Source organism: Pseudoduganella sp. OTU4001 (genome assembly GCF_038440195.1).
Taxonomy (GTDB): Bacteria; Pseudomonadota; Gammaproteobacteria; order Burkholderiales; family Burkholderiaceae_D; genus Rugamonas.
In genome coordinates, this window is record NZ_JASATG010000034.1 from 1 (window position 1) to 57,671 (window position 57,671).

At 64.3% G+C, this 57,671-nt stretch carries 44 protein-coding genes (1 of these 44 running past the window's edge); 25 read left to right on the top strand and 19 right to left on the bottom strand.

The features are described 5' to 3' along the window. Positions 1–82: 82 nt before the first annotated feature. Together AAHE99_RS22275 and AAHE99_RS22280 are read right to left on the bottom strand one after the other, a co-directional pair. The gene (locus tag AAHE99_RS22275) at positions 83–2,356 is read right to left on the bottom strand and encodes a hypothetical protein (RefSeq protein WP_342119549.1); all 2,274 of its coding nucleotides are present in this window, start codon (positions 2,354–2,356) and stop codon (positions 83–85) included. A gap of 367 nt (positions 2,357–2,723) precedes the next feature. Continuing rightward, the gene (locus tag AAHE99_RS22280; RefSeq protein ID WP_342119550.1) at positions 2,724–3,701 is read right to left on the bottom strand and encodes a serine/threonine protein kinase; all 978 of its coding nucleotides are present in this window, start codon (positions 3,699–3,701) and stop codon (positions 2,724–2,726) included. Between the two features lie 67 nt (positions 3,702–3,768). Here AAHE99_RS22280 and AAHE99_RS22285 point away from each other — a divergent pair, with 67 nt between their 5' ends. From AAHE99_RS22285 to AAHE99_RS22295, 3 genes are all read left to right on the top strand, one after another. Continuing rightward, positions 3,769–4,461, top strand: a complete 693-nt coding sequence (locus tag AAHE99_RS22285; RefSeq protein WP_342119551.1) for a UPF0149 family protein — start codon at positions 3,769–3,771, stop codon at positions 4,459–4,461. 156 nt (positions 4,462–4,617) lie between these two features. Continuing rightward, positions 4,618–6,501, top strand: coding sequence for a DUF1800 domain-containing protein (locus AAHE99_RS22290; protein ID WP_342119553.1), 1,884 nt, complete (start codon positions 4,618–4,620; stop codon positions 6,499–6,501). A 15-nt stretch (positions 6,502–6,516) separates the two neighbouring features. Continuing rightward, on the top strand, positions 6,517–7,887 hold the full coding sequence (locus AAHE99_RS22295) for a DUF1501 domain-containing protein (protein WP_342119554.1): 1,371 nt from the start codon (positions 6,517–6,519) through the stop codon (positions 7,885–7,887). 123 nt (positions 7,888–8,010) lie between these two features. Here AAHE99_RS22295 and orn read toward each other — a convergent pair whose 3' ends face one another. Then, on the bottom strand, positions 8,011–8,601 hold the full coding sequence (gene orn, locus AAHE99_RS22300; RefSeq protein ID WP_342119555.1) for an oligoribonuclease: 591 nt from the start codon (positions 8,599–8,601) through the stop codon (positions 8,011–8,013). Between the two features lie 57 nt (positions 8,602–8,658). Between orn and AAHE99_RS22305 the strand changes: the two genes are divergently transcribed. The 13 genes from AAHE99_RS22305 to AAHE99_RS22365 all read left to right on the top strand — a co-directional run bounded on the left by AAHE99_RS22305 (position 8,659) and on the right by AAHE99_RS22365 (position 24,964). Further along, positions 8,659–9,930, top strand: a complete 1,272-nt coding sequence (locus tag AAHE99_RS22305; RefSeq protein WP_342119557.1) for a M48 family metallopeptidase — start codon at positions 8,659–8,661, stop codon at positions 9,928–9,930. After that, entirely contained in the window at positions 9,927–10,268 is a 342-nt protein-coding gene (locus AAHE99_RS22310; protein WP_342119558.1) for a 4a-hydroxytetrahydrobiopterin dehydratase, read from the top strand. The genes AAHE99_RS22305 and AAHE99_RS22310 overlap by 4 nt, the downstream gene beginning before the upstream one ends. Further along, positions 10,265–11,164 (top strand): ribosome small subunit-dependent GTPase A, encoded by a 900-nt coding sequence (gene rsgA / locus AAHE99_RS22315; protein ID WP_342119560.1) that lies wholly within the window; start codon positions 10,265–10,267, stop codon positions 11,162–11,164. Before AAHE99_RS22310 ends, rsgA begins: the two co-directional genes overlap by 4 nt. 10 nt (positions 11,165–11,174) lie before the next feature. Continuing rightward, positions 11,175–14,012, top strand: coding sequence for a tetratricopeptide repeat-containing sensor histidine kinase (locus AAHE99_RS22320; protein WP_342119561.1), 2,838 nt, complete (start codon positions 11,175–11,177; stop codon positions 14,010–14,012). 45 nt (positions 14,013–14,057) lie between these two features. Continuing rightward, complete coding sequence (gene argF / locus AAHE99_RS22325; protein ID WP_342119562.1) at positions 14,058–14,981, top strand: ornithine carbamoyltransferase; 924 nt, start codon at positions 14,058–14,060, stop codon at positions 14,979–14,981. Between the two features lie 22 nt (positions 14,982–15,003). Then, on the top strand, positions 15,004–16,236 hold the full coding sequence (locus AAHE99_RS22330; protein WP_342119563.1) for an argininosuccinate synthase: 1,233 nt from the start codon (positions 15,004–15,006) through the stop codon (positions 16,234–16,236). 96 nt (positions 16,237–16,332) lie between these two features. Continuing rightward, positions 16,333–18,144 (top strand): methyl-accepting chemotaxis protein, encoded by a 1,812-nt coding sequence (locus tag AAHE99_RS22335; RefSeq protein WP_342119564.1) that lies wholly within the window; start codon positions 16,333–16,335, stop codon positions 18,142–18,144. Next, a complete protein-coding gene (locus AAHE99_RS22340) occupies positions 18,141–18,599 on the top strand; it encodes a chemotaxis protein CheW (protein ID WP_342119566.1) in 459 nt (152 codons plus the stop codon). The genes AAHE99_RS22335 and AAHE99_RS22340 overlap by 4 nt, the downstream gene beginning before the upstream one ends. After that, positions 18,596–19,972: a CheR family methyltransferase gene (locus AAHE99_RS22345; RefSeq protein WP_342119567.1), complete on the top strand. Its 1,377-nt coding sequence runs from the start codon at positions 18,596–18,598 to the stop codon at positions 19,970–19,972. The genes AAHE99_RS22340 and AAHE99_RS22345 overlap by 4 nt, the downstream gene beginning before the upstream one ends. Next, the gene (locus AAHE99_RS22350) at positions 19,969–20,640 is read left to right on the top strand and encodes a chemotaxis protein CheW (RefSeq protein WP_342119568.1); all 672 of its coding nucleotides are present in this window, start codon (positions 19,969–19,971) and stop codon (positions 20,638–20,640) included. Before AAHE99_RS22345 ends, AAHE99_RS22350 begins: the two co-directional genes overlap by 4 nt. Continuing rightward, a complete protein-coding gene (locus AAHE99_RS22355; protein WP_342119569.1) occupies positions 20,637–22,916 on the top strand; it encodes a hybrid sensor histidine kinase/response regulator in 2,280 nt (759 codons plus the stop codon). The genes AAHE99_RS22350 and AAHE99_RS22355 overlap by 4 nt, the downstream gene beginning before the upstream one ends. Then, positions 22,913–23,941, top strand: a complete 1,029-nt coding sequence (cheB, locus tag AAHE99_RS22360) for a chemotaxis-specific protein-glutamate methyltransferase CheB (RefSeq protein WP_342119571.1) — start codon at positions 22,913–22,915, stop codon at positions 23,939–23,941. Before AAHE99_RS22355 ends, cheB begins: the two co-directional genes overlap by 4 nt. A 9-nt stretch (positions 23,942–23,950) precedes the next feature. After that, positions 23,951–24,964 carry a diguanylate cyclase gene (locus tag AAHE99_RS22365; protein ID WP_342119572.1) on the top strand — a complete coding sequence of 338 codons (1,014 nt, stop codon included), beginning with the start codon at positions 23,951–23,953 and terminating at the stop codon, positions 24,962–24,964. Here AAHE99_RS22365 and murB read toward each other — a convergent pair. Then, positions 24,961–25,986, bottom strand: coding sequence for a UDP-N-acetylmuramate dehydrogenase (murB, locus tag AAHE99_RS22370; protein ID WP_342119574.1), 1,026 nt, complete (start codon positions 25,984–25,986; stop codon positions 24,961–24,963). The two genes, AAHE99_RS22365 and murB, sit on opposite strands and share 4 nt — an antisense overlap. Before the next feature lie 135 nt (positions 25,987–26,121). Between murB and AAHE99_RS22375 the strand changes: the two genes are divergently transcribed. Further along, positions 26,122–26,607 (top strand): YajQ family cyclic di-GMP-binding protein, encoded by a 486-nt coding sequence (locus AAHE99_RS22375; protein ID WP_342119575.1) that lies wholly within the window; start codon positions 26,122–26,124, stop codon positions 26,605–26,607. A 13-nt stretch (positions 26,608–26,620) separates the two neighbouring features. Beyond that, a complete protein-coding gene (locus AAHE99_RS22380) occupies positions 26,621–27,880 on the top strand; it encodes a nitronate monooxygenase (protein WP_342119576.1) in 1,260 nt (419 codons plus the stop codon). Between the two features lie 57 nt (positions 27,881–27,937). On the opposite strand, the gene AAHE99_RS22385 is transcribed toward AAHE99_RS22380, so the two are convergent. Beyond that, entirely contained in the window at positions 27,938–28,861 is a 924-nt protein-coding gene (locus AAHE99_RS22385) for an exopolyphosphatase (protein ID WP_342119578.1), read from the bottom strand. Between the two features lie 136 nt (positions 28,862–28,997). Between AAHE99_RS22385 and AAHE99_RS22390 the strand changes: the two genes are divergently transcribed. Next, positions 28,998–30,983: an alpha/beta hydrolase family protein gene (locus AAHE99_RS22390; RefSeq protein WP_342119579.1), complete on the top strand. Its 1,986-nt coding sequence runs from the start codon at positions 28,998–29,000 to the stop codon at positions 30,981–30,983. Here AAHE99_RS22390 and AAHE99_RS22395 read toward each other — a convergent pair whose 3' ends face one another. Beyond that, positions 30,984–31,907, bottom strand: a complete 924-nt coding sequence (locus AAHE99_RS22395; RefSeq protein WP_342119581.1) for a LysR family transcriptional regulator — start codon at positions 31,905–31,907, stop codon at positions 30,984–30,986. An 88-nt stretch (positions 31,908–31,995) separates the two neighbouring features. Here AAHE99_RS22395 and AAHE99_RS22400 point away from each other — a divergent pair, with 88 nt between their 5' ends. Then, entirely contained in the window at positions 31,996–32,739 is a 744-nt protein-coding gene (locus AAHE99_RS22400; protein WP_446728948.1) for an SDR family oxidoreductase, read from the top strand. On the opposite strand, the gene AAHE99_RS22405 is transcribed toward AAHE99_RS22400, so the two are convergent. Genes AAHE99_RS22405 through AAHE99_RS22420 form a run of 4 tightly spaced genes read right to left on the bottom strand, consistent with a single transcriptional unit; the run spans position 32,691 to position 37,515 of the window. After that, on the bottom strand, positions 32,691–34,184 hold the full coding sequence (locus AAHE99_RS22405; protein ID WP_342119583.1) for a DUF3482 domain-containing protein: 1,494 nt from the start codon (positions 34,182–34,184) through the stop codon (positions 32,691–32,693). The two genes, AAHE99_RS22400 and AAHE99_RS22405, sit on opposite strands and share 49 nt — an antisense overlap. After that, positions 34,181–35,587, bottom strand: coding sequence for a DUF2868 domain-containing protein (locus tag AAHE99_RS22410; RefSeq protein ID WP_342119584.1), 1,407 nt, complete (start codon positions 35,585–35,587; stop codon positions 34,181–34,183). Before AAHE99_RS22410 ends, AAHE99_RS22405 begins: the two co-directional genes overlap by 4 nt. Further along, positions 35,584–36,075: a hypothetical protein gene (locus AAHE99_RS22415; protein WP_342119585.1), complete on the bottom strand. Its 492-nt coding sequence runs from the start codon at positions 36,073–36,075 to the stop codon at positions 35,584–35,586. Before AAHE99_RS22415 ends, AAHE99_RS22410 begins: the two co-directional genes overlap by 4 nt. Positions 36,076–36,090: 15 nt before the next feature. After that, the gene (locus AAHE99_RS22420) at positions 36,091–37,515 is read right to left on the bottom strand and encodes a family 16 glycosylhydrolase (protein ID WP_342119586.1); all 1,425 of its coding nucleotides are present in this window, start codon (positions 37,513–37,515) and stop codon (positions 36,091–36,093) included. Between the two features lie 318 nt (positions 37,516–37,833). Here AAHE99_RS22420 and AAHE99_RS22425 point away from each other — a divergent pair, with 318 nt between their 5' ends. The 5 genes from AAHE99_RS22425 (at position 37,834) to AAHE99_RS22445 (ending at position 45,690) form a co-directional block, all read left to right on the top strand. Then, complete coding sequence (locus AAHE99_RS22425) at positions 37,834–40,782, top strand: TonB-dependent receptor (protein ID WP_342119587.1); 2,949 nt, start codon at positions 37,834–37,836, stop codon at positions 40,780–40,782. A gap of 108 nt (positions 40,783–40,890) precedes the next feature. Further along, positions 40,891–42,441 carry a tryptophan halogenase family protein gene (locus AAHE99_RS22430; protein WP_342119588.1) on the top strand — a complete coding sequence of 517 codons (1,551 nt, stop codon included), beginning with the start codon at positions 40,891–40,893 and terminating at the stop codon, positions 42,439–42,441. Positions 42,442–42,448: 7 nt separating this feature from the next. Further along, a complete protein-coding gene (locus AAHE99_RS22435; protein ID WP_342119589.1) occupies positions 42,449–43,156 on the top strand; it encodes a SapC family protein in 708 nt (235 codons plus the stop codon). After that, positions 43,140–44,153: a cupin-like domain-containing protein gene (locus tag AAHE99_RS22440; protein WP_342119590.1), complete on the top strand. Its 1,014-nt coding sequence runs from the start codon at positions 43,140–43,142 to the stop codon at positions 44,151–44,153. The genes AAHE99_RS22435 and AAHE99_RS22440 overlap by 17 nt, the downstream gene beginning before the upstream one ends. A 13-nt stretch (positions 44,154–44,166) precedes the next feature. Beyond that, the gene (locus AAHE99_RS22445; protein WP_342119591.1) at positions 44,167–45,690 is read left to right on the top strand and encodes a tryptophan halogenase family protein; all 1,524 of its coding nucleotides are present in this window, start codon (positions 44,167–44,169) and stop codon (positions 45,688–45,690) included. Here AAHE99_RS22445 and AAHE99_RS22450 read toward each other — a convergent pair. The 9 genes from AAHE99_RS22450 to AAHE99_RS22490 form a co-directional block, all read right to left on the bottom strand. Then, complete coding sequence (locus AAHE99_RS22450) at positions 45,648–46,904, bottom strand: sugar MFS transporter (protein WP_446728949.1); 1,257 nt, start codon at positions 46,902–46,904, stop codon at positions 45,648–45,650. The two genes, AAHE99_RS22445 and AAHE99_RS22450, sit on opposite strands and share 43 nt — an antisense overlap. A gap of 9 nt (positions 46,905–46,913) precedes the next feature. Further along, a complete protein-coding gene (locus AAHE99_RS22455) occupies positions 46,914–49,391 on the bottom strand; it encodes a glycoside hydrolase family 3 protein (protein ID WP_342119592.1) in 2,478 nt (825 codons plus the stop codon). A 9-nt stretch (positions 49,392–49,400) separates the two neighbouring features. Continuing rightward, a complete protein-coding gene (locus tag AAHE99_RS22460) occupies positions 49,401–50,771 on the bottom strand; it encodes a GH1 family beta-glucosidase (RefSeq protein ID WP_342119593.1) in 1,371 nt (456 codons plus the stop codon). 82 nt (positions 50,772–50,853) lie between these two features. Continuing rightward, positions 50,854–51,882, bottom strand: coding sequence for a LacI family DNA-binding transcriptional regulator (locus tag AAHE99_RS22465; RefSeq protein WP_342119595.1), 1,029 nt, complete (start codon positions 51,880–51,882; stop codon positions 50,854–50,856). 14 nt (positions 51,883–51,896) lie between these two features. Further along, on the bottom strand, positions 51,897–52,979 hold the full coding sequence (locus AAHE99_RS22470; protein ID WP_342119596.1) for an ABC transporter ATP-binding protein: 1,083 nt from the start codon (positions 52,977–52,979) through the stop codon (positions 51,897–51,899). Positions 52,980–52,983: 4 nt separating this feature from the next. Continuing rightward, positions 52,984–53,829: a carbohydrate ABC transporter permease gene (locus AAHE99_RS22475; protein ID WP_342119598.1), complete on the bottom strand. Its 846-nt coding sequence runs from the start codon at positions 53,827–53,829 to the stop codon at positions 52,984–52,986. Beyond that, complete coding sequence (locus AAHE99_RS22480) at positions 53,826–54,644, bottom strand: carbohydrate ABC transporter permease (protein WP_342119604.1); 819 nt, start codon at positions 54,642–54,644, stop codon at positions 53,826–53,828. Before AAHE99_RS22480 ends, AAHE99_RS22475 begins: the two co-directional genes overlap by 4 nt. A 15-nt stretch (positions 54,645–54,659) precedes the next feature. Next, positions 54,660–55,883: an ABC transporter substrate-binding protein gene (locus AAHE99_RS22485; protein WP_342119599.1), complete on the bottom strand. Its 1,224-nt coding sequence runs from the start codon at positions 55,881–55,883 to the stop codon at positions 54,660–54,662. Positions 55,884–55,960: 77 nt separating this feature from the next. Next, positions 55,961–57,671, bottom strand: the 3' portion of a protein-coding gene (locus AAHE99_RS22490; protein WP_342119600.1) for a penicillin acylase family protein. 656 nt of this gene lie beyond the right edge of the window; the window shows 1,711 of its 2,367 coding nt (coding positions 657–2,367); its start codon lies off the right edge, out of view; it ends in the stop codon at positions 55,961–55,963.

A 57,671-nucleotide genomic window follows, 5' to 3' on the forward strand; every position in this document is an offset into this window, starting at 1 on the left:
ATAACTGCCCGTCGCAAAAAACAAAAGGCCAGCTCAAGATTAGCTGGCCTTTTGCGTTAGGGCCTGAATCAGGCTTTTCGGATTAACGGCCGCGCCAGACAGCGCCGGCGGTTTCCTTCAGGCGGCCGATGACGTCGCGGGCCATGGTTTCAGAGTGCTCGTCGGATGGGTGGGCGGCGCGCTCTTCCATTGCGTTCAGCATGTTTTGCGCTGCGTGCTGGCGGCGGGTTTCCTGTTCCAACAGGCGCTTCTTGGTTTCCACCATGGCGGCGGTAGTAGCGGCCACTTTGCGCTGCATTTCTGCGTGGGCGTGGACGGTGTCGATCAGGGTCTTCTGCTCGGCCAGCTTGGCCCATTCGGCCTGGTTGGCGGCTTCCTCTGCAGCTTCGCGCTGACGGGCGGCTTCGACCAGTTGTTCTTCGGCGTCGGCGCGGGACTTGGCGGCGGCGGCGGCCTGCTTTTCCAGCTCCATGCGCACCTCGATGGCTTTGGCGGCGCGCACTTCGGCGGCGTTGGCGGCGCGTTGCTGCACCAGCTTCTGCTCGATCAGGCCCAGGGTTTCGCGCTCTTTGGCCACGAATTCCAGTTCCGACTTCAGCAGCGCTTCTTCGGCGTGCACGCGGGCTTGTTCGGCTTGTGCGCGCTCGGCTTGCACTTTACCCAGCTCGATCGCCAGGCGGGCCTGCGCGGCGGCGGCTTCGGCAGAGGCGGTCTTGTTGGCGGCGTCGTGTTCCATCTGCTCGGCCATAGCACGGACGGCGGCGGCTTCCTGCTCGGCGGCTGCCTGCAGGCGGGCGTCGGCGGCGGCCTTGCGGCGCGCTTCGGCGGCGCCGGCGCGCTCGGCGTCGGTGCGTGCCACGGCAGCGGCGGCTGCCAGTTCTTCCGCGGCGATGCGGTCGTTCATGGCTTCCAGCGCGGCGGCTTCCGCTTCGGCGCGGGCGCGTTCGGCTTCGGCCAGGCGGGCGTTGATGGCGTCCAGCGCGGCTTGCTCGGCTTCAGCGCGGGCACGCTCGGCGTCGGCCAGGCGCACGGCGGCGGCGGCTTTTTCCTGGGCCAGGGCGTTGGCTTGCTCGGCGGCGGCCAGTTGGGCGGCGACGGCGTCGCGTTCGATTTTTTCGGCGGAAGCCTGCTCGGCCGCCACAGCTGCGGAACGGGCCGACAGTTCGCTGCGCTCGGCGGCGGCGGCGGTGGCGCGCTGGTGTTCTTCTGCTTCGATACGGGCCTGTTCGGCGGCAGCTTGCTCGGCCTGCTCGCGCAGCTTGGCCTGCTCCAGTGCGACGGCCTCGGCCTCCATGCGGGCGCGGGTTTCGAATTCGGCTTGCTGCTCGGCTTCCACTCGCGCCATGGCGATGGCGTGCAGTTCGCGGTCGGTCTCGATGCGGCGCTCGGTGGCGGCGATGATCTGGGCATCGGCATCGCGGCGGGCCTGGGCTGCGGTAGCGGCCATGGCTTCGATACGCTCGCGGTGCAGGGCTGCTTCGCGGATTTCTTTTTCGGTCTGCAGGCGCAGGTGCAGCGATTGCGCGGCGCTGCGGTCGGATTCGGCTTTGGCCAGGGCGATTTGCTCGCGCTCTTGCTCCAGGTGCGCCAGGGCGCGGGCTTCTTCCAGTGCGCGCACTTCGGCGGCAGCGCGCTTGAAGGCGGCTTCCAGCGCGACCTGGTCGGCGCGTTCGCGCTGGCGGGTGGTTTCCAGCGCGCCGGCTTCGGCCTCGGCCAGTTGTTCGGCGGTCATGCGGGCGGCGTGGGCCTGGCGCTCGCGTTCGCGGGCGATGGCGGCCATGCGGGCATCGGCGGAGGCCACGCCGACCACCTCTTCGTGCGCAGCCTGCACGGCGGCGGCGCGCTCGGCGGCTTGCAGGCGGGCTTGCTCGGCTTGGGCGGCCAGGTCTTCGGCGGCCTTGTTGGCCATCTGGGCCAGTTTTTCTTCTTCGGCGACTTGCTCGGCGGCGCGGCGGCGGCTTTCTTCTTCCGCTTTGGCGCGCTGTTCAGCGGCCAGGCGTACCTGCAGGTCGGCATCGACGCGGGCGCGCAGTTCGGCGGTTTCCTGTTTGACGGCTTCCAGGCGGGCTACGCTGGCGGAAGCGGCGGCGCGCAGGGTGCTCAGGCGTTCCTGGTTGGCTTTGATGGCTTCTTCGGCGGCTTCCGCGTGCTGCATGGCGGCCGCGGCGGCGGCGGTATCGAGGGCGGCGCGGTCTTCGGCCAGGGCGCGGGCGCGGGCTTCGGCAACGGCGCGCGATTCGGCGGCGCACTGGGCTTTGGCTTCGGCTTCGACGCGGGCGATGGCTTCGGTGATGGCTTTCAGCTCGGCCTTCTCATGCTCGGCGCGATCGGTGGTGGTGTGGCTTTGTGCTTGCATGAGGTTCTCGCTTGGCGTTAGGTGATGTTGCCATTATCTCGGAGACCAGCAGGGGTGAAGCTTGGGAGTAAGGCGGGGAAATCCCGGCAATTCTCCTTTTAGGCACGCATTGCAAAATCCACAATACATGACATAATCCCAATGTTTCTTACAGGAGTATAAAAATTTCCACTTCCCGCATTTCGGCACGGTTCTGCCGCGACCTGCTCATCATCGTCCTTTTGGCGGGCTTGACTGCAATACCCAGTGATTGGCTGGGCCTATCGCGCCAGGACGGCACCCGCGTTGCCGTGATTACCGGGTTCGTCTTGCTCGCCATTTATCAAAAGTACGAGCTCAAACGCCGCGTTGCCTTGCTGCGCAAGGACTAAACCGGCCAGAGGGGAGGCTCGTCCATCAGGGCGATTTGCTCGCGCAGTTCGAGGATACGGTCTTGCCAGTATCGTTGTGTATTAAACCACGGAAAAGCTGCGGGGAACGCGGGATCGTCCCAGCGCCGTGCCAGCCAGGCGGAGTAGTGGATAAGCCGCAACGTACGCAGCGCTTCCACCAGGTAGAGCTCGCGCGGGTCGAATTCACGGATGTCTTCGTAACCGGCCAGGATATCCCCCATCTGGCGCACCATGTCGCTGCGCTCGCCGGACAGCATCATCCAGAGATCTTGCACCGCCGGGCCCATGCGGGCATCGTCGAAGTCGACGAAATGCGGTCCGGCATCGGTCCATAGAACGTTGCCGCCGTGGCAATCCCCGTGCAGGCGGATCAGCTGCACAGCCCCTGCCCGCTCATAGCAGCGGCGCACGCCATCCAGCGCCTGGTCGACTACCGAGCGCCATGGCGTGACCAGCTCCGGCGGCAAGAAGTCGTTGGCCAGCAGCCAGTCCCGCGGCTCTTCGCCGAAGGACGCGATATCCAGCGTCGGCCGCGTGGCGAAGGGCTGCGCGGCGCCGGCGGCATGGATGCGGCCGATGAAGCGCCCGGTCCATTCGAGCACCTTGGGATCATCCATCTCCGGCGCGCGGCCGCCATGGCGCGGGAATACGGCAAAGCGGAAGCCTTCGAATTCATGCAAGGTGCGGCCATCGCGCACCATGGCAGGCACGGCTGGCACTTCGCGCTCCTGCAGCTCCTGCACAAAGGCGTGCTCCTCCAGGATTTGTGCGTCGGTCCAGCGTTGAGGACGGTAAAACTTGGCCACCACCGGCGGCCCCTCTTCCATGCCCACCTGGTAGACACGGTTTTCATAGGAATTCAGCGCCAGCAGGCGGCCATCGCCATACAGGCCGATGCTGGCCAGGGCGTCGAGCACTTTATCGGGGCTCAGATCGAGGAATGGATGCGTCATTCTCGCTATTGTAAGGGCCAGGGCGTATACTGTCGCCCTTCGACCCAATATAAAAGAGCACCAAGCCATGCAACTCGACCAGCCATTGACCGACAAAGAATTCGACGAACTCGACTCCTTCCTCCTGGGCGACCAGAGCCCTGAGGATTCCATGACGATGGACCACCTGCACGGCTACCTGACCGCCATCGCCATCGGCCCGGAGCCGATCACCCCGGCCGAATGGCTGCCGAACATCTGGGGCGAAGACCGCAAGGACGGCCCGAAGTTCAAGAATGAGAAGCAGGAAGAGCGCATCTACAACCTGATCACCCGCTTCATGAACGAAGTGTTGGTGACCTTTGAAGTGGCGCCGAAAGAATTCGAACCGCTGTTCGTCGAGCACGAGCACGCCGGCAAGACCCTGCTGAACGCCGAAGCCTGGTGCTGGGGTTTCTGGGAAGGCATGGAGCTGCGCGAGGGTTCCTGGGATGAGATCTGGGAGTCGGAAGCCGGCCCGCTAATGCGCCCGATCTACCTGCTCGGCGCCGACGAGATCAAGGAAGAAGAGCTGCCTGAAGTGGAAGATCCGGTCAAAGCCCACCAGCTGGCCCTGGATATCGAAGCCAACCTGCCGGCCATCCACAAGTTCTGGGTTCCGCGCCGCAAGACCGGCGTCACCACCGTCAAGCACGACGCGCCTAAAGTTGGCCGCAACGACGACTGCCCGTGCGGCAGTGGCAAAAAGTACAAAAAGTGCCACGGCGCCAACGAACAGTAATCGATTAACTGACACTTTTTGTCGCTGTCAGCCCGCCCTGGGCTGACAAATTTTGTCCCACCCCACGGTTTTATGCGGGATTGCAGGCTGGCATAAGACTTGCACTAGTGAAGGAATGGCGGATCACTCCGCTTCTTTTTTCAACTAGGGGACAACATGCAATTATCAAAGTACAAGGCCTGGGCGCTGGCCTGCATGATGAGTCTGTCTGCGCCCGTCTGGGCCGCCACGGTCGAGATCACGCACACAGCCAAGAATGCATCCGTTGAACTGGGCCGCAAGGTCTGGTTCCTCGGCAAGGTAGACGGTAAAGGCGTCTACATGAATTTTGCCGTCAACGGCATCCCGGGCGGCAACGCCACCGTGGGCACCCTGAATTCGCAGAACGGCGAGTACATCGCACCGGCCACCATGCCGGCCAATCCGATTATTACCGTCACCGGCACCACCGCCAACGAACCGAAGGTCAGCGGCAGCACCCAGCTTACGCTGCGCGTCGCGGGCACGACCAGCAGTACTGGCGGCACCACCACCACCACACCGGGCACTGGCGGCAGCACCACGCCAACGCCAACGCCGAACCCAACGCCGACGCCAGGCCCGATCGGCACGCAACCAGCCGCTGATCCAGCCACCGTCGCCGCCGCCCGCCTGCTGGAGCGCGCCACCTTCGGCCCGAACGCCGCCACCATCGCCGCCGTCAAGCAGATGGGCGCGCAAGCCTGGCTGAACCAGCAATACAGCATGCCGGCCACGCCGCTGCCGCAGACCACCGACATGAACGTGCTGCGCAACGGCTGGTACATGAACATGGTCAACGCACCGGACCAGGTCCGCCAGCGCATGATCTTCGCCCTGTCGCAATTGTTCGTGGTTTCCTCGGACAAGAACAATAACGCCGACCAGCTGCTGCCATGGCTCACCACCATCGACAAGCACGCGTTCGGCAACTTCGGCAACCTGCTGCGCGAGATGACCATCAACCCGGCGATGGGGAAATACCTCGATCTCGCCAACAGCCGCACCCCGGCGCCGAACGAGAACTATGCCCGCGAAGTGATGCAGTTGTTCACCATCGGCCCGGTCATGCTGAACCAGGACGGCAGCGTGCAGCGCGACCGCTTCGGCGACACCATCCCCTCCTACACCCAGGAGACCATCGCCCACATGTCGCGCGCCCTGAGCGGCTGGACGTACACCGGCAGCAACCTGACCGGCAGCAACTGGGAAAACTTCACCGGCCCGCTGCAACCGCGCGACCGCATGCATGACATGGGCTCCAAGACCCTGTTGAACGGCACTGTGCTGCCGGCAGGCCAAAGCACGGTGCAGGATATGGAAGCCGTGATGCAGAACCTGATGGCGCATCCTAATGTGGCGCCGTTCATCGCCACCCGCCTGATCCGCGCCTTCACCACCAGCAACCCAAGCCCGGCTTATATCGAGCGCGTCGCCAACGTGTTCGCTTACGGTCCGACCGGCCGCGGCGACCTGAAGGCCACCCTGAACGCCGTGCTGTTGGACCCGGAAGCGCTGCTAGTTTCGACCACCTCGGGCAAGCTGAAAGACCCGATCCTGCACAGCCTGAGCCTGTTCCGCGCCACCGGCGCCACCGTGATCAATCCGCAGAATGCGTTCTGGGACTACTTCCTGCTGGGCCAGCGCCTGTTGCAGGCACCGAGCGTGTTCAACTTCTACTCGCCGCTGGCGCCGCTGCCAGGCCAGCCGGAGCTGTTCGGCCCCGAGTTCCAGATCTATACCCCGGCCCAGGCCATTGGGCGCGCCAACTTCCTGTACGGCTTCATTGCCGGCAATTACTCGGGCATGGTGAGCATCAACCTGGCGCCGTACCAGGCCGTGGCTGGCGATCCGACCGCCCTGCTCAACCTGGTCGACGCCACACTGCTGCAAGGCCGCATGACGCCATCGACCCGCGCCGCGATCGGCGCCACCCTGCAGGCCACCACCGACTTGAAGCAGCGCGCCATCACCGCGCTTTATCTGACCGCAATTGCGGCCGACTTCGCCGTACAGCAGTAAGAAAGGAAACCCATTATGTGCAACGATAAGATGTCGCGCCGCCGCTTCCTGGGCGTCAGTGCGCAAGCCGGCATGCTGGGCGCCATGTCCTCCCTTGGCCTGCTGGGCATGACGCGTCCGGCGCAAGCTGCCGTGGGCGATTACAAGGCCCTGGTCTGCCTGTATATGTTCGGCGGTAACGACGGCAACAATATGATCGTGCCGCTGGATGCGGCGCATTACACTGCCTACAACAACATCCGCCGCAGCGGCGGCCTGGCGCTGTCGGTGGAAGCACAAACCCTGCTGGCGGCGCGCAACGCCCGCCTGCAGGACGGCACGGAACAGCCGTTCGCCTTCCACTACGGTATGCCGGAGATTGATGCGCTGTATGCGCAGGGCCAGGTGGCCGCGCTGCTGAACGTCGGCAACCTGCGCCAGCCGCTGACCAAGGCGCAGTACCAGACCGGCGCCGGCGTGCCGCCGCAGCTGTTCTCGCATCCCGACCAGAACCAGCAGAACCAGGCTGGCACGCCATCCGGCGCGGGCACTGGCTGGGGCGGCCGCCTGGCCGACGCGTTGGGCGCCAATGGCGACCTGGATGCGGTGTCGATCGGCACCAATGGCCTGTTCGTTTCCGGCACCACGGTGCAGAGCAACCTGCTGCCAGGGAATGGCCTCTTGAGCCTGGCCGGCATGAACTTCTGGCCGCAAAGTGAAGCGGACAAGCGCCGTGCGGCGCTGGTGCAGGCGCTGTCGGCCAGCAATCCGAACCTGATCGCTACGGCGGCCAATAAATCACTGTTGAACGGGATGGAACTGGCCAAGGACCTGCAGGCCGCCAATAGCGGCGCCGTGTTGCAGACCGTGTTCCCGGGTTACTCGATTGCGCAGCAATTGAAGACGGTGGCGCAGCTGATCCGCCTGCGCGCTACGCAAGGGCCGGGCCGCCAGGTGTACTTCGTCTCGCTGGGCGGCTTCGACACCCACGGCGGCCAGGCCTGGCAGCAATTCGACCTGCTGCGCCAGGTGTCGCAATCGGTGGCCGCGTTCCAGAACGCGCTGCGCGAGATTGGCGCGGAGCAGAATGTGACGACCTTCACCATGTCCGACTTCGGCCGCACCCTGCAGCCGAACAGCGGCGGCACCGACCACGCCTGGGGCAATCACCAGCTGATCATCGGTGCGGCGGTAAAAGGAGGCCTGTACGGACGATTCCCAGAGTTTGTACTGGGCGGCAAAGACGACGCCACCGGCCGCGGCGCCTGGATTCCGCACCTCTCCAACCAACAATACGGCGCAACGTTAGGCCGCTGGTTCGGCGCCGAGCCCGACACCCTGGAGAATCAGGTCTTCAAGAACGAGCTGGTGAACTTCCCAGTGAAGGACCTGGGCTTCATGCTTTAAACAGCTGAACCCGTGTCCACCTTGGGGTCAGGCTCTTTAGTGGACACGAGCCCAGCTGTATAACAGCTGGGACCGTGTCCACTAAAGAGCCTGACCCCAAGGTGGACACGGGCTCGTGTGTAATTAGAGCTTGATGAAGTGTTCGCGGTAGTACTTCAGTTCTTCGATCGATTCGATGATGTCGGCCAGGGCGGTGTGCTTTTGCGCTTTCTTGAAGCCGGCGACCATTTCTGGCTTCCAACGGCGGCCCAGTTCTTTCAGGGTCGAGACGTCGATGTTGCGATAGTGGAAGAAGGCCTCCAGCTTCGGCATGTACTTCACCATGAAGCGGCGGTCTTGGCCAATGGTGTTGCCGCACATTGGGGATTTGCCTTTCGGTACCCATTGGCGCATGAAGGCGAGGAATTCGGCTTCGGCCGCTTCTTCGCTGACGGTGGAGGCTTTCACGCGGTCGATCAGGCCGGAGCGGCCGTGGGTGCCCTTGTTCCAGGCATCCATCTTGTCCAGCGTTTCGTCAGTCTGATGGATCGCCAGCACCGGGCCTTCGGCCAGCACGTTCAGGTGCATGTCGGTGACGATCATTGCCACTTCGATAATACGGTCGGTTTCCGGCTCCAGGCCGGTCATTTCCATGTCGACCCACACCAGGTTCATCTCATTCGGGCGCTCCTGCGCAGTGACCGGGCTTGCTGGGGTGTCGTTCGCTTGTGACATAATTCTCTCTAAGACAATATAAGGCAGATTAATCCGCCATTTTCTCACAGGCACAGAATGTATTCACACGCGTTTTCGTTTTTGTTTATTGCTTTTTTAGTATTGACCTTGCTGGTGCGCTTTTGGCTCGCATCCCGCCACATTCGCCATGTGCTCGTGAACCGCGCCGCTGTGCCGGCGGAATTCGCGGAAAAAATCCCTCTCGCTGCCCACCAGAAGGCGGCTGATTACACCGTCGCGCGCACCAAGCTGGGTATCGTCAGCATGCTGGTGTCCAGCGCTGCGCTGATCGGCTTTACCCTGCTGGGCGGCTTGCAGTGGCTGTCGGCGACTGTGTTCAACGCCACCGGCGGCGGCATGGCTTACCAGCTTGGCCTGGTGGTGGCCTTCGGCATCGTGTCGGGCCTGATCGACATTCCGCTCGATTACTACCGCCAGTTCACGCTGGAGGAGCGCTTTGGCTTCAACAAGATGTCCAAAGGCCTGTTCTTCGCCGATATGGCGAAGGGCGTGCTGATTGGCGCGGCCATCGGCCTGCCGCTGGTGTGGGTGATCCTGGTGCTGATGGAGAAATCCGGTTCGCTGTGGTGGCTCTACGCGTGGTTGGTGTGGTGCGGCTTCCAGCTGCTGGTGATGGCGCTTTACCCTAACCTGATCGCGCCGCTGTTCAACAAGTTCACGCCGCTGGCCGACGAATCGCTGAAGCAGCGTATCGAGGGTTTGATGACGCGCGTGGGCTTTGCGTCCAAAGGCCTGTTCGTGATGGACGGCTCCAAGCGCAGCGCGCATGGCAACGCTTACTTCTCGGGCTTCGGCGCGGCCAAGCGCATCGTGTTTTACGACACCCTGGTGTCGTCGCTGTCGCCGCAGGAAGTGGAGGCGGTGCTGGCGCACGAACTGGGCCACTTCAAGCTGAAACACATCATCAAGCGCATTGTGGTGATGTTTGCGCTGTCGCTGGCTTTCCTGGCCCTGCTCGGCTACCTGAAAAACCAGCTGTGGTTCTACACCGGCCTGGGTGTGAACCCGATCATCGTGCCCGGCCAGTCCAACGACGCCCTGGCGCTGATCCTGTTCATGCTGGTCCTGCCGGTCTTTACCTTCCTGTTTGGCCCACTGACTTCGCTCAGCTCGCGCAAGCATGAATTCGAGGCGGACGCTTTCGCCGCCAAGCACACCGATGCGCGCGACCTGGTGTCGGCCCTGGTCAAGATGTACGAGGACAATGCGTCGACCCTGACGCCGGACCCGCTGCATTCGGCCTTCTATGATTCGCACCCGCCCGCCAGCGTGCGTATCCGTCAACTCAACCTGGCGGCATCCCAATGACAACGAACATCCACTCCGCAGCCGACCTGCGCGCCCTGCGCTGCAGCCACCAGAAGCACGCGCTGGATGCCAATGAGGCGCACCGCCTGTGCCAGATGCTCGACGGCTGGAGCATGGCCAGCGGCAAACTGGTGAACACCTTCGGCTTCAACAACTACTACGAGACCATGGCCTTCGTGAACGCGCTGGCCTTTATCTCGCACCGCGAGGACCATCACCCTGAGCTGGTGGTGGGCTACAAGACCTGCCAGGTGCGCTATGACACGCACTCGGTCAACGGCTTGTCGATCAACGATTTCATTTGCGCCGCCAAGGCCGATGCATTGGGCCAGGCATGAGCAAGGGAGATAAACGCACCGGCACCATCATCGCAGCCCATGGCCGCCATTACCTGGCGGAGGCGGACGGCCTGCGCCTGCAATGCGTCACACGCGGCAAGAAGACCAACGTTGCCGTGGGCGACCTGGTCGACTTGAGCATGACTTCGCCCGACCAGGCGGTGATCGACAAGATCCAGGAGCGCAAGACGCTGCTGTACCGCTCCGACCAGTACAAGTCCAAACTGCTGGCGGCCAATGTGGACCAGTTGTTCATCGTGGTCGCCACCGAGCCAAGCTTCTCGGACGACCTGGTCTCGCGCGCCCTGGTGGCGGCGGAAGCGGCCGGCATCCATGTGCGCCTGCTGCTGAACAAGGTGGACGTGACCGAGATGCTGGAACATGCGCGCAAGCGCCTGCAGGTGTATTCGGCCATGGGCTATGAGGTGATCGAGGTTTCCGCCACCGGCCAGCCGGAGCAGACCGGCGCCACCCTGGCGCCGCTGCTGCAGGGCCATTCCTCGATCCTGATCGGCCAGTCCGGCATGGGCAAGTCGTCCTTGATCAACATCCTGGTGCCGGATGCCGATATCGCCACGCGCGAAATCAGCGAGGCGCTGGATACCGGTAAACACACCACCACCTTCACCCGCCTGTACCACGTGGGCCCGGATTCAAGCGTGATCGATTCGCCGGGTTTCCAGGAATTCGGCCTGTACCACCTGAGTGAGGGTATGCTGGAGCGGGCCTTCCGCGATTTCCAGCCCTACCTGGGCGGCTGCCGTTTCTACAACTGCCGCCACCTGAGCGAACCGCAATGCGCGGTGCTGGAGGCGGTGGAGCAAGGCAAGATCGCGAAGATGCGCCACACGCTGTACGGACAGTTGCTGCACGAATCCTCGCAAACCCTTTACTGACGGGACCACCATGCAGCAGCTGTACGCCGACGACGATGCCGTAGCGCAGTGGGAGCTGGAACTCCTGCCACTGCGCGGCATCGCCCGGCTGCCGGTGCTGCTGCCTTTGGCCTGGCACCTGCGCCAGCGCGACGGCAAGCGCGCGCAGGAGCTGGCGCAGGAAGCCGCCGCCCTGCTGCCCTCGGCCCACCTGCCGGATGCCGAACGCGCCGCTTTCGAAGCGCGCCTGCTGCTGGTGGACGGCGAGATCCGCTGGCTCGCTGGCGAGCTGGATGCCGGCGCCGCACTGGCGTCGCGCGCGCTGGAAACCTTTGAAGCGCAGGGCGACGATATCGGCCGCGCCGATGCGCACTGGCTGAAAGCCTGGATTGCCGTCGACCGCGGCAACCACGGCCAGCGCGACACTGAACTGGAAGCATGTTCCGCCGCCGCGCATCAAGCCGGCGACGAGCAGCGCGCCGCCATCGCCGACGCGGCGCAAGCCCGCTGGGCCGCCCTGCGCGACCTGCACGCCGCCACCCAGCGCTGGGGCAAGCGCTTCGACCTGTCGGTGGACGTGCCGACCGGCGTCGATTGCTGGATCAACGACTTCTTCGGCATCGCCGCCAGCCAGGCCGGCGACATCGGCAATTCGGCCGGCTTCTACATCCGCAGCTACGAGGCGGCGCTGGAAACCGGCCAGATCCGCGCCGCCGCCACCGCCGCCACCAATATCGCGGAAAAGTTCTCGCACCTGAACGACCACCACTCCGGCCTGGAATGGATGCAGCGCGCGATGGAGCTGGCCAAGCCCACCGGCTGGCCGCGCAGCATCGGCTCCTGCCTGGTGCATACGGCCGATATCGTGCGCCGCCTGGGCCGCCTGGACGCGGCCGAGGAGCTGCTGCGCGAAGCGCTGGTGATCCTGGCGCCGCAAGCCAACGGCCGCAGCTACGCCATCGCCCTGCAACACCTGGGCGACCTGTGCCTGGACAAGAAAGACTACGGCGAAGCGCTGGACGCCTTCCAGCGCCTGTCGGCGCGCGCCGAGGCGCTGCAGCAGGGCGACTTCAAGATCGTGGCGCAGCGCGGCCAGGCGCACGCCCTGTGCTACCTGGACCGCCCCCAGGAAGCACTCGAGATGGCGCAGCAGGCGGTGGAAAGCGCCGCGCGCCACCACAACGCCTTCCACCACATCGCCGCCCTGCGCGTGCTGGCGCGCATCCACGGCCAGCACCGCATGCTGCCGCCGCCGGACGGCATGACCGCCCCGACCAGCCGCCTGCATTACCTGCACAAGGCGCTGGAGGCGGCCCAAACCATCAAGGGCTATACCGTGCCGGGCGACCTGTACGACGCGCTGGGCGAGGAATACGCACGGCTGGGCGACTACGGCCGCGCCTATGAAATGGCGACCGCCGCCAGCGCCGCGCGCGAAAAAACCCATACGCTGGAGGCCACCAGCCGCGCCATCGCCATGCAGGTGCATCACCAGACCGAACAGGCGCGCGCCGAAGGCCTGCACCACCGCGAGCTGGCCATGTCGGAGGCGCGCCGCGCCGAAGTGCTGCAGCAGACCTCCAAGCTGCTGGAGCGGCTGTCGGCCATCGGCCAGGAAATCACCACCCACCTCGACGCGCAGGCGGTATTCCAGGCGCTGGACCGCCACACGCACGCCCTGCTGTCGGCCAACACCTTCGCGGTCTACCTGGTCGACCAGGCCGGCCGCCAGCTGGAGCGCGCCTTTGGCGTGGAGGCCGGCCATGCCCTGCCGCGCAACAGCATCGCGCTCGACCACCCCACCGCCTACACCGCGCAATGCCTGCGCGAACGGCGCGAGGTGTATATCGACCAGATCCCGGAAGAGCGCAACAACACCGTCACGCCCGGCACCGCGGCCAGCGTATGCGCGCTGTATGTGCCGCTGCTGGTGGGCGAGCGCATGCTGGGCGTGATGACAGTGCAGGCCATGCACGCCAATGCCTACGGCGAGCGTGAGCGCCTGATTTTCCGCACGCTGTGCGCGTACGGCGCCATCGCCCTGGATAACGCGCATGCCTACAGCCAGCTGCAGGAGGCGCAATCGCAGCTGGTATCGCAGGAGAAGCTGGCCGCCCTGGGCTCCCTGATGGCCGGCGTGGCGCATGAACTGAACACCCCGATCGGCAACAGCCTGCTGATTGCCAGCACGCTGGAACAGAAGACCGCCGATCTGGAACAGGCGGTCAACGGCCCGGGCCTGCGCAAGTCCGAGCTGTTGGCCTTTATCGAAGACACGCGCAAGGCCTCCACCCTGGTGATGCGCGGCCTGCATAGCGCGGCCGACCTGGTGTCCAGCTTCAAGCAGGTAGCGGTGGACCGCACCACCGAGCAGCGCCGCGTCTTCAACCTGCACCAGGTCACCCACGAGATCGTGGCGACGGTGATGAACCGCATCCGCAACGCGTACCACAAGATCGAATTCGACGTCCCGGACACCATCGCGCTGGACAGCTACCCCGGTCCATTCGGCCAGGTCGTCACGAACCTGATCAACAACGCCCTGCTGCACGCCTTCGACGGCCGCGAGGGCGGCCTGATGCGCCTGGTGGCTTCCACCCCGGTCGAAGGCCGCGTACTGGTATTATTCAGCGATGACGGCGGCGGCATCGCCCAGGAAAACCTGACCCGCATCTTCGACCCCTTCTTCACCACCAAATTGGGGCAAGGCGGCTCCGGGCTCGGCTTGTCAATTAGTTACAACATTGTCACTTCCCTGCTGGGCGGCCAGATCAGCGTGGCCAGCGGCAGCAGCGGCACCACCTTCACGCTGGACCTGCCGTTGACAGCGCCACGACACGATCCCGAACGCCCGGCCACGATTTATTGAAATGCCCGTATAATCTTTAGTCCCTCGCAGCAAAACTTTGCAAAGATGTCTATACCACCTAAAAAGATCAAGCACTACCTCCAGTTCAACGACCTGAGCCTGGAAGAGTACGAATATGTGATCGCCCGCGCGGCCGAAATCAAGCGCAAGTTCAAAGCCTACGAGATCTACCACCCGCTGATCGACCGCACCCTAGTCATGGTGTTCGACAAGAACTCGACCCGTACCCGCCTGTCCTTCGAGGCCGGCATGCACCAGCTGGGCGGCGCCGCCATCTACCTGAACACCCGCGATTCGCAGCTGGGCCGCGGCGAGCCGGTGGAAGATGCGGGCCAGGTCATGTCCCGCATGTGCGACATCATCATGGTGCGTACCTTCGGCCAGGACATCATCGAGCGTTTCGCTGCCCATTCACGTGTGCCGGTGATTAATGGCCTGACCAACGAACACCATCCATGCCAGGTATTTGCCGACATCTTCACCTATATCGAGCATCGCGGCTCGATCAAGGGCAAGGTCGTGGCCTGGGTGGGCGACGCCAACAATATGCTGTACTCCTGGCTGCAGGCGGCCGAAGTATTCGGCTTCCACGTCAATGTCTCGACGCCGCACGGCTACGATATGGACATGTCGCTGGTATCGACCGACCGCTTCACCTTCTTCGCCAACCCGTCCGACGCTTGCGAAGGCGCAGACCTGGTCAACACCGACGTCTGGACCTCGATGGGCTACGAAGAAGAAAACGCCGCGCGACTGAAAGCCTTCGACGGCTGGATCGTGGATTCCGCGAAGATGGCGCGCGCCAAACCGGACGCCCTGTTCATGCACTGCCTGCCCGCCCACCGCGGCGAGGAAGTCGCCGCTGAAGTCATCGACGGCCCGCAATCGGTCGTGTGGGACGAAGCCGAAAACCGCCTGCACGTGCAAAAAGCGCTGATCGAATATCTGCTGCTTGGCAAGATCAACTAATTACACCTGAACGAGAACTGTTATGAGCGACGTTAAAAAAGTAGTCCTCGCCTACTCCGGCGGCCTGGACACCTCCGTGATCCTGAAATGGCTGCAGGATAACTACAACTGCGAGATCGTGACCTTCACCGCCGACCTGGGCCAGGGTGAAGAGCTGGAGCCGGCACGCGCCAAGGCGCTGAAGTTCGGCATCAAGCCTGAGAACATCTTCATCGACGACGTGCGCGAAGAGTTCGTGCGCGACTTCGTGTTCCCGATGTTCCGCGCCAACACCGTGTACGAAGGCGAATACCTGCTGGGCACTTCGATCGCGCGTCCGCTGATCGCCAAGCGCCTGATCGAAATCGCCAACCAGACCGGCGCCGACGCCATCTCGCACGGCGCGACCGGCAAGGGCAACGACCAGGTTCGCTTCGAGCTGGGCGCCTACGCACTGAAGCCAGGCGTGCGCGTGATCGCCCCATGGCGTGAGTGGGACCTGCTGTCGCGCGAAAAGCTGCTGAAGTACGCGGAAGACGCCGGCATCGAAATCGACATGAAGCACAAGAACGGCGGCGCGCCATACTCGATGGACGCCAACCTGCTGCACATCTCCTTCGAAGGCCGCCACCTGGAAAACCCAAGCGCCGAAGCCGAGGAATCGATGTGGCGCTGGACCGTCAGCCCGGAAGCTGCGCCAGACCAACCAGAATACCTGGACATCGAATTCGAAAAGGGCGACATCGTGGCCCTGAACGGCAAGCGCATGTCGCCGGCCACCGTCCTGACTGAGCTGAACCGCCTGGGCGGCAAGCACGGCATCGGCCGCCTGGACCTGGTGGAAAACCGCTACGTCGGCATGAAGTCGCGTGGCTGCTACGAGACCCCTGGCGGCACCATCATGCTGAAGGCGCACCGCGCCATCGAGTCGATCACCCTGGACCGCGAAGTGGCCCACCTGAAGGACGACCTGATGCCACGCTACGCTTCCCTGATTTACAACGGCTACTGGTGGGCGCCGGAGCGCGTCGCGCTGCAAACCCTGATCGACCACACCCAGGCCACCGTAAACGGTTGGGTACGCGTCAAGCTGTACAAGGGCAATGTGATCGTTGTGGCGCGCGATTCGAAGACCGATTCGCTGTTCGACCAGACCATCGCTACCTTCGACGAAGACGGCGGCGCCTACAACCAGGCCGATGCCGGCGGCTTTATCAAGCTGAACGCGCTGCGCATGCGCATCGCTGCCAACGCACGCAATAAGCGCGGCCAGTAATCCTGTCCCGCCTCCCCTATGACGGGCCGCTTTGCGCGGCCCGTTTTTTTTGTTACATTGCCTTGGAATAAAGCCATCCTCCCCGGAGACCAGCGCATGAACAATCTGAGCGTCAAGAACAAACTCTATATCGGCTTCGGCACCATAGTCGCAATCATCTTGCTACTGCTGATTCTGGCCTATAACAATTTCAACCGCCTGTCCGAAGCCAACCGCTGGGACAAGCACACGGCCGACGTACTGATCCAACTGGAAAATGTCTACTCCGCCTCGCTCGAGATCCAGAACGATACGCGCGGCTACCTGCTGACTGGCGACGAGTCCTACCTGGCTTCCAAGCAGGAACACTACGAAGAAATGAAGCAGCACCTGGACAAGGTACTGCGCCTGACCACGGACAACCCGCGCCAGCAGGAGCGCCTGAAACGCGCCCAGAGCATCATGCTGAACTGGGCCGACGTGCACATCCAGCGCCAGGTCGATTTGCGCAAGGAGCTGCGCGACAGCAAGGGCGCCGCCGACGCGGTCGGCCAGTCATCGGTCTTGAAGGAGGCCGTGCAGGTGCGCCGCCGGGGCCGCGACCTGCTGGAAGAGGCGTCGCAAGAGGAACTGCGCCTGCAGACCGAGCGCTTCGCCACCGGCCAGGGCTTGCAGGAGACCCAGGGCAACCTGTTCGCCGTCGGCGGTGCCGCCGTGGTGGCGCTGTCGCTGCTGGTATCGTATTTGCTGGCGCGCGCCATCCTCGGTCCATTGTCCGGTCTGACCACCATCCTGGCCCGCCTGGGCGCCGGTGATCTGGGGGCACGCGTCGACATCGCCTCCCGCGACGAGATGGGCCGCCTGGGCGAGGACGTCAACAAGATGGCGCAGCAGTTGCAGGACGGGATCGAGCGCGAGCTGGCGCAGACCAATGCGCTGCGCGCCAAAGTCGACTCTTTGCTGGAGACCGTGTCGCGTGCCGCCGGCGGCGACCTGACCGGCAAGATCACGGTCGGCGGCAACGACGCCATCGGCCAACTGGGCGATGGGCTGGGCAAAATGTTCGACAACCTGCGTGGGCTGCTGACCAATGTGCAGCGCGCCGGCATCCAGGTCACCACCTCCGCCACCGAGATCGCGGCATCGGCCAAGCAGCAGGAAGCGACCGGCGTCGAGCAGGCCCAGACTTCGGTCGAAGTACTTAGCACCACCAAGGAAATCTCCTCCAACACTTCCCAACTGCTGAAGACCATGGAGGAAGCGACTGCGGTGGCCGACTACACCACCACCGCCACCTCCGATGCGCAGGGCAACCTGCGCCGCATGGACCAGACCATGCAGAACATGGTGAACGCGACCGATTCGATCAACGCCAAGCTGGCGGCGCTGTCGGAGAAGGCGTCCAACATCAATTCGGTGCTGACCACCATTACCAAAGTGGCCGACCAGACCAATATCCTGTCGCTGAACGCCGCCATTGAAGCCGAAAAGGCCGGCGAGGCGGGACGCGGCTTCTCGGTGGTGGCGACGGAGATCCGTCGCCTGGCCGACCAGACTTCGGTCTCGACCTGGGATATCGAGCAGATGCTCAAGGAAATGCAGTCCGCCGTATCGGCCAGCGTGATGGGCATGGACAAGTTCTCGGAAGAGATCCGCCGCAGCGTGGGCGAGGTACGCCAGGTGACAGACCAGCTGTCCGGCGTGATGGACCAGGTGCAGAAGCTGGCGCCGCAGTTCGACGCCGTGCTGCAGGGCATGCAGGCGCAGGCGGTCGGCGCGCAGCAGATCACCGAGACCATGATGCAGCTGAACGATGCCACCCAGCAAACCGTCGAATCGCTGAAGGCCACCAGCGAGGCGGTACACCAGCTGCAATATGCGGCGGGCGACCTGCAATCGAGCGTGGCCACTTTCTCCGTGACTTCATGAAGGTCCTGGTCTTCCACATTGGCGCCGACCGCTACGGCCTGCCGTTGCGGCAGGTGCGGCGCGTGCTGCCCTTGCTGGAGTTGAAGGGCATTCCTCTGGCGCCGGACAGTGTGGCGGGCTTGATGAACTTGCACGGCGATCCGGTGCCGGTGATCGACCTGGCGCGTATCAGCGGCGGCCCGCCGGCGCGCCAGCATTTTGATACGCGCATCATGGTGGTTGATTACAGCACGCCGGGCGGCATGCTGCATGCCCTGGGGCTGATGGCCGAGCGCGTGCAGGGTGTGCAGAACGTTGTGGAGCAGGAGCTGGCGCCGAGCGGCGTGCAGGCTGCCCCTTTCCTGGGCCGCGTGGCGGGCGACGCCCTTGGCCTGGTGCAGCTGGTGGACGTGGACGCCCTGCTGCCGGCCGAACTGCGCGCGCGGCTATTCCCGGCGGAGGCGGCGGCTGAATGAAGGTCCTGTCCACCCTGCGCCGCTTGACTGGCCTGAACCTGGCCCGCAGCACCGTCGAACATGCGGTGAAGCGGCGCATGGACGCAACCGGGCAGCCGGTGCGCAAGTCCTATGTGGACGCGCTGGACGAAGCCGAGCTGCGCGAGCTGGTGGAGCTGGTGGTGGTGCCAGAATCGTGGCTGTTCCGGGATGCGCAGGCCTTTGTCGCGGCGGTGGACCAGGTGCGGCGGCGGCTGGCCGAAGGCGCCAACATCATCCGCATTCTCTCCGTCCCCTGCGCGGGCGGCGAAGAACCTTATTCGATGGCGATGGCGCTGTGCGATGCCGGCGTGCCGCCGCAATCGTTCATGATCGATGCGCTGGATATCAGCGCGGGCTGCGTTGCGCGCGCGCAGGCCGGCGTGTATGGCCGCAATGCTTTCCGCGCGCGGGACTTGTCGTTCCGCGACCGCTATTTCACCAGCCTGGGCGACGACGAATTCCGCATCAATGACGCGCTGCGGGCGCGCATCCGGTTCGCGCAGGGCAGCATCCTGGAGGGGGCGCTGGGGAGCGCGCGGCAGTATGACGTGATCTTTTGCCGCAACCTGCTGATTTATTTCGACGAGCCGACCACGGCGGCGGCGATTGAGCGCCTGTCTTCGCACCTGGCGGATGATGGCATGCTGCTGGCGGGGTATGCCGAGGTGCCGTCCTTCGTCCGCAACGGCTTTGCGCCGCTGCCGCACCGGCAGGCATTCGCCCTGCGCAAGGACATCCGCCAGCCCGGCCCGCCCGCCCGCCCCGCCCCCGACCGCCGCGCCACCCCGCGCGCCATGCCAGGCAGCCCGGCCGCTTCCGAAAGCCTCACCGCCCGCGCCAGGGCGAACAGCCGCGCGGCACAATCCGGCGGCTTGACGACATCAGTCGGCGCGGCGACTGCAGGCGCCCGCGCGATGTCGGGTGGCGCTGCGGCGTCCGGTGGCCTCGCAGGGCGCGGCGGCCAGGCGGCGGGCAAGCCGGGCTCTGGCAAGCCGCAGGGCGCCGGAGCAGCAGCAACGCCACCGCTGATCGCCGCCGGCGACGAATCCCTGCTCAAGCACGCCAGGACCCTGGCCGACGCCGGCAAGCTGGTGGAAGCGGATTCCGCCTGCCGCGAATATCTCGCCCAGCAGCCCGAATCAGCCGACGCCTACTTCATCCTCGGCCTGCTGGCCGAAACCGCCAGCAAGCCCGCCGAGGCGGAAGCACAACTGAAACGCTGCCTTTACCTGCAGCCCGACCATTACGAAGCGCTGTGTCACCTGGCCCTGCTGCAGGAGCAAAGCGGTAACCGCAGCGCAGCCGCCACCCTGAAAGCGCGTGCCGCACGCGCATTCCAGAAAAGACCATGACAGACCACATCCAAGAACTGGACGCCTGCTGGAACCGGATCGGCATCGCCGGCGACCATAGCTGCCCGATCCTGGAGCAGGCCGTCCATTGCCGCAACTGCGAGGTGTACGCCAACGCCGCCGTGCGCAACCTGCAGCGCCCCGTCAGCCCCGGCTATATGCGCGAATGGGCCGAGCACTTCCGCGCAGCCGAAGATCAAGGCCAGCGCCACGACAGCTCCTGCGTCACCTTCCGCATCGGCCGGGAATGGCTGTCCCTGCCCACCGCCATGTTCCAGCAGATCGCCCCGAAAGCCATCCCGCACCGCCTGCCGCACCGCAGCGCGCGCGGCCTGCGCGGCGTGGTCAATGCCGGCGGCAAGCTGTATCCCTGCATCTCGCTGGCCGACCTGCTCGGCATCGACGAAACAGGCGGCGAGGCGCGCGCCGGCCGCCATACCTTCGCCCGCATGCTGCTGGTGCGCTGGGAAGACCAGACCTACGCCCTGCCGGTGGCGGAACTGCACGGCATCATCCGCTACGCCGCCGCCGAACTGAAACCGCCCGCTGCCACCATCAACAAAGGCATCGAGCGCTTCCTGGCCGGCGTGCTGCCGCATGAGGACATGCAGGTCGGCTGCCTGGACGACAGCCTGCTTGGCTACCAACTCGCGAGGACGCTGCGATGACCGACAAGAAGGACGACCTGAGCCAGTTCTCCATGCTGGACTTGTTCCGCATGGAGGCGGACAGCCAGACCCAGATCCTGACCGACGGCCTGCTGGCGTTCGAACGCCGCAACGATCCTTCCGACATCGAGCCGATGATGCGCGCCGCCCACTCGATCAAGGGCGCCGCCGCCATCGTCGGCCTGGACATGGTGGTGCAGCTGGCGCACGGCATGGAGGACGCCTTCATCGCGGCCCAGGCGGGCAAGCTCAAACTGACGCCGAACCGCGTCGATGCGCTGCTGGCAGGCGTGGACCTGATCGTGCAGTGTTCGCGCATCAACGGCGACATGGATGCCTGGCTGGCCGCCAACGCGGCGCAGATCGGCAAGACCATGAACGAGGTGCAGGGCATCGCCTTCCTGCCCGAGCCGCTCGTAATGCCAAGCGCCTTTGCCCCGCCACCCGCGCTGGCGGCCGCACCGGACAGCGTGCCCGGCCCCGCACCAGCCGCCGAACCGGCCTCCGAACCCGCGGCCGAACCGGGCATCCCCGGCCGCAGCCTGCCGCCGATGAAGAACGCGCAGAACTTCGACCGCCTGCTGGCCCTGGCCAGCGAAGCGCGCATCAACGCGCACCAGCTGCATCCCCTGATCCAGGGCATGCAGCGCCACAAGCGCAACCAGGCCGCCCTGTTCGCCGTGCTGGAAGAACTGATGGACGCCGCCTCCACCGCCAGCGAGCCGGCGCTGAAGGAAAAGGCCCTGCTGGCGATCCAGAAAAGCCAGCCGCTCAAGCAGTTCATGCTGGAGCACATCACCGACATGGAAAACTACGAACGGCGCCTGCTGACCGGCTCGGAAAACATGGTGGATGAAGTGCTGTCCCTGCGCATGCGCCCGTTCCGCGACGGCATCCAGCACTTCCCGCGCATGGTGCGCGACCTGGCGCGCAGCCTTGGCAAAGACGTGGTGCTGCAGATCGAAGGCGAAGACACCCTGGTCGACCGCGATATCCTGCTGCGCATCGAAAGCCCGCTCAACCACATGCTGCGCAACGCCGTCGACCACGGCATGGAAACCGCGCAGGAGCGCCTGGCCGCCGGCAAACCCGCCACCGGCAGCATCATCATGGAAGCGCGCCACCGCGCCGGCATGCTGAACATCGAAATCAGCGACGACGGACGCGGCGTCGATCCGGACAAGATCCGCCGCACCGTGATCGAACGCAAGATGGCCACCGAGCAGATGGTGGCCAATATGTCGCAGGCCGAGTTGATGGAGTTCCTGTTCCTGCCCGCCTTCAGCCTGAAAGGCAGCATTACCGAGATTTCCGGGCGCGGCGTGGGCCTGGACATCGTGCACGACACCATCCGCCAGCAAAACGGCACGGTGCGCGTGGAGTCCGAACTGGGTAAGGGCTTCCGCAGCTCGATCACCCTGCCCCTCACGCAATCGATCGTGCGCGCCCTGGTGGTGGACGTCAAAGGCGAGGCCTACGCCATCCCCATCGTCAAGGTCGAACGCATCGTCAAAGTGGCGCAAAGCGCCGTGCACACGCTGGAAAACAAGCAGTTCTTCGACCACAACGGCGAACACCTTGGCCTGGTCGGCGCCGCCCACCTGCTGGAGCTGGGCGAGATGGAGCAGCAGGAAGAACTGTCGGTCGTGGTCATTGGCGGCAGCACGCGCCGCTATGCCCTGGTGGTGGACCGCATCCGCGGCGAGGAAAGCCTGGCGGTGCAGGCCATCGACCCGATTTTCGGCAAAATGCGCGACATTTCCGCCGCCGCCCTCCTCGACGATGGCGAACCTGTGCTGATCCTGGATGTGCCCGACCTGTTGCTTTCGATCGAAAAGCTGTTGCAGGAAGGCGGCTTGCACCAACTCACGCGCGCAGACCACGCCGGACGGCGTAGAATGAAACGCATCCTTGTCGTGGACGATTCGCTCACCGTGCGCGAAATGGAGCGGAAGCTGCTGGTGGGACGCGGCTTTGAAGTGGACATCGCCATTGACGGCATCGACGGCTGGAACGTGGTGCGCAGCGGCGACTACGACCTGGTCATCACCGACGTCGACATGCCGCGCATGGATGGTATCGAGCTGGTCAACCTGATCAAGAAAGACCTGAACTTGCACAAACTGCCCGTGATGATCGTATCCTACAAAGACCGGCCGGAAGACCGCGCGCGCGGCCTGGCCGCCGGCGCCGACTACTACCTGACCAAGGGCAGCTTCCACGACGAGACGCTGCTCGATGCCGTGTCCGACCTGATCGGCGACGCCTACCGATGAGAATCGCCATCGCCAACGACGTGCCGATGGCCGCGGAGGCGCTGCGCCGCGTGGTCGCCAGCACCCAGGAGCACCAGGTGGCGTGGATCGCCCGCACCGGACTGGAAGCGCTGCAAAAATGCAACGCCGACCGCCCCGACCTGATCCTGATGGACCTGAACATGCCGGAGCTGGACGGGGTCGAAGCCACCCGCCGCATCATGGACGAATGCCCGTGCGCCATCCTGGTGGTCACCGGGCGCCCGCAGGACAACGTAAACCAGGTGTTCCGCGCCCTGGGCGCCGGCGCGCTCGATGTCACGGCCACCCCGGTACTGCAAGGGCAGCAAGGCGGCGACGCGGAGCTGCTGCACAAGATCAAGACCATGGACAAGCTGATACGCCATAGCGGCGGCAGCCAGTCCATGTCGCCGCGCCGCGACGCCGTGCGCCACGATACGCCGGCCGGCACGCTCGATACCCTGGTCGCCATCGGCGCCTCCACCGGCGGCCCGATGGCGGTGGCGAAGATCCTGGCCGGCTGGACGCCGCCGCCCAATTGCGCCGTCGTGGTTGTCCAGCACATCGACGAAAACTTCGCCGACCATTTTGCCAAATGGTTATCAGAACAGCTGGCGGTACCAGTGCGCGCCATCGAAGGCCGCACTGCCCTGCAGGGCGGCGTGGTAATGGTCGCCAAGAGCAACGACCACTTGGTACTGGATGAAAAGTATCAACTGGGTTACGATGCCAACCCGAAGGACTACGCTTACCGACCCTCGGTCGACGTATTCTTTAACTGCGTGGCGCAGCACTGGCGCGGCGACGCGGTCGGCGTGCTGCTGACCGGCATGGGCCGCGACGGCGCCGAAGGCATGCTGGCCATGCGGCGCGCCGGCAAGGCCACCATCGCCCAGGACCAGGCCAGTTGCGCCGTGTACGGCATGCCGCGCGCCGCCATCGAACTGGACGCCGCACAAACCATCCTGCCCCTCGACAGGATCGGTCCTTTCCTGCGAAGTACGATCGGGGGCAAACTGATTTGAAAGAATGCGATGTCTGACGTACTCACCTTGAACCTGGATACCGAACCAAGCCTGACCAACTTCAAGGTGCGTGTGCTGCTGGTGGACGATCAACTGATTATCGTGGAAGCGGTGCGGCGCATGTTGGCCGGCGAAGACGATATCGAATTCCACTTCACCACCGATGCGCGCGAGGCACTGGCTTGCGCCAATTCGCTGCAACCTACCGTCATCCTGCAGGACCTGGTCATGCCCGAGGTGGACGGTTTTGAACTGATCCGCCGTTTCCGCGCCGAAGAAGCGCAGGCGCATGTGCCGATCATCGTGCTGTCCGCACGCGAAGACCCCAAGCTCAAGGCGCACGGCTTTGCCGTCGGCGCCAACGACTACCTGGTCAAGCTGCCGGACCGCCTGGAGCTGCTGGCGCGCGTGCGCTACCACTCCAACGCCCATATCAACCGCCTGCAGCGCGACCAGGCGTTCCGCTTCCTGCGCGAGAGCCAGCAGAAGCTGGCCGCCGCCAACGTGGAGCTGCAAAAGCTGGCCGCGCTGGATGCGCTGACCGGCATCGCCAACCGCCGCCGCTTCGACGAAAACCTGGTGCTGGAATGGCAGCGCGGGCAGCGCGACAAGACGCCGCTGTCGCTGCTAATGGTCGATATCGACTGCTTCAAGCACTACAACGACACTTACGGCCACCAGGCCGGCGACCTGGCGCTGAAGAAGGTCGCTGCGGTGCTGACCGAGAACCTGAAGCGCCCGGCCGACCTGGTCACGCGCTACGGCGGCGAAGAATTCGCCATCATCCTGCCGGAAACCGACAGCGACGGCGCCATGAGCGTGGCGCAAGCCTGCCAGCGCCAGCTGGAAAACCTGAAGATCGAGAATACCAAAGCCGCCCCATATGGCGTGCTGACGATGTCGGTCGGCGTGCACACCATGGTGCCGGACAAGCATTTCAACTGGGACGAGCTGGTCGCCGCCGCCGACCGCGCGCTCTACGCCGCCAAGGCCAACGGCCGCAACAACGTCGTCAAAGCTTAGATAAAGACCGGCTCCGGCTCCAGCGCCACGCCGTAGCGGGCCGCCACGTCGGCCTGGATGGCGGCGGCCAGCGCTTTCACTTCGGCGCCGGTGGCGCCGCCGTTATTGACCAGTACCAGCGCCTGTTTCGGGTAGACGCCCGCCGCGCCCATGCTGCGGCCCTTCCAGCCGCACTGGTCGATCAGCCATCCTGCGGCCAGCTTTTCGCTGCCATCCGCCTGGCGGTGGTGCACCAGGGTCGGGAACTGCTCCAGCAGGCGCGCGCAGTGTTCGGCGCTGACCACGGGATTCTTGAAGAAACTGCCGGCATTGCCAATTTGCGCCGGGTCGGGCAGCTTGCGGCGCCGGATTGCGATCACGGTGTCGGCCACCTGCTGCGGCGCCGGCGAAGCCAGGCCCTGCTCCGCAACGGCATTGGCCAGCTCCGCATAGCGCAGGTTGGGCTGCCAGTCGCGCGGCAAGGCGTAGGTCACGTCCAGGATGATCAGCTCCCGCCCCTCGTGCTTGAACACGCTGTCGCGGTAGGCGAAGCGGCAGGCCGCGCCGTCCATTTCGCGCACCGCGCCGCTGGCCGGGTCGAACGCCTTCAGCGCCAGGAAATAATCCTTGGTTTCCGCCCCGTAGGCCCCAATATTCTGGATCGGTGCTGCGCCCACAGTGCCCGGGATCAGGGACAGGTTTTCCAGCCCGCCGATGCCTTGCGCCAGCGTCCACTGCACGAAATCGTGCCAATTTTCGCCGGCGGCGGCGCGGACATGGCGGTGGCTGGCGGTACCGGCCAGGATTTCCCGGCCCTCGAGCGCGATATGCAGCACCAGGCCGGGGAAATCGCGCGTCAGCAGCAGGTTGCTGCCGCCGCCCAGCACCAGGCGCGGCATGGCGGCCAGTTGCGGATCTGCTAACGCATCGCGCAACACTTCCAGCGATGTCACGCGCAGGTAATGTTTGGCGTGTACATCAATTCTGAAAGTATTTAAATGCTTCAGTGGGAAGTCGTGCTGGATTAAATCGCGAAAAGGCATGGGCAGATCAAGTATTTGCTCGATTATAGTGCAATAGTGACAAAAACGACCGAGCGTTCGCTTGTTTGTCCGTTAAAATGTCGCTTCTTTAGAAACCGCACTCTAATGCGGTTGCTTCATTGTAAAGGAAAGAATATGCCATCGTTTGACGTTGTGTCCGAAGCGGACATGATCGAAGTACGCAACGCCGTAGACCAGGCCAAGAAGGAAATCGAAACCCGTTTCGACTTCAAAGGCACCGGCGCCGCCGTCGAACAAAAAAATGATGAACTGACGGTGACCGCCGATTCGGACTTCCAGCTGAACCAGGTCAAGGACGTGCTGACCAACAAGCTGGCCAAGCGCAAGGTCGACGTACGGTTCCTGGACGAGGGCAAGGTCGAGAAAATTGGTGGGGACAAAGTCAAGCAGGTCATCAAGGTGAAGAACGGTCTCGATTCCGAGACCGCGAAGAAGATCACCAAGGTCATCAAGGAAAGCAAGATGAAGGTCCAGGCCGCAATCCAGGGCGACACCGTACGCGTCACCGGCGCGAAACGCGACGACCTGCAGGCTGCCATGCAGCTGCTGCGCAAGGACGTGCCGGACACGCCCCTGGAATTCAATAATTTCCGCGATTGATCGAAGGACTGTAATGAAACGTGTTGACGATTTCCGCCTCAAGTTTGGCGACAAAGAGTATGTGCCAATCATGATCGGCGGGATGGGCGTGGATATCTCCACGACCGAACTGGCGCTGGAAGCGGCGCGCCTTGGCGGCATCGGCCATATTTCCGATGCCATGGTGGAGGATGTCTCGGACCGCAAGTTCGACACCACCTTCGTCAAGGACAAGACCAAGCTGTACAAGCACAACATTAACAACATGGACAAGTCCGAGGTGCAGTTCGACCTGGGCCGCCTGGCGGAAGCACAGCGCCGCCACGTGGGCGACACCATGCAGCGCAAGACCGGCCCCGGCCTGATCTTCGTGAACTGCATGGAAAAGCTGACCATGAACGGTCCGAAGGAAACCCTGCGCACCCGCCTGAACGCGGCGCTGGATGCCGGCATCGACGGCATCACCCTGTCGGCCGGCCTGCACTTCGGCTCCTTCGCGCTGATGGCCGACCACCCGCGCTTCCGCGAAGCGAAGCTGGGCATCATCGTGTCGTCCGTGCGCGCGCTGCAGATCTTCCTGCGCAAGAACCAGAAGCTGGACCGCTTGCCCGACTACGTGATCGTGGAAGGCCCGCTGGCCGGCGGCCACCTGGGCTTCGGCCTGGAGGACTGGAAGGAATTCGACCTGCATAAGATCGTGCAGGAGATCCTGGACTACATGAAGGCTGAAAACCTGGACGTGCCAGTGATCGCCGCGGGCGGCGTGTTCACCGGCAGCGATGCGGTGTCCTTCCTGGAGATGGGTGCGGCCGGCGTGCAGGTGGCGACCCGCTTCACCGTGACCAAGGAATGCGGCCTGCCGGACGACGTCAAGCAGGAATACTTCAAAGCCACCGAAGACGACGTGATCGTCAACGGCATTTCGCCGACCGGCTACCCGATGCGCATGCTGAAGCAGACCCCTGCGATCGGCGCCGGCATCCGTCCGGGCTGCGAATCCTACGGCTACCTGCTGGATGCCACCGGCAACTGCGCCTACATCAATTCGTACAACCGCGAAGTGGTGGCCAATGGCGGCAGCGACAAGGGCATCAAGGTGATGGACAAGACCTGCCTGTGCACGCACATGCGCAACTTCAACTGCTGGACTTGCGGCCACTACACCTACCGCCTGAAGGACACCTCGTTCAAGAAGCCGGACGGTTCCTACCAGCTGCTGACGGCGGAACACGTGTTCAAGGACTATCAGTTCTCGACCGAAAATTCCATATCCCTGCCTGAAAAAGACTTCTAATTCGCTTGCCTCAGCGAAGGTGTCTGACCCTGCGGGTCAGACACCGGTTTACCGGTTCTAGCCTTCCTTGTTGATGCGCGCCACCAGCGCCCCCAACACATCCTCCGCCATCTCATTCTCCACCTGGCAGGTGCCCGCATTCTCATGCCCGCCGCCGCCATACTCCAGCATCAGCGCGCCGATATTGGTCTTTGAGGTGCGGTTCAGAATCGACTTGCCGGTCGCGAACACCGTGTTCTGGTTCTTCAGCCCCCACAGCACGTGGATCGAGATGTTCTGCTCAGGATACAGAGCATAGATGACGAAGCGGTTACCCGCGTAAATCGTCTCCTCCTTGCGCAAATCCAGCACCACCAGGTTCTTGTGCACCGTGGCGCAGCGCTTGATCTGCTCCTTGCACTTCTCCGCATGCTCGAAATACAGGTCCTTGCGCTCTTTCACATCCGGCAGCGCCATGATCTCGTCGATGGTGTGCGAGCGGCAGTAGTCGATCAGGTCCATCATCAGGTTGTAGTTCGAGATGCGGAAATCGCGGAAGCGCCCCAGGCCGGTGCGCGCGTCCATCAGGAAGTTCAGCAAATCCCAGCCCTGCGGGTTGAGCACCTCGTCGCGGTTGAACTGCGCCGAATCGCCTTTGTCCACGGCCAGCATCATGTCGTTCCAGGCCGAGGGGAACTTGTTGCCGCCGCCGTAGTAGTCATACACCACGCGCGCCGCCGAGGGGGCGTTGGGATCGATGATGTGGTTCTGGCGGTCGCCCGTGTTGCGGATGGTTTCGGACAAGTGGTGGTCGAAGGCGAGATGGGCGCCTGCGACATAGGGAAGATTGGTGGTGATATCGCGGCTGGAGATGGCGATTTTCCCGTCCTGCATATCCTTGGGGTGCACGAACAGGATCTCATCGATCAGGTCCAGGTGCTTGAGCAGCACCGCGCATACCAGGCCATCAAAATCACTGCGGGTAACCAGGCGGAACTTCATGAAACTTCCCCTTTTCGTTGGTCTGAGTGGAAATGCATGATACCGCGCCCTTGCCGGGCGGCAGTGGAAAAGCAACAACAAGTATACAAAGAAATCATTGCCAGTTTCACAACCATTGCGCTTAAAATATTGCCCTATGAAAACTACACTTCCCCTCCTCCTGGGCGCCGCCTTGCTGGCCGGCCTGCCCGCCGCAGCGCAGGCTGCCTCCCCCCCACCGGCCATCGAAACCTTCTTCGAGCCGGCGCTGATCCAGGCTGCCGTCATGTCGCCTTCCACCCGCTGGGTGGCCGTGGTCAACGGCACACCGAATGGCCGCAACCGCCTGACCATGATGGACCTGGACGGCAAAGAAGAATCGAAGATCATCGCCACGTTCACCCGTCACGATATCGTCAGAGTGCAATGGGTTAATGAAGATTGGCTCGTCTTCAGCTTGGTGGACAACCAGCAGAAAAGCGGCAAGCAGGAATACAGCGGGTTAATGACGGTGCAGCGCAACGGCGACCGTATGCGCGAACTGATCAAGCGCAAATGGGGCAGCATGTACCCGGCCGGAGGCTACCAGCCGCTGGAGCCTTACAACTACATGGTGAGCCGGGGCGCCCCGGGCAGCAATGAAATTATCGTCGGCGAAAGCCACTATGGGCCGGATTACCAGTACACCCATACCACCTTGCGTTCACTGGACCTGGCCAGCGGCGCCCTGCGCAACCTGCCGGGCCAGCCCGACTCCGGCATCCGTATCAGCGGCTGGATGTTTGATGCCAAGGGCAAGCCGCGCGCTGGCTGGGCCAACGAGTCGAGCCATATCGCGTTGTACTGGTCCGATGCCGCAACCGGCGCGTGGAAGCAGCTCGGCCGCTTTAAGAAGAATGACAGCAAGTTCAGCCTAGGCTACGTCGACGAAAAAGACCAACTCTACGTCTACGCGCGTGGCGATGGCCCGGCCCTGCAAACCTTGCGCAAATTCGATTTCGGCAGCGGCAAGCCGTCCGATGAGGTAGTGGTCGAAACACCGGGCTTCGACACCGAGGTGACGGCCTTGTATGACCATGGCGATAACGCTTTGGTGGGCATGCATACCCTGGCCGATGCCCCCGGCACCACCTGGTTTGTGCCGAAGATGCGCGAGCTGCAAGCGCAGGCCGACGCCATGCTGCCGGGCCGCGTCAACTTGCTGGATTGCGGCGACTCCTGCCGCGCGCCGCGCCACGTGCTGCTGTACTCCGAAGCGGACAACAATCCCGGCCAATACCTGCTTTACACCGTGGCCACAGGCCAATGGCAGCGTCTGGGCGATGCGCGCCCCAAGATCGACGAAAAGCAAATGGGCCTGCTCGACCTGCACCGCGCGAAAACGCGCGATGGCGCCGACCTCCCCGTGTGGATCACTGCCACACCTTCGGGCGACAACAAACCACGTCCTGCCATCGTGCTGGTGCATGGCGGCCCGTGGGCGCGCGGCGTAACCTGGGGCTGGGATTCCGAAGCACAGTTCCTCGCTTCACGTGGCTATGTGGTGATCCAGCCTGAATTCCGCGGCAGCGAGGGCTATGGCGACCGCCATCACCGCGCCGGCTGGAAGCAATGGGGTTTGCGCATGCAGGATGACCTCAACGACGCGCTGAAATTCGCGGTCGACAAAGGCCTGGTGGACGGAAAGCGTGTCTGCATCGCCGGCGCCAGCTACGGCGGCTATGCCGCGCTGATGGGCGTCGTGAAAAATCCGGAACTGTACCGCTGTGCCGTATCCTGGGTTGGCGTCACCGACCCGCTCTACAAGTACGAGGTATTCTGGTCGGACGCCACCGACGATGCAAAGAAATACTATATGCACGATATGGTCGGCCATCCCGAGCGTGACGCCGAGATGCTGAAGGCGAACTCACCGCTGCGTCAGGCGGCGCGCATCAAGGCACCGGTGCTGCTGGCCTACGGTGCGAAAGATTCACGCGTCCCAATCGTACACGGCGAAGACATGCGCAAGGCACTGATCGCGGCGGGCAATCCTCCTGAGTGGATCGTGTATGACGATGAAGGCCACGGCTGGACGCGGCCGCAGAACCAGATCGACTTCTGGCGCAAGGTGGAAGCCTTCCTGGCGCGCAGCCTGAAGTAGTCATAAGCGGTCCAGGCGCGCGGCGAATCCGTCCGCGCGCAACTGCTCCACCACGTAGTCGACAAACACCCGCGTCTTGACCGGCAACAGCTTCTTGCTCGAATAGTAGATCGAGAGCGGTCCCACTTCCGCAAACCAGCCGGGCAGCAGCCGCACCAGTTGCCCGGATTCCAGCAGCGGCGCCGCATGCGGGCCTGGCAGCAAGGCCACACCCAATCCCATGCACGCCGCCTGCGCCATCGCCTCCGGATCATCGAACGTCGCCACGGTGCGGAATTCGGCCACGGCTTCCGCACCGGCCGCATTGCGCAGCAGGTAGTCGCGCAGGCGCCCGCTCTCGGCCGAGCGGCGCGCGATACCGTCCCAGCCCGCCAGTTCGGACGGGTGGCGCGGCCGCTTGCGGCCCGCCAGGTAAGACGGCGCCGCCACCAGCAGGATGCGCGGCCGCCCCAACTCGCGCGCCACCACGCCCGGCGCCAGTTCGATGCCGCCGCCAATGGCGACGTCATAGCCCTCCCCGATCAGGTCCACCGTGCGGTTGTCGAAGCGCCAGTCGTGCCGAACCGCTGGATAGCGCTCGATGAAGCCCTTCAGCAGCGGCAGGATGTACATGCGCCCCACGCCGTGCGCCACCGCCACCTTGAGCGTGCCGGCCGGCTCGCCCGCATCCTGCGCCGCGCCGGCTATTGCGCCTTGCAGCTCGGCCAGCGGCTCACGCACCTGCTGCAGCAAGCGCTCGCCGGCCTCGGTCAGGGCCAGGCGCCGCGTGCTGCGCTGGAACAGGCGCACGCCCAGGCGCGCTTCCAGCCGCGCCACGTTCTTGCTGACGGCGGCCGGCGTCATGCCGAGGCGGCGTGCCGCTTCCGAAAAACCGGCGCATTCGGCGCTCTGCAGGAAGGATTCAAGCAGGTTCAGTGGCAGCATTTTAAACATTTGGTTGAAGGTGATAGTCAATATTACCACCTAGTCGCAACGCAATGCTGCGTCCATACTGGACTCATCCCAACCCAATATGGAGTACCAAATCATGAACAAGATCGCTTTCGTTACCGGTGGTTCCCGCGGCATCGGCGCCGCCATCGTGCGCCGCCTGGCCAAAGACGGCGCCACCGTCGCCTTCACCTACCAAAGCTCGGGCGCCGCAGCCGATGCGCTGGTCAGTGAAATCAACGCCGCCGGCGGCAAAGCCCTGGCGCTGAAAGTGGATGCGGCCGACGCCCTGGCCACCCGCGCCGCCATCGATAAAGTAGCCAGCCAGTTCGGCCGCCTCGACATCCTGGTCAACAATGCCGGCGTGCTGCACCTGGGCGATGTATCGGAGCTGACACTGGAAGCGTTCGACCAGACCATCGCCGTCAACGTGCGCGCCGTGTTCGCGGCAACGCAGGCCGCTGTGGCGCATATGAAGGAAGGCGGCCGCGTGATCAATATCGGCTCCACCAATGCCGAACGCATGCCGTTCGCAGGCGGTTCGATCTACGCCATGAGCAAATCGGCGCTCACCGGCCTGGTGCAAGGCCTGGCGCGCGATCTCGGCCCGCGCGGCATCACCGTCAACAACGTGCAGCCAGGCCCGGTGGATACCGACATGAATCCGGAAGACTCCGACTTCGCCAAGTCGCTGCACGACCTGATGGCGATCAAGCGCCATGGCCGCAGCGAGGAAATCGCGGGGATGGTGGCCTACCTGGCCAGCGAGGAAGCGGGCTACGTGACCGGCGCCGGCCTCAATATCGACGGCGGGTTCGCCGCCTGACCTTCCGGGTAAAGCCGTGCCAGCACGTGGGCCGTGATTGCGGTGACCACGGCGCTGGCCGGCGCCAGGTCGTGCTCTTCCTGCTCGCGCAGGGTGCGCCACAAGGCCGAGACGTCGGCATCGTGCAGCGCCACCGCCTGCTCCACTTCCTGCTGCCAGAACGGCGGCGCTTCGCTCTCCACAAAATTGCCGCGCCCGCGCCCGAAATGGGCCACGGCCAGGTAGCGCAGCACGCTGGAAATCAGCAGCGTACGCAGGAAGTCGTCCGACAGCGTGATGGTCGGCACCTCCCTGTCCATGCGCACGTTGAAGCCCCAGGCCGCGCCGGCAAAAGTCAGCGCGCCAATCACGCCGCCCAGCAGCGCGCCGGTGCCCAGCGTCAGGCCGCCCGCCGCCAGGTCGGCCGACAGGCCGGTCGCGGCGCCGGAAACGATGGCGCCCAGCAGCGCCGCCTGGCCCTTGTCCACCGGCGCCAGCACCACGAAATTCTTGCTGATGCGGGCATTGATCTTGGGCGCTTCGCTGGGATCGAGCTTGTGCAGCGCCAGCAGGTTGACGGTGGCATGGCCGATCGCCAGGTTAAGGCGCGCCACCAGGGTATTCATGGCGCGGTCCTGGCGCTTGCGGTCTTCGCCTTTACCGATACCGATGATCTTGAGCGCTGAAGCGATCACGCCGCGCTCCACCGTTTCCACCACCTGCTTGTCGTGCGCAGCGTCGCATAGCTGGTGCGCCATCACCGCCATGGATTGCTTGAAGCGGCGCGCATTCGTGTCTTCCCACACCGAGAACAGGCGCTCATAGCCTTCCTGCTTGGCCGGGCCGACCAGGGCGCCCAGCGCATCGTAGAACACGCGCTCATGCACCCAGCAACGGGCGAAGGCATCGAGCGGCAGTACTTCGCGCACCTGGCCGAATTGCAGCATATGGTCTTTCCAGCGCAGCAGCTCGGCCTGTTCCTCCGGCAGCGGGCGCGGTGGCCCCATCTGGTTCAGCAGCACCAGCACCGGCTTGCCCAGCCAGTCGAGGATGCGCATTTCGGCCGGGATGTAGCCGGCATCGCCCGGGTTTTCGGTTGAATTGACGAGGTAGAGCACCACGTCGGCCTCGTCGCGCGCGGCGCGCAAGGCTTGCTGGCTAAGCCAGAACGGGCGGTCGCGGTAGCGGTCCACCACTTCGCGCAGGAACCAGCCGATCGGGTTGCCGGCCATGGCCAGGCGCTTCATCAGCCGCACCGAATCGCCGAAGCCCGGCGTGTCCCACAGCACCAGGCGGTCGCCGGCCTGCGTCGCCATCAGCAGATGCGACTCGGCGAAGCTGGTTACATGGGCGGCGTCGCGCACCTCGCCGACGTCCGCGCCCAGCAGGGTGCGTGCCAGCGTGGTCTTGCCGTTATTGGTGTGCGATACCAGCGCCAGCTGGATCGTGACGGCCGCACCGCTCATGCCGGGTTCTCCTTGACGGTTTGCGGCGCCAGCAAGTCCACCACTTGGGGCTCGGCGCCGTGCAGGATGCAGAACTCTCTCCACAATTCTACGCGCTCGCGCAAGCGGGTGGCGTCCATACGCGCTGCCAGCGCGGACTGGTCCAGCAGGGCAACCAGGCGCTGGCCCTTACCCAGGGCGGCCAGGAAGACGCCGTGATTTTCCTGCTCCGGCGTGGCGGCAATGCCAAACAGCACAGCAGTCGTGACGCCCTGCTCCGCCTCCAGCGCTGGCTCGGCGCTGCCATAGGCGACCGGCGGCAACAGGCGCACGCGGGCCTGCTCGCCCAGCATTTCCCGCGCCAGCGCATCCAGCCCCTTGCCGCGCGCCTCGTCCACCGTCAGGCTGTAGGGCAGCACGCGCAGCACGCCCGGTTCGGCACCGGCCGCCACGCCAAGCTGTCGGAAATACGGCTGTTCCAGGTCCAGCGGGAAGCGCCGGCGCAGCCAGGCCGCGCGCAACGTGGCCAGCATGCCCAGCACCACGCGCGGCAGCACCACGTACAGCAGCAGGCTCGCTGCATACAGGTGCACCCAGCGCGCGCCGTTACCCAGCTTGGCGTTACCCCAGTTCTGCAGCCCTGCCACTTCCGCCAGGCTGAAGCCCTCCAGCCCGAACAGCTTGACCGCTGGCGCGAACAATAGCGACAGCAACTGGTGCACCTGCGGTGCATCGAGGAAGGTGCTTTCCCAGCCGGTGGCATAACGCGAGACAATGCCGCGCGCATACAGCGACAGGACGGCGCCAAGCGCGAAAGACGCCGCCGAAAAATGCAGGATGCGCGCAATGCGCGCCAGGTTCAGTTTGACGCCCAGGCGCGCCCATTCGACCATGAATTGCAGCACGCCGCTGGCCAGTACATGCGGCAAGCGGCGCGGCACTTGGCTACCGCCCAGGCCCATGCGGTTGGCAAGGCCGCGCCGCAAGCCGGCCCGGCGCGAAGGCAGGAGTGCCAAGGCAGCCAGCAGCACATATGCCAGCGCATTCCAGGCGATGATGCCGAGCAGGGGCAGCGACACCAGGTCGACCCGGCCCGGATCGGCAAAGCGTTCGGCAAATCCGCCCGCCAGCAGCGCCACCACCGGCAACAGCCAGCTGGCGCCCCACAAGCCGCTGTGGCCCTGCGCCACGGAGGCAAACAGCTTGTGGCGCGCCGACAGGCGCTTCAGCAATTGCTCCGCGCGATGGTAGAGGAAAACGGGCAAGGTCGATGCCGATCGCGCCTCGGCCGCCTGCCAGTGTGCCAGCTCGCGCGCCGTGCGGCTGGCGTACTTGCGGTCATCGTCGGACAGCACTTCTTTTTGCGTGTCGGCCTCTTCAATGGCCTTGACCAGCAGGATGGTGCGCGCCGCCTTCTCGTTCATTGCCCCTCCAGGCAAACGCCCGACTTCCCGCCCTGCAGCGGGACCGGCATACCAGGCTTTTCGACTTGGTAGTACAGGGCAATGATGCGCCAGCCCTCGTCGGCGCGATACAGCTGGATGCTGTTCACGCCTGTGAAATTGGCCTTCGGCGCGTTGCGTTCATTGCGCGATTCGACCACGCTGTAGACAGTGGCGAAACGGTCGTACTGGCGCACTTCGCGCGCCACTTCGCATTCATGGAACCCCTGCTCGCCAACGCGGCCAATGCTGGCGGCAAAGTCGGTGCCGCGCGTCACGGACAGCGCCGGCACGCCGTCGCGGTAGCGGGCGCCGTAGACCATGGCATCGGGATGGAGGATGGCGCGCAGCTCGGCTTCGTTGCCGGGCCGGCCTGCGTCATGGCTAAGGGCGCGCCACAGCGTGGCGACCGCCTGTTCCGGCGTGGCCGGGGCGGCCAGCAAGGCCGCAGCAAGGACGATTGCATTCATGCGGCGAGTGTACCATTACTCCCCCCGCTGGTAGACCCGCACGTAATCCACCAGCATCTGCTGCGGGAAGGTGGTGCTGGAGTCCGGATAACCTGGCCAGTAACCGCCCACGGCCAGGTTGAGCAGCACAAAGAACGGGTGCTCGAACACCCAGTCGCCGCGCACCGTGGACGGGCGCGCCGTATGGTAATGCTGGCCGTCGCGGTACCAGCGGATTTCGCCCGGCTCCCACTCCACCGCGAAGACATGGAAATCGTCCGCATAGCGCTGGCCGGCCGGCAGCGGCGATGGCGCGCCAATCGATTTCTCGCCCGAGTAGCCCGGGCCATGCACGGTGCCATGCACGATGCCCGGATCCTTGCCGATGTTTTCCATGATGTCGATCTCGCCGCTGCGCGGCCAGCCCACCTTGCCGATGTCCGCGCCCAGCATCCAGAACGCCGGCCAGATACCCTGCCCGCGCGGAACCTTGATGCGCGCTTCAAAGCGGCCGTATTTGCGCTCCATCAGCCCCGCCGTCTTCAGTCGCGCCGAGGTGTATTGCTTGCCTTGCCAGGCCTCCTTGCGTGCCTCGATCACCAGCATGCCGCCCTCCACCCGTACGTTCTCGCGGCGCGCCGTGTAGAACTGCATCTCGTTGTTGCCGAAGCCGTGGCCCGCCACCTCAGGCACCCACTTGCGCGCATCGAGCGCATCGCCATCGAATTCATCGGCCCAGTCCAGCACCCAGCCAGGTTTAGCGCCGCGCTGGTGGCGCACGATGTTCAGGTAAGTATCGGTCCAGTACTCCGCGCGATGCTCGGAAAGGAAGCGCAGCAGCTCCTCGTGCGCCTCTTTGCTGACCGACAGGTAATCGCCGCCGATGCCGTGGAAGACCAGGTTCACGATGCCGCCTTTGGCGCCCTGCTCCTTCACCAGCTCGATCAGCTGCGCGCCGCTCAGCCCCGCCGTCGCCGGACCGTCGCCACGCAGCGCCACGAGTTCGTCGCGGATCGCTGGCCAGTAAGGCTGGCCGCCGGCCAGCCGGTCGCCGCAAGGCGCGTTGAAGGTGCGCTCATGCCGACCGTCGATGGCCAGCAGCATGGTGTTCGCCACCCGTACCTGGTCCAGCATCTGCGCCACGCTGGTGTTTTGCAGGTTGCGGTGCGCTTCCACCCAGCTGCGCTCCGGCGTGCCGCCGGCGCATTGGTGGAACAGCGTATGGTTGCCCAGCTCGTGGCCGCGCTGCGCCGCGGCGCGCCATTCGGCCATGCGCTGGCGCACCGCGGGATTGGCCAGTGCCAGGTAAAACGTGGCTTTCACGCCATAGCGCTCGAGCGCCGGCAAGGCATGGTCAAGCTGCGAATCGAGCGCGTCGTCGTAGGCCAGGCTGACCGCAGCACGGGCCGAATTTGGCCACGTTTCCAATGCCTGCGCGCCCTGCAGCGCGAAAAACGTCATGAACGATATAAAAAGTTTTCTCATACCTTCCTTATGGAAACGTTCCCAATTTCGTTGAAAATATAGCACGGAAAAGCTGTTGACTTAAAAATTTGAACAGTGCTATATTGCGCTGACCAGAATGGAAACGTTTCCAGTTTGATGACGGAAACCCCACACTCCCTGCCGAGTTCCGGCGTATTTTATTGACAATCGAATTTGCTGCCCCTAGTATTTTTAAGCATTACATGGAAACGTTTCCATGCTGGTTGGGGGAGGCGGCCAGACTATAAGAACCAAGGAGACCAAATGTACTATCCAAAGGCGAAACAGAAATTGATGAGCCTTGCAGTAGCGACAGCCTGCGCGGCGCTCATCGCACCGGTCCAGGCACAGGAGTCGGACCAGGCAGGCATGACGCCCGCCCCTTCCAATGTTGGCGACGTCACGACCGTGGTGGTGAGCGGCCTGCGCGCCAGCCTTGGCTCCTCCATGAACCTGAAGCGCAATGCCGACGGCATCGTGGACGGTATCGTGGCGGCAGACATCGGCAAGTTCCCCGACACTAACCTGGCAGAGTCGCTGCAGCGTATCAGCGGTGTTTCCATCGACCGCTCGATCGGCGAGGGTTCCAAAGTCACAGTGCGCGGCGTGGGCCCCGACTTCAACCTGGTGCTGCTGAACGGCCGCCAGATGCCAACCTCCAACCTGGGCGACCTGAATGGCCGCGCCTTTGACTTCGCCAACCTGGCGTCGGAAGCGATCTCGCAGATCCAGGTGTTCAAGACCGGCCGCGCCGAGGCCCCTACCGGCGGCATCGGCGCCACGCTGAACGTGATGACCGCGCGTCCGCTGGAGCGCCCCGGCATGCTGGCCAGCTTCGGCGCCAAGGCCGTGCATGACACCTCGCACAACAACCTGCCCGGCGACGTCAAGCAAGGCAGCGCCACCACGCCTGAATTCTCCGGCATCTACAGCAACACCTTCGACGACAACCGCTTCGGCGTAGCGCTCAGCGCCAGCTACCAGGAACGCAACCTGGGCTTCAACCAGGCCGCCGTATCGAACGGCTGGCGCGGCCCGTTCAAAGGCGACGAGAACAACTGGGGCACCATCCCGCAGCCAGGCCCGGACGGCAACACGCCTGGCGTGACCAACCGCCCGAAACCAAACGACATCTATTCGGTGCCGCAAAACCTGAACTACAACATGAACGGCGTGCAGCGCCAGCGCACCAACGGCCAGCTTACCCTGCAATGGGCGCCGGTCAAGAACCTGACCACCACGCTGGACTACACCTACTCCGAGAACAAGATCCAGACCCGCCGCCAGGACATTTCGGCCTGGTTCAACTTCGGCGGTTCGACCAGCACCTGGAGCAACGGCCCGGTCGCCGCGCCGCTGGTGTACACGGAACTGATCCCGAAAGCCGATTCCGACATCGCCATGGGCGGCGCGCAATTCGCCACCAAGACCGCCAACAAGTCGCTCGGCTTCAACGCAGCGTGGAAGACCGACCGCCTGAAACTGGAACTGGATGCGCACACCTCGACCGCCGAATCCAAGGCCGACAGCCCATTCGGTTCCAGCAACGTGCTGGGCACCGCAAGCTTCAGCCGCGGCGACACCACCGCCGACTTCCGCGAAGACTTCCCGGTCCTGAGCATCAAGGGCGCCGACTTTGCGCGCGCACCGCAGCAGGTGACCGGCTCGGTGTTCCAGAACGGCTATATGAAAGGCGAGATCGACCAGGTGCAGGCGCGCGGCAGCCTGAAATTGCTGGAAGCGTCCAACCTGAACTTCGGCCTGGCATCCACCGAAGTGAAGAACCGCTCCGCCTTCTCGACCCAGCAGCGCGATACCTGGGGCGGCGCCACCAAGGCATCCGACTACCCGGCCAGCATGTTCCACCAGGAGTCGCTGCGCCAGTACTTCGACAAGATCAACGGCAGCGGCAACCCGGCCCTGTTCAACCAGTTCTACACCTTCAACTTCGAAGAGCTGCGCGCCCTGGCGGCCAAGGTCACCGGCCTGCCGGACCTGTACCTGCCGAAGAACACCTTCGACACCGACCAGCGCACCAGCGAGAAGTCCAAAGCGGCCTATGTGCAGTTCGGCACCGACTGGGATACCGCGATCCCGATGCACACCAATATCGGCGTGCGCTACGAAACCACCGACGTGGTCTCCACTGCCCTGGTGCCGTCGGCTACCGCCATCAGCTGGGTATCGGCCAACGAACTGCCAGTCTCCTTCGGCCCGGCCACCTTCACCACGCTGACCGGCAAGTACCACCACGTACTGCCAAGCGTGGACTGGGACGCCGACATCCGCTCCGACATGAAGCTGCGCGCCAGCTACGGCGAGACCATCGGCCGTCCACGCTACGACCAGATCCAGGGCGGCACCACCCTGAACACCCTGGCGCGCGTATTCGGCGGCACCGGTTCGCAAGGCAACCCGCAGCTGAAGCCAGTCAAGTCCAAGAACCTGGACCTGTCGTGGGAGTGGTACTACGGCCAGCAAAGCTTCGCCTCGCTCGGCCTGTTCCACAAAGACCTGGAAAACTACGCCGGCCAGTCCAAGATCACCGCCACCCCGTTCAACCTGCACACCCCGGTCGGCGGCGCGCTGTGGAACGAAGCGGTCCAGAAAGGCTCTTGCGGCAATGACCTGGTCTGCATCCGCAACTACATCTTCCGCAACCACCCGAACGCCCCAGGCGTGACGCGCGGCGCGGACGACCCGAGCGGCAACGCCACCGGCACCATCGTCGGCCAGCCGAGCGACCCGATCATGCCGTTCGAGATCACCACCTTCTCCAACCAGAAGAAGGACAAGATCAAGGGCGCCGAGATCAACGTGCAGCACATGTTCGGCAATTCCGGCTTCGGCGTGTCGGCCAACTACACCTGGGTGGACTCGGGTCTCAAGTACGACAACTACAAGATCGGCGAGCAGTTTGCGCTGGTCGGCTTGAGCAACTCCGCCAACCTGGTCGGCATTTACGAAGACAAGAACTGGACCGTACGTGCGGCCTACAACTGGCGCGACAAGTTCCTGTCCTCCACCTTCGACGGCTCGGGCCCCAACCCGAACTACACCGAAGCGTACGGCCAGCTGGACTTGAGCATTGGCTACGCCTACAACGACAAGCTTAGCTTCCAGTTCGAGGCGATCAACGTCACCAACGAAATCCAGCGCGTCCACGGCCGCGCCGAATCGATGGCCCTGTTCGTGACCCAGTCCGGCCCGCGCTACATGCTGGGAGCACGCTACAAGTTCTAAGGAAAAGTCAGGGTCATGTCTGACATTCGGACATTTGCCCACGGCAAATGTCCGAATGTCAGACATGACCCCGACTTTATTTCACGGTAGACTCACTTAATGCAACCAATGGCAAGCAACGCAGTTCGCGAAGTCGTCGTGATGGGAGGCGGTTCGGCCGGTTGGCTGGCCGCCGCCATCCTGGCGGCCGACCATCCAGCCGATGGCCCGCAAGGCTTGCGGGTCACTCTGGTCGAATCTCCCGACGTGCCGATTATCGGCGTGGGCGAAGGCACCTGGCCCACCATGCGCGATACCCTGCGCCGTATCGGTGTCTCCGAATCCGACTTCTTCCGCCAGTGCGATGCGTCCTTCAAACAGGGCTCGCGCTTTAACCGCTGGGTGACCGGCGCGGCGGATGATGTGTATTTCCATCCTTTCGTGCTGCCGCAGGGCTATGGCGAAGCCAATCTGGCCGAGCGCTGGCAGCAGGCGCATTCGAATATCCCGTTCGCCGACCTGGCCAGCTTCCAGCCCCACCTGTGCGTGCACGGCAAAGCGCCCAAGCAGGCTTCGACGCCGGAATTCGCCTCCGTCGCGAATTACGGCTACCACCTGGACGCCGGCAAGTTCGCCGTCTTCCTGCGCCAGCATTGCGTGGAGAAGCTGGGCGTGCGCCACGTGCTTGACCACATCGTGGCCGTCAATGCGGCATCAAACGGCGATATCGCCTCGCTGCAGGGCGCCGCGCAAGGCACGCTGCAGGCCGACCTGTTCATCGACTGCACCGGCCTGCAATCGCGCCTGCTCGGGCAGCATTACGAAGTACCCTTCGTGCCGCAAAAGCATGTGCTGTTTAATGACAGCGCGCTGGCAGTGCAGATCCCCTACCCTGCCGAGGACAGCCCGATCGCCTCGCAAACCAGCTCCACCGCCCAGCGCAGCGGCTGGATCTGGGATATCGGCTTGCCGACCCGGCGCGGCATCGGCCACGTCTACTCCAGCGCGCATAGCAGCGACGAGGAAGCAGAACGCGCCCTGCGCCAGTACATCGTCGACACCGGCGGCCCGGCCGATATCCCGCAGCCACGCAAGCTGGCCTTCAACCCCGGCTACAGGGAGCAATTCTGGCACCGCAACTGCGTCGCCATCGGCCTGTCGGCCGGCTTCATCGAACCGCTGGAAGCCTCGGCCCTGGCCATGGTCGAACTGTCGGCCAATATGCTGAGCGAGGACATGCCGGCCACACGCGGCACCATGGACCTGGCCGCGCGCCGCTTCAACGACGCCTTCCGCTATCGCTGGGAACGCGTGATCGACTTCCTCAAGCTGCACTATGTGCTGAGCATGCGCAGCGACTCGCCCTACTGGATCGACAACCGCGAAACCATACCGGCTAGCCTGCGCGACATGCTGGCCCTGTGGCGCCACCGCCAGCCTTCGCGCTACGACCTGGGCCGGGTGGACGAAGTCTTCCCTTCGGCCAGCTGGCAATACATCCTGTACGGTATGGGCTTCCGCAGCGAGCCCGGTGGCGGTATCCGCCGCCGTGACAACGACCAGGCAGCCGACAACTACTTCCGCGAAGCTGCCAGCCTCACGCACCGCATGCTGGCCGCCCTGCCGTCCAACCGCGAACTGATCGACCATATCCGCCGCCACGGCCTACCCACCATCTGAGGACCATATGGCAAATCCTGTCCTGCTCAATAATATCGACCACAAAGACCTGCACGTGCAAACCGGGCGCGGCGCCATGTTCGGCGACAACGTCATGTCGGCCCTTACCTTCCCGAGCGAGTTCCGCGACATACAGGCCTGCTACCCGATCGTGTTCCGTAAGGCGGACGACGGCAACTTCGAAGCGCACGCGCTGTTCGGCTTCCAGGAAGGTGAGAACCTGTTCCTCGGCATGCACGGCTGGGAAGCACCCTATGTGCCGCTGACCATCGAGCGCCAGCCCTTCCTGATCGGCACCAACGGCACGGAGCTGATGGTCCACGTGGACCTGGAAAACCCGCGCATCAGCAGCAGCGACGGCGAGCGCGTCTTCCTGCCGCACGGCGGTACCACCGAATACCTGGAGCGCGTCAATTCCACCCTGCTGGCGATCCACCAGGGCTTGCAGCAATCGCGCGGTTTCATGGCGGCGCTGCTGGAGTACCACCTGCTGGAATCCTTCGCCTTCGACATTGAACTCGATGACGGCTCGCAGTACCGCCTGGCCGGTTTCTACACCATCAACGAGGAGCGCCTGTCCGCGCTGGCCGGCGCCGTGCTGGAACGCCTGAACCGCGCCGGCTACCTGCAGCCGATCTATATGGTGATTGCAGCCATGTCCAACTTCCGCACCCTGATCGAGCGCAAGAACCGCGTCCATGCTGCCCAATGCTAAGCCGCTGCGCGAGCTGCACGGCATCACGCCGTCCGACATCAATGACGACCTGCTGACGTCCACCCAGCCGCTGGTGCTGCGCGGCCTGCTCTCGCGCTGGCCCGCCGTGCAGGCGGGGCGCCAGGGCGCAGCCAGCGCCGACGCGTATCTGCGTCGCTTCTACCGCGACGCCACTGTGGGCGCCATGCTCGGCACGCGCGACATCGGCGGCCGATTCTTCTACAACGAAGACCTGAGCGGCTTCAATTTCGCCTCCGTGCGAGCGCGCCTGGACGACGTGCTCTTGGAGATGGAGGGCCACCGAGACAACCCGCACCCGCCCGCCATCTACGTCGGCTCCACCACGGTGGAAACCGCACTCCCCGGCTACCGTGAGGAAAACCCGCTCGACCTGGGCGCGCGCGACGCCCTCATGAGCGTCTGGATCGGCAACCAGACCCGCATCGCCGCCCACTACGACCTGCCCGACAACCTGGCTGTCGTTACCGCGGGCCGCCGCCGCTTCACCCTGTTCCCGCCGCAGCAGCTGCCCAACCTGTACGTCGGCCCGATCGATTTCACGCCGGCAGGCCAGCCTATCAGCCTGGTCGACCTGCACCAGCCGGACCTGGAACGCTTCCCCCGCTTTATCGAAGCATGGCGCCACGCGCTGGTGGCCGAGCTGGAACCGGGCGATGCCATCTTCATCCCAAGCATGTGGTGGCACCACGTGGAAGCGCTGGAAGCCTTCAACGTGCTGGTCAACTATTGGTGGCGCCAGTCGCCGGACTATATGGACACCCCAACCAATGCGCTGATGCTGTCCCTGCTCTCGATCCGCGACCTGCCGCCCGAGCAGCGCCAGGTCTGGCAGGACATCTTCCGCCACTATGTATTCGAGCCTGGCGAGCAGACCGCCGGCCACATTCCGCCGCAATCCCGGCGCGTGCTCGGCCCCATCGGCGACGACGCATCGCGCATGCTGCGCGCCCAGCTTCTCAGAAAACTAAACCGATAACCGGAGACCGGAAGTGAGAGACGAAAACACCCAGCGCCGCCCTGTGCGGCGTATTGTCATTGCCGGCGGCGGCACCGCGGGCTGGATGGCTGCCGCAGCCCTGTCGCGCACCCTCGGCAAGACCCACGACATCAAACTGGTGGAGTCCGACGAAATCGGCACCGTTGGCGTCGGCGAAGCGACCATCCCTACCCTGCTCAACTTCCACCACCTGCTGGAGATCAACGAGCAGGAATTCATGGCCGCCACCAAAGCCACCTTCAAGCTCGGCATCGGCTTCGAGAACTGGCGCAACGTCAACGAAGACTACATCCACTCCTTCGGCCTGACCGGCACCGACCACTGGACCGCCGGCTTCCAGCATTTCTGGCACAAGGGCCGCGAGCGCAAGCTGGCCAGCGACTACGGCGACTACTGCCTGGAGCTGAAGGCAGCACAGCTGAACCGCTTCGGCCACCTGCCGCGCCAGGGCATCAACTACGCCTACCATCTCGACGCCAGCGCCTACGCGCGCTTCCTGCGCAAATACTCGGAAGGCTACGGCGCCCAGCGCATCGAAGGCAAGATTGCGAAGGTCCACACCGATGCAGCCAGCGGCCATATCACCGCGCTGCAGCTGGATTCCGGCGCGCTGCTGGAAGGCGATTTGTTCATCGATTGCACCGGCTTCCGCGCCCTGCTGATCGGCGAAACCCTGGGCGAGGAATTTGAGGACTGGTCGCAATGGCTGCACAACGACAGCGCCATCGCCGTACAGACGTCCTCCACCAGCCCGGCCGTGCCCTACACCCGCTCCATTGCACACGACTGGGGCTGGCAATGGCGCATCCCGCTGCAGCACCGCGTCGGCAACGGCATGGTCTTCTCCAGCAAATTCGTCGACGACGACACCGCCCGTACCACGCTGATGAACAATATCAGCGGCGAGCAGCTGGTTCAGCCGCGCGTGATCCGTTTCAAGCCGGGCCAGCGCCGCAAGGTGTGGAACAAGAACTGCATCGCCATCGGCCTTGCGAGCGGCTTCCTGGAACCGATCGAATCTACCAGCATCCACCTGATCCAGCGCGGCATCATCCGCCTGATGCAGATGTTCCCTTCGGCCGGCATCTTCCAGTCCGAGGTCGACGAGTACAACCGCCAGGCTTGGGCCGAGATCGAACATATCCGCGACTTCATCATCCTGCATTACAAGGTCACCAACCGCCGCGACACGCCGTTCTGGCGCCACTGCGCGGAGATGGAGGTGCCGGCATCGCTGCAGCACCGCATCGACCTGTTCCGCGAAACCGGCCGCGTATTCCGTGTATCGAACGAACTGTTTGCCGAGAACTCGTGGATCCAGGTGATGCTGGGCCAGGGCATTACGCCGCTGCAGCACCATCCTTCTGCGGACCTGATGGGGGATGCGGAACTGTCCGACTTCCTCGACAGCATCCGCAACAATGTGGCGCGTACTGTGGCGCAGCTGCCGCCGCACCAGCAGTACGTGGAGAATTACTGCGCCGCGTACAAGGAAGAGTACTTGGCGCCGAAGTAAAGAATGAAGCCGTAGCAGGCGGCCGGCAACAGGAAGGACGCCTGCACACCCATCGCATCTGCCAGCGCACCTTGTGCGAACGGCACCAGCGCGCCGCCCACAATGGCCATGCACAGGATGCCGGAGCCCTGCCCCGTGTATTTGCCCAGGCCATGCAGCGCCATGCTGAAAATGGTCGGGAACATGATCGAGTTGCACAGGCCAACTGCCAGGATCGCCCACATCGCCACCTTGCCCGAACCGAATACCGCCGCCAGCACCAGCACAATCGCCAGCAGCGCATTGAAGGCCAGGGTCTTGCCTGGGCTGGCAACACGCATCACCGCAAAGCCGATGAAACGGCCCACCATGGCGCCGCCCCAGTAGATGCTGACGTAGTGATAGGCGTCTGCGTGCGACAAGCCGGCAATATTGGCCTCGCCGAAAAAGTTGATCAGGAAGCTGCCGATGCTGACTTCCGCTCCCACGTACAGGAAGATGCCGATAGCGCCCAGCACGAGGTGGCGATGCGCCCAGGCGGAGCCGTGGCCCTCACCCGCCAGCGCCACATCTTCGCTGTCGGCGATCTGCGGCAGGCGCGCAAAGGCGAACATCACGGCCAGCAGCGCCAGCGCGCCCGCCAGCGCCAAGTAAGGGCCACGCACGGTCGCCGCCTCCGCCGCCGCGCCAGCCGCTGCGCCGACGGCCGACAGGATCAGCAGCCCTCCAGCCGCCGGGCCAATGGTCGTACCCAGCGAGTTGAAGGCCTGCGTCAGCGTCAGGCGGCTGGATGCAGTACGCGCGGGGCCGAGCACCGTAACGTAAGGATTGGCCGCCACCTGCAGGATGGTAATGCCCGACGCCAGCACGAAGAAGGCGAACAGGAACAAGCCATAACCGCCGAACGATGCCGGATAGAACAGCACGCAGCCGATTGCCGCGATCAGCAGCCCCGTTACGGCACCCTTCTGGTAGCCGATGCGGCGGATCAGCGCGCCCGCCGGCAGCGATACGATGAAATACGCGCCGAAGAAGCAGAACTGAACCAGCATCGCCTGCACGTAGCTAAGCGTGTAGATCGCCTTCAGGTGCGGAATCAGCACGTCGTTGAGCGACGTGATCAGCCCCCACATGAAAAACAGGATGGTGACGATGACCAGCGCGCTGGTGTTTTGCGTCCCGCCGGCCAACTCGCTCGACGCAGTCGATGCGGTGTTTGGTGCCATGCTTGCCATATTGTCTCCTTACTGTAGTTCTTCGCAGCGCACCGCGTCTGCCGCGCTGGCGGCACTGCCTACGATGTCGATATTGGCGATGGCGGCAGCGAACGCTCCCTCCGCGCCGAGACTGAATGGCGCAACCATCTGCTCCAGCTGCAAGCCGCGCGCGGTGAAGCATGCCAGTGGCAGCTTGACGGTCTGCTTGCCTTTGCCCGCCAGTCGGGCGAACAAGCGGGTCGCGTCGAGCGTGGTGTCCTGCATCGCCAGCGTGACTTTGCCCTGCGGTGCAGCCTGCACGATTGTGTCGAACTGCAGCACACCATCCCGCGCGGCAGCCGCTGGCAGCTGCATCGCCTTCGCGCCGCGCGCCACCAGGCGAGCGTCAGCCGGTGCGCCCGCGCTCCAGGTCACCAGCTTGGCGTCCTGCTGCGTATTGACTTGCGCGGTCTGCACCGTGATGCCAGGCAGGCGGAAAGTCGCATTCAGGTCCGCACCCAGCGCCAGCTGCTCGCTGCCGCTGCGGATCAGCAGCGGGAAGCTGGCGCGGTCAGCCTGGCCGTACACGGGGAAGGTATTGCTCGAACCGCAGCCGCCCGGCGCGTAGGAAGCATCCAACTTACCCAGCGACGAGCGCTGGCCGCCGCGCAGGCCGTAGCCGTACGCGAACAGCGGCGCATAATCCGCGTCGCCCACGTTGAGCGGCGTCTGGCAGGCCGACTTCGGCCAGGAGAACGACAGCTTGCCTCGGAAATCATACTTGCGCGCGCCCGCCACCAGCAGGTCGGAGACGCCCTTGCCCTCGGTCCCCGGCAGCCAGGCCGCAACAAAAGTATCGGAGAGATTGAGCAGGTCGTTCACGAACAGCGGACGGCCAGCCACGAACACGGTGATCACCGGTTTGCCCTTGCCTGCGACTGCCTCCAGCACCGCCAGGTCCTCCGGATAGCGGCTGCTGTGGCGCAGCGTGCCGGAAGGACCGATGTCGCCGTCGCCCTCCGCGTAAGGACGCTCGCCCACCACCGCGATCACCGCATCGAACTTGCTCACGTCCACGCCCTGCGCATCAGCGCTGAAGGTCACATTGCCCTCGCCCGCCGCTGCGCGGATACCGGCCAGGATGCTGTCCGCATTCGGGAAATCGGCATTGGTATTGTCCGTGCCCTGCCAGGTCAGCGACCAGCCGCCGGTCTGGTTGGACAGGTTGTCTGCGCTCTTGCCGACCACCAGGATCTTCTTGCCGCGCGCCAGCGGCAGCGCCGGGCCTTCATTCTTCAGCAGCACCAGCGATTCGCGCACCGCGCGGCGTGCCAGTTCGCGGTCCAGCAGCGCGGCATCCTTGCCGGCATAGGTATTCTGCGAAGGACGCTTGCCGAACAGGCCCGCACGTAGCTTGACGCGCAGGATGCGGGTCACGGCGTCGTCGATGCGCGCCATCGGGATCTCACCAGCCTTCACCTGGGCGATCGTATTGGTGATGAACGCCTTCCAGTCATCCGGCACCATGATCATGTCGATGCCGGCATTGATCGCCTGCGGGCAGCTGTCGTTGCGGCAGCCCGGCACTTCGGCAATGCCGTTCCAGTCGCTGACCACAAAACCGTCAAAGCCCATCTTGGTCTTCAGCACGTCGGTCAGCATTTCGCGGCTGCCATGCATCTTGACGCCATTCACGCTGTTAAAGGACGCCATCACGGTCTGCGCTCCTTCGGCCAGCGCCGGCGTGTAGCCAGCGCCGTGGATGGTTGCCAGCTGCTCCGGCGTCACGCGCGTATCGCCACGGTCCTTGCCCTGGTCCGTACCGCCATCGCCGACAAAGTGCTTGGCGCTGGCCAGCACATTCGCGTCGGACTTGAAGCGGTCCTGCAGGCCTTTCACATATTCGCCGGCATAGCTGGCGACCAGCTTGCTGTCTTCGGAGAAGCTTTCGTACGTGCGCCCCCAGCGGTCGTCGCGCACTACGGCGATGGTCGGGCCAAACACCCAGGCGATACCGGTCGCGCGCACCGCCTTGCCGGTCGCCGCGCCGATTTCGAAAGCCAGCTTTGGATTGCGCGCCGCGCCCAGGCCGATATTGTGCGGATACAGCGTGGCGCCGAATACATTGCTATTGCCGTGGATGGCGTCAATGCCCCACACCACCGGCACCTGGACCTTCATATCGGTCGACATCGAAGCGTCGTGGTACTTATCCGCCAGCGCCAGCCACTCCGACGCATTGGCACGCTTGTTCCCGTTCGGCCAGCTGCCGCCGCCATTCAGCACGGAACCCAGGTAATAGCGCCGCACATCGTCCGGGGTGGCGGTCTTGATCTCGGGCTGGGTCATCTGCCCGATTTTCTGCTCCAGCGTCATGCCCGCGACAATCGCTGCAACGCGCTTCTCCAGCGCCGCATCGGGCGCGATGGCGCTGTGCACGCGCGGCCAATCGGCCTGCGGCGTAGGTGCGGCGCGGCCCACAGCGGCAGGCAAAAGCGCCGCCGCCAGCAAAGCAAACTTCTTCATCCTGTCTCCTTAGGTCGGCTGTCGCAGGAAGGCGCGATACCACTTGCCGCTTTCCTTCAGCCTTCGTTGTTGTGTTTTGTAGTCGATATGCACCAGGCCAAAGCGGCGCAGATAACCTTCCGCCCATTCGAAGTTGTCTACCAGGCTCCAGGCGAAATAGCCTTTCACCGGCACGCCTGCCGCAATGGCGTCCTTCATGGCGCCCAGGTGGCGCGCCAGGTAGCGGCGGCGCTGGACATCGTTCACCGTGCCGTCGGCCAGAACTTCATCGTCATAGCAGGAACCGTTCTCGGTGATGTACAGCTCCTGCGGCGCGTAATCGGCATGGATACGGCCAAGCAGCTCGCCCAGGCCTTCCGGCGCCACTTCCCAGCCCATGGCGGTGGTTTCCGCGCCGGCTGGCGGCGGCAGCACGCGTGCATCCAAAGGCTCGTGGCCCGGCGCATCGGCTACCGTCTCGGGGAAATAGTAGTTCACGCCCATGAAGTCGGTCGCCACCGCGATCGCCTCCATATCGCCCTCATGCACCACCGGCGCGGCATCGCCGATCTGTTCCAGCGTGGACGCCGGGTAGCCGCGTCCATGCAGCGGATCGAGGAACCAGCGGTAGCGCAGGCCGTCATGGCGCTCCATGGCGGCGCGGTCGGCCGCGCTATCGCTGGCTGCGCGCAACGGATGCAGGCTAAGGGAAATGCCAACGCGTGCGCCCGGCACATTATTGCGGATCAGCGGCACCGCCTTGCCGTGCGAGAGCAGCACGTGGTGGCAAACCTGCAGCGCGGTGCGGAAGTCGGTCAGGCCCGGCGCGTGGATGCCCTCGAAGTTGCCGAGGATGGCCGTGCACCAGGGCTCGTTGTGGGTAATCCAGTGCTGCACCCGGTCGCCCAGGCGGCGCGTCACCGCGTCGACGAACTCCAGGTAGCGCTGCACGGTATCGCGTTCGGCCCAGCCGCCGCGCTCCTGCAGGTATTGCGGCAAGTCCCAGTGGTATAGCGTGGCCCAGGGCTGGATGCCCCGCTCCAGCATGCCGTCCACCAGGCGCGAATAAAAATCCAGGCCCTGCTGGTTCGGCGCCGCACCTACGCCCGGCATGATGCGCGGCCAGGCGATCGAGAAGCGGTAGGCGTTCAGGCCCATGTCGCGCGCGATGCCCATGTCCTCCTCCCAACGGTGGTAATGGTCGCAAGCCACCGCGCCGCTGGAACCGTCGCGCACCTTGCCCGGCGTCGCCGCGAAGCGGTCCCAGATCGACTCGACGCGCCCGTCTTCACTGGCCGCCCCCTCGATCTGGTAGGACGAAGTGGCGCAGCCCCACAGGAAGTCGCGGGCAAAGTCGCTGCGCGCCGGAGCGCCTGGCTCAATCTGGTCTGGAGTAGTCATGTTCGGTAGTGTACAGGGTTTTGGAAAGGTTTCCACAATTAGTCGAAAAAAAGGGCGCGAGCGCCCTTTCTCCAGGTTCAGATCATGCCGCCTTGCGTTTGCCGCTGGCCGCCTTGGCCAACGATGCACGTAAGGTTACCGTCACAGGGAAACTGCGCGTTACCGTGCGGCGCAGGTCGTAGCAGCGGTTCAGCAAGGCGCTCAGGCCATTCATCGTCATTTCGCGCCACGGCATATGCACCGTCGTCAGGCGCGGCGCGGAAAACTCGGCGCTTGGCGTGTCGTCATAGGCGATCACGGACAGGTCGTGCGGCACACGGATGCCCGCCTCCTGGAAGTAGGACAGCGCACCCACCGCCATTTCATCGTTGGCGCAGAACAGGGCCGTGCAGCGGTGCCCCGATTCGACCAGTTCCTTGGCCGCGGCCCAGCCGCCAGCAGGCGAAAAGTCGCTCTCTGCCACCCACATGCGGCTGGTGTCGATGCCGCCTTCCTGCAGCTCCTCCATGAAACCCTCGACGCGCGCCACGTTATCGACCAGGCGCGAAGGGCCCGCGACGACAGCGATATCGCGGTGCTTGTGGTCCAGCAGTGCACGCGCCGCCAGGCGCCCGCCCAGCTTGTGGTCCAGCGCAAAGCACTGGTCGGGAATGCTGGCCAGGCTGTGGTTCAGCACCACAATCCTGCCCTGCTGCGCCCCCAGCGCTTCGATATCTTCATCGAGCAAGGCGCTGGTCATCACGATCAGGCCGTCGCAGCCGCGCTCCATCAGGAACTGGATGCCTTCCTTGGCTTGCTTGCGCTCGTCGCCCAGGCCCACACCGAAGGCCACAACCATATGCAGGCCGGCGGCACGCAGTTCAGTGTCGATGATCTGCAGGATCGGCGTGTAGAAGGTGCCGCTCAGGACCGGGATGTAGACGCCGATCATCTGGCTGGTGCCGGTCAGCAGCGTGCGCGCGGCATGCGATGGCCGGAATCCCAGCTCGTCGATCGCTTTCCTGACCTTTTCGAGCGTCGCCTGAGACACCGATCCCTTGCCGCTGACGACGCGGGAGGCGGTGCCCAGTCCAACACCCGCCAGGCGGGCAACATCTTTGATAGTGGCCACTGTTATCCTTTTTCTTATACCGTCATCGCGAGCATACTTGATGCGCCCGCCGTTTCATAGCGCTTGCCGCTGTCCGGATCGAACAGGCAGGCGCGTTGTGCATCAATCGCGAAAGAGACCGCATCATCCGGCGCAATCGCCTTGCCGCCCTGGACGATGCAGGACAGCTGCTTGCCGCCGCAATCGAGCCACACCACGCGGTGCGCGCCCATCGGCTCCACCAGCGTCACGCGGCCCAGCGCCGGGCCGCCCGGCTCCAGCGCAATATGCTCCGGACGCACGCCCAGCACCGCCCGCCCCGCTGGCGCGCTGCCGAGCGCGAGCCGTACGCCTGCGCCAGTGAAAACGCCGGCCGCGTCGACCTCGCCATCGATGAAGTTCATCGCCGGCGCCCCCAGGAAGCCCGCCACAAACAGGTTGGCCGGGCGTTCATATACCTCGCCCGGCGTACCAACCTGCTGCACCTCGCCTGCGCGCATGACCACGATCCGGCTGGCCAGCGTCATCGCCTCCACCTGGTCGTGCGTCACATAAATCATGGTCGCGCCCAACTGCTGGTGCAGCAGTTTGAGTTCGCGCCGCAAGTCGGTGCGCAGCTTGGCATCCAGGTTGGACAGCGGTTCGTCGAACAGGTAGACGCCGGCCTCGCGCACCAGCGCCCGGCCAATTGCCACGCGCTGCCGCTGGCCGCCCGACAAGGCCGCCGGTTTGCGGTCCAACAGCTCGCCCAAGTGCAGCATGGCGGCCGCGCGTTCCACGCGGCGTTTGATCTCCGCCTTCGGCACCCCGGCGATGCGCAGGCCGAACGACATATTCTTCTCGACCGTCATGGTCGGGTACAGCGCATACGACTGGAACACCATGCCGATCCCGCGTTCGCTCGGATCGGTACGCGACATATCCTTGCCGCCAATCTCGATGGCGCCGCCGCTGATATCGGTCAGGCCTGCGATGCTGTGCAGCAGGGTCGATTTGCCGCAGCCGGAAGGCCCCAGCAGCACCAGGAACTCGCCCTCGTCCACCTCCAGGTCCAGCCCGCGGATGATCGCGTTGCCGCCCAGGGTGATGCTCAGGTTTTTCAGGCTTACATTAGACATCCGTTCAACCTTTCACAGCGCCGGCGGCGATGCCGCGCACGAACCAGCGGCCGGACAAGAAATAAACCGCCAATGGCACCATCGCCGTCAGGATCGTGGCGGCCATATTGACGTTATAAAGACGGGTGCCCGTCGTGGTATTGATCACATTATTCAGCTGCACGGTCATCGGCAGGTTGTCGCGGCCGGCGAACACCAGGCCGAGGATATAGTCGTTCCATACGCCGGTCAGCTGCATGATCGCCGCCACCACCAGCATCGGCACGGACAGAGGCAGCATCACGTGCCAGAAGATGCGCCAGAAGCCGCCGCCATCGATGCGCGCCGCATGGAACAGCTCCTGCGGCAGCGCGGCGTAATAATTGCGGAACAGGAGCGTGAGCACCGGCATGCCGAACACCAGGTGCACGAGCACGATGGCGGGCAGCGAGCCGAATACGCCCAGGCCGGCCATCATGCGCACCAGCGGATAAATCATCACCTGCACCGGCACGAAAGCGCCCAGCAGCAGGATGCCGAACAACAGGTTCGCGCCGCGTGGACGCCAGAACGACAGCGCATAGCCATTCAGCGCACCCAACGCAATCGGGATGACCGTGCTTGGCACCGCGATCCACACCGAATTCCAGAAGCCGCCCTGCACACCCTCGCAGGCGGCGCCGGTACAAGCTTCGCTCCACGCAGCGCGCCAGGCATCCAGCGTCGGCGCCATCGGCAAGGCAAAGATATTCCCCAGACGGATCTCGTCCATCGGTTTCAGGGACGTGGTCAGCATCACGTACAGCGGCAGCAGGAAGAACAGCGCCGCGCTGGCGAGGAAAACATACAGCCCGATACGCGCGATCTTCATACCGCCCCCTTCCGGCTGCGGAGATAAGCCCATGGCGCCAGGAGGGCAAGCACCGTCAGCAGCAGTACCACCGCGCCGGCCGACGCCAGCCCGATATTCGCACGCAGGAAAAGGTGATCCATGATGAACTTGGCCGGCACTTCGCTGGCCGTGCCAGGGCCGCCCTGGGTCATCGATACTACCGCGTCGTACAGCTTGACCACCATGGTCGCCAGCAGGATGAATACCGTCGCCAGCGTCGGCGCCAGCATTGGCAGCACGATCGACAGGTAGACGCGCCAGACCGGAATGCCATCCAGCCGCGCTGCCTTCCAGATTTCCGGGTCGATGCCGCGCAGCCCCGCCAGCATCAGCGCCATCACAAAGCCCGACGCCTGCCAGACCGACGCCAGCACCACGGTGTAGACCACCATATCCTGGTCAACCAACCAATCCACGTCCAGGCCGGGAATGCCGCCCGGCGTCAGAATCCACTGCCACACCAGGCCAGTCGCAACGAAGGACATCGCATACGGATAAAGGAACACCGTGCGCAGCGCGCCCTCCCCCGCTACCTGGCGGTCAATTGCCGCCGCCAGCAGGAAACCGATCACCATGCAGGCTACGATGAACAGCACGCCATACAGCGCCAGGTTGTTCAGCGACAGCAGCCAGCGCTCGTTATCGAACAGGCGTTCATACTGCGCCATGCCCACCAGCTTGTTGGTAGCGATGCTGCGCGAACTGGTGAGCGAAACGTAGAAGGTCCACACAAACGAGCCGAAATAGCCCACGCATACCGTCAGCAGCATCGGCAGCAGCGCCGCATAGGACATGGCTCGTCGCACGGCTTAGTTCCTCAGCGCCGCAGCCAGCGCTTTTTGCGCCTTCTCCACCGGCATGGAAGTATTCCAGTACGCGGTCAGCGCATCCTGCACTGCGCCGTTCTGGTCGGGCGTCAGATAGATTTCCGGCGCACCAACCTGGCGGTTGCGGTCGCGCATGATGGCTGCGCCAGTGCGGGCGCACATATCCAGCTGGCTGGTGTCCGCGTCGGCGCGCGGCGGCACCGAACCTTTCAGCTTGTTGAAGCTCACCTGCGTGGCAGGCGCCAGCAGCACCTTGGCCATCAGTTTCTGTGCCTGCGCTACTTCCGCGCGGTCTGAGCGCGGGAAGACAAAGGCATCGCCCTGGATCAGGTAAGGCGCGTTAACACCCAGGCCCGGAATGCAGCCGTAATGCACGCCCGGCTCCATCTTGGCATTGCTGAACTCGCCCTTGGCCCAGTCGCCCATGATCTGCACGCCAGCCTTGCCGCTCACCAGCATGGCGGTCGCATCGTTCCAGTTGCGGCCCGGCGCCGCAGGATCGACATAGGATTGCAGGCGCTTGTAGGCCAGCAGCACCTTGCGCACCGGCTCCGAATTGATCGCCTTTTGGTCACGGTCGCGCATCACCTGCAAGTACAGCTGGCGCCCGCCCAGGTTGGCCAGCATCGAAGCGAACAGGATGTGCTCCTGCCAAGCCTGGCCGCCATGCGCCAGCGGCACCAGGCCGGCGGCTTTCAGCTTATCCAGCGCGGCAAACAGTTCATCGACCGTGGCCGGCTCCTTGGCGATGCCGGCCTTCTTGAACGCAGCCTTGGAATACCAGATCCAGGTCTGCATGTGGATGTTCATCGGCATCGCATAGTAGTGGCCATCAATGCGGATGGTATTGACGATCGGCTCCGGCAGCATGGTGTCCCATTGCTGCTGCCGTGCGATATCGTCCAGCGGCACCAGCATTTCCTGGTCCACAATATCGACGAACTGCTTGGAGATATTGAACTGCGCAGCGGTCGGCGCCTTCCCGCCGACCATGCGATTGAGCGTCACTGCGCGCGCCTGGTCGCCGCCGGCAATCGCCGTGTCGATCCATTTGCCGCCGGCGGCACGGTAGGCGGTCGCCAGTTGTTTGACGGCAGCCGACTCGCCGCCTGACGTCCACCAGTGGATCACTTCCGCGCTCGGCCCATCCGCCTGTGCGGAAGCGGCGCCCAGCGCCAAGGCGCAGGCTAAGAACTGCTTGAACATCCTGTCTCCTGTTGTGTGCTGCCGACTTTTTTGGAAACGTTACCAATTTCCCAGGCAGGTGTCAACTGAATAAGGCATCAGCGCCGTGCTGGCACCAGTTCAATCGTCCTTTCGGTCGCCGCATCGACCGCCTTGCGCGAATACAGCAACGGGAAATATTCCCCCAGCGCCCAGCTGCTGGCCAGGTCGCGATAGTGCGGGCTGGCCGGGTCGCCCGACTGCCCTGGCGTGTTCATGGCGCGCGAATTATCCCAGCCGCCGACATCGATCACAACCCGGAACGACGGCCCGTTGATCTGCCAGAAATTGGCTGGATGATAGCCGGACTGGTTGACCGTAAACGAACTGCCGCCACGCGGCAGCGGCCCGACATCGAGCTTGGCGCGCGTCGCCGCATCGACAGCCTGCGACATGGGATGCATGAAGTAGCTGAACTGCATCCGCCCCCATGCCCAGCGGGCAGGATCGGCACCCTGCGTGCGCACCATCTCGGCCCACGCCGCCGCCAGGCTCTCATGCAGCACTTTGTCACGCCGTGCCACCGCATTCATGCCAAAGCGTGCGTCCGGTTTCTCAAGCGCCTCCAGCAGCACCGCCGTATCCGGCGCGCCCATCGTATTCGAGCCGGACTTGCCCAGCAAGGACGTCTTGAACGCATCGCCCAAATGGCGCGACCACCACAATTCGAACAGCGCCGCCGCACCGGATTCCGGCCGCACTTCCGCGTTCCAGCTGCCCAGCAAACGCAACGCAGACTGCACATTGGCATCGCTGCTCTTCAGGGACTTGAGTACGGCCAGCACACGCCGCGCCGGAATCGACACCAGGTCATTTTGCAGGCGCTGCATGTCTTCCATGCCCACCTTGCCCGGCTTGCCCAGCACCTCAGCGATGCGCTGCGCACGCGACTCGTGCGCCCATTCGAATCCCAGCTTGTGCTCCTTGTACGGGAAGGAAGCCGGCAAATTCATTTCGTTCGCACTGGCGAACCAGCCCTGCTTCGGATTCATTTGCCAGGGCAGCTTGCGGCCGTCGAGGAAACCGCGCCACTCATAGCGGCCATCGCCCGGCACCGGCATCAAACCGTCCCAGTTCGTCCGCAACGGCGCCAGGCCACCGCTGACCCAGCCGATATTGCCGGCCGTGTCGGCGTACACCTGGTTCTCGGCCGGTGCGCCCCAGCGCGCCATCGCGGCGCGGAACTGCGCCACATCCTGCGCACGCATATAGTCCATGCTGCCGAAGTACGGCGCCGTGCCGGGCTCCGACCAGGCGCTGCGCACCGCCAAGGCACGCTTCTTCCCCGGCTCTTCGAAAATCACCGGGCCATGCCGCGTGAAGCGCAGTTCCACCGTCGTCGACTTCCCGCCTGGCAGCGCCACTTTCTCCTGCAGCACACGGAAGTCTTCCCACTTGTCCTTGTAGCGGTACTGGCGCGGGTTGTCAGGATTGGTCTGGTAGACGTACAGGTCTTCCTGGTCGATGCTGAAGATCGTCAGGCCGAAAGCGATGCGGCCGTTATGGCCGATCGAGATGCCCGGCAATGCCGGCTCACCTGCCCCGATGGCATCCAACCCCGGCGCATTCAGGTGCACGATGTAGCGCAGCGAAGGCGTGGCATAGGAACGATGTGGGTCGTTGGCCAGCAGCGGCCGTCCGGTCTTGCTGCGCGATGGCGCGATGACCCAGTTATTGCTGCCTTCCATACGCTGCGCATCAAGGGCTGCCACATCGGCCTTGCGCGGATCGCGCATCACGCGCGCGGGCGCAGTCGCCAGATGGAACACA

Excerpts from the sequence above, each read along its gene's own strand:
- AAHE99_RS22275 (WP_342119549.1), bottom strand. The coding sequence starts at position 2,356 with ATGCAAGCACAAAGCCACACCACCACCGATCGCGCCGAGCATGAGAAG.
- AAHE99_RS22280 (WP_342119550.1), bottom strand. The coding sequence starts at position 3,701 with ATGACGCATCCATTCCTCGATCTGAGCCCCGATAAAGTGCTCGACGCC.
- AAHE99_RS22285 (WP_342119551.1), top strand. The coding sequence starts at position 3,769 with ATGCAACTCGACCAGCCATTGACCGACAAAGAATTCGACGAACTCGAC.
- AAHE99_RS22290 (WP_342119553.1), top strand. The coding sequence starts at position 4,618 with ATGCAATTATCAAAGTACAAGGCCTGGGCGCTGGCCTGCATGATGAGT.
- AAHE99_RS22295 (WP_342119554.1), top strand. The coding sequence starts at position 6,517 with ATGTGCAACGATAAGATGTCGCGCCGCCGCTTCCTGGGCGTCAGTGCG.
- orn (WP_342119555.1), bottom strand. The coding sequence starts at position 8,601 with ATGTCACAAGCGAACGACACCCCAGCAAGCCCGGTCACTGCGCAGGAG.
- AAHE99_RS22305 (WP_342119557.1), top strand. The coding sequence starts at position 8,659 with ATGTATTCACACGCGTTTTCGTTTTTGTTTATTGCTTTTTTAGTATTG.
- AAHE99_RS22310 (WP_342119558.1), top strand. The coding sequence starts at position 9,927 with ATGACAACGAACATCCACTCCGCAGCCGACCTGCGCGCCCTGCGCTGC.
- rsgA (WP_342119560.1), top strand. The coding sequence starts at position 10,265 with ATGAGCAAGGGAGATAAACGCACCGGCACCATCATCGCAGCCCATGGC.
- AAHE99_RS22320 (WP_342119561.1), top strand. The coding sequence starts at position 11,175 with ATGCAGCAGCTGTACGCCGACGACGATGCCGTAGCGCAGTGGGAGCTG.
- argF (WP_342119562.1), top strand. The coding sequence starts at position 14,058 with ATGTCTATACCACCTAAAAAGATCAAGCACTACCTCCAGTTCAACGAC.
- AAHE99_RS22330 (WP_342119563.1), top strand. The coding sequence starts at position 15,004 with ATGAGCGACGTTAAAAAAGTAGTCCTCGCCTACTCCGGCGGCCTGGAC.
- AAHE99_RS22335 (WP_342119564.1), top strand. The coding sequence starts at position 16,333 with ATGAACAATCTGAGCGTCAAGAACAAACTCTATATCGGCTTCGGCACC.
- AAHE99_RS22340 (WP_342119566.1), top strand. The coding sequence starts at position 18,141 with ATGAAGGTCCTGGTCTTCCACATTGGCGCCGACCGCTACGGCCTGCCG.
- AAHE99_RS22345 (WP_342119567.1), top strand. The coding sequence starts at position 18,596 with ATGAAGGTCCTGTCCACCCTGCGCCGCTTGACTGGCCTGAACCTGGCC.
- AAHE99_RS22350 (WP_342119568.1), top strand. The coding sequence starts at position 19,969 with ATGACAGACCACATCCAAGAACTGGACGCCTGCTGGAACCGGATCGGC.
- AAHE99_RS22355 (WP_342119569.1), top strand. The coding sequence starts at position 20,637 with ATGACCGACAAGAAGGACGACCTGAGCCAGTTCTCCATGCTGGACTTG.
- cheB (WP_342119571.1), top strand. The coding sequence starts at position 22,913 with ATGAGAATCGCCATCGCCAACGACGTGCCGATGGCCGCGGAGGCGCTG.
- AAHE99_RS22365 (WP_342119572.1), top strand. The coding sequence starts at position 23,951 with ATGTCTGACGTACTCACCTTGAACCTGGATACCGAACCAAGCCTGACC.
- murB (WP_342119574.1), bottom strand. The coding sequence starts at position 25,986 with ATGCCTTTTCGCGATTTAATCCAGCACGACTTCCCACTGAAGCATTTA.
- AAHE99_RS22375 (WP_342119575.1), top strand. The coding sequence starts at position 26,122 with ATGCCATCGTTTGACGTTGTGTCCGAAGCGGACATGATCGAAGTACGC.
- AAHE99_RS22380 (WP_342119576.1), top strand. The coding sequence starts at position 26,621 with ATGAAACGTGTTGACGATTTCCGCCTCAAGTTTGGCGACAAAGAGTAT.
- AAHE99_RS22385 (WP_342119578.1), bottom strand. The coding sequence starts at position 28,861 with ATGAAGTTCCGCCTGGTTACCCGCAGTGATTTTGATGGCCTGGTATGC.
- AAHE99_RS22390 (WP_342119579.1), top strand. The coding sequence starts at position 28,998 with ATGAAAACTACACTTCCCCTCCTCCTGGGCGCCGCCTTGCTGGCCGGC.
- AAHE99_RS22395 (WP_342119581.1), bottom strand. The coding sequence starts at position 31,907 with ATGCTGCCACTGAACCTGCTTGAATCCTTCCTGCAGAGCGCCGAATGC.
- AAHE99_RS22400 (WP_446728948.1), top strand. The coding sequence starts at position 31,996 with ATGGAGTACCAAATCATGAACAAGATCGCTTTCGTTACCGGTGGTTCC.
- AAHE99_RS22405 (WP_342119583.1), bottom strand. The coding sequence starts at position 34,184 with ATGAGCGGTGCGGCCGTCACGATCCAGCTGGCGCTGGTATCGCACACC.
- AAHE99_RS22410 (WP_342119584.1), bottom strand. The coding sequence starts at position 35,587 with ATGAACGAGAAGGCGGCGCGCACCATCCTGCTGGTCAAGGCCATTGAA.
- AAHE99_RS22415 (WP_342119585.1), bottom strand. The coding sequence starts at position 36,075 with ATGAATGCAATCGTCCTTGCTGCGGCCTTGCTGGCCGCCCCGGCCACG.
- AAHE99_RS22420 (WP_342119586.1), bottom strand. The coding sequence starts at position 37,515 with ATGACGTTTTTCGCGCTGCAGGGCGCGCAGGCATTGGAAACGTGGCCA.
- AAHE99_RS22425 (WP_342119587.1), top strand. The coding sequence starts at position 37,834 with ATGAGCCTTGCAGTAGCGACAGCCTGCGCGGCGCTCATCGCACCGGTC.
- AAHE99_RS22430 (WP_342119588.1), top strand. The coding sequence starts at position 40,891 with ATGGCAAGCAACGCAGTTCGCGAAGTCGTCGTGATGGGAGGCGGTTCG.
- AAHE99_RS22435 (WP_342119589.1), top strand. The coding sequence starts at position 42,449 with ATGGCAAATCCTGTCCTGCTCAATAATATCGACCACAAAGACCTGCAC.
- AAHE99_RS22440 (WP_342119590.1), top strand. The coding sequence starts at position 43,140 with ATGCTGCCCAATGCTAAGCCGCTGCGCGAGCTGCACGGCATCACGCCG.
- AAHE99_RS22450 (WP_446728949.1), bottom strand. The coding sequence starts at position 46,904 with ATGGCAAGCATGGCACCAAACACCGCATCGACTGCGTCGAGCGAGTTG.
- AAHE99_RS22455 (WP_342119592.1), bottom strand. The coding sequence starts at position 49,391 with ATGAAGAAGTTTGCTTTGCTGGCGGCGGCGCTTTTGCCTGCCGCTGTG.
- AAHE99_RS22460 (WP_342119593.1), bottom strand. The coding sequence starts at position 50,771 with ATGACTACTCCAGACCAGATTGAGCCAGGCGCTCCGGCGCGCAGCGAC.
- AAHE99_RS22470 (WP_342119596.1), bottom strand. The coding sequence starts at position 52,979 with ATGTCTAATGTAAGCCTGAAAAACCTGAGCATCACCCTGGGCGGCAAC.
- AAHE99_RS22475 (WP_342119598.1), bottom strand. The coding sequence starts at position 53,829 with ATGAAGATCGCGCGTATCGGGCTGTATGTTTTCCTCGCCAGCGCGGCG.
- AAHE99_RS22480 (WP_342119604.1), bottom strand. The coding sequence starts at position 54,644 with ATGTCCTATGCGGCGCTGCTGCCGATGCTGCTGACGGTATGCGTGGGC.
- AAHE99_RS22485 (WP_342119599.1), bottom strand. The coding sequence starts at position 55,883 with ATGTTCAAGCAGTTCTTAGCCTGCGCCTTGGCGCTGGGCGCCGCTTCC.